The following is a 43,050-nucleotide window of genomic DNA, read 5'->3' as shown; positions in this document are numbered from 1 at the left end:
CTGGTTCATACGACGCGATAGCAAGCCATGCCCCAAGGCGTTCGCGCGAAAATCCCCCAGGCATCATTGGCCCGAAACAAACGTAGGAGCGAGCGCAGCTCGCGATGCGCCGCGCGGGCGGCGCTCGATCCCCCAGGCGCAACGAAACTTTCGCCAGCCCCCGGGCAGCAATGGTTGACCACCCGCCAACCACTGCGTAGCCTTGCCACTTCGAGGTTCTTCGGCCAGGCCGAAGCTAAGACGGGAACGCGGTACAAGCCGCGGCTGCCCCCGCAACTGTAAGCACCGACAATGGATCGACACAGCCACTGCGCCAGGCGCGGGAAGGCGTCATCCCGCCAGACTGCTGCATCAGCAGGCGACTGGAACGGTGCAAGCCAGGAGACCTGCCTCGCAACGTTTTCGACTTTCAACCGGGCGGGGTGATCCGGTGGCGAACAAGCCCGGCCGGTCTGGCCCGTGGCTGTCGTCCTGCATGCCCGCGCCATACTGCCAAGGGCAATGCGACATGAAAACACTGGCCAAGCTCCCCGTCACCATCGTCACCGGCTTCCTCGGCTCGGGCAAGACCACCTTGCTGCGCCACATGCTCGACAACGCCCAGGGCCGCCGTATTGCGGTGATCGTCAACGAATTCGGTGAACTGGGCATCGACGGCGAAATCCTCAAACAATGCAGCATCGGTTGCACCGAAGAAGAAGCCAGCGGCCGTGTCTATGAACTGGCCAACGGCTGCCTGTGCTGCACCGTGCAGGAGGAGTTCTTCCCGGTCATGCGCGAGCTGGTGGCCCGCCGGGGCGACCTGGACCACATCCTGATCGAAACCAGTGGCCTGGCCCTGCCAAAACCGCTGGTGCAAGCCTTCCAGTGGCCGGAAATCCGCAACGCCTGCACCGTCGATGCCGTTATCACCGTGGTCGATAGCCCTGCGGTGGCTGCCGGCACCTTTGCTGCCTACCCGGACCAGGTCGATGCGCAGCGCAAGCTCGACCCGAACCTGGATCACGAATCGCCACTGCACGAGCTGTTCGCCGACCAGCTGGCCAGTGCCGACCTGGTGGTGTTGAACAAGGCCGACCTGATCGATGCCGAAGGCCTTGCCAAGGTCCGCGCCGAAGTCGCCGAAGAACTGCCGCCCGCGGTGAAAGTGGTCGAAGCCAGCAGCGGCAAGCTGCCGCTGGAAGTGCTGCTGGGCGTGGGTGCCGAGTCCGAGGCGCATATCGATGGGCGCCGCACCCACCATGACTCGCACCACGACGGTGACGACCATGACGATCATGACCACGATGCCTTCGACTCCATCTCCATCGACCTGCCAGCAGCCGACGAAAGCCTGTTGCTCGATGCCCTCACCCAGCTGGTGGTGGAGTTCGGCATCCTCCGTGCCAAAGGCTTCGCGGCCATTCCGGGCAAGCCGATGCGCCTGCTGGTGCAAGGCGTGGGTACCCGTTTTGACAAGCACTTCGACCGCGCATGGCGCGCCGACGAGCCGCGCATCACCCGCCTGGTGCTGATTGGCCAGGACCTCGATGCGGCGCAGCTGGAAGCGCGCCTGCGCCAGGCCCTGGGCGCCTGACCCATGCACCTGCTGCGGACCCAGCCCGGCGGCTTCGTGCCGGATGACAGCATTGCCGACCTCGGTCAGACACCCGCCGAGCTGGTGATTCTCTGCAGCGGCGATTCACACCTGGCATTGCTCGCCGATACCGCCGAGCAATTGCCCGAAGGCTTCCCCAGCTTGCGCCTGGCCAACCCGATGCAGGTGCAGAACCATGCCTCGGTCGACCTGTATGTCGACCAGGTGCTGCGCCATGCCAAGGTCATCCTGGTGTCGTTGCACGGTGGCGTCGGCTACTGGCGCTACGGCGTCGAACAGCTGGTCGAGCTGGCCGCCCGCGGTGTGCAGCTGATCCTGGTGCCAGGCGACGACCGCCCGGACCCGGAGCTGACCAGCCTGGGCAGCGTCACGGGTGCGCAGGCCGAGCGCCTCTGGCACTACTTGCGCCAGGGCGGCAAGGCCAATGCCATCAACCTGTTCAACTGCCTGGCCAACCAGTGGCTGGGCCGCGACTACGCCTGGGACGAGCCGCAGCCGTTGCCGCGCACGGCGGTGTATCACCCGCACAAGGGCAGTGCGACGCTGGAGGACTGGTACCCGCAATGGCACCCTGAACAGCCGGTGGCACCGCTGCTGTTCTACCGCTCCCACCTGCAGGCGGCCAACACTGCGTTCATCGATGTGTTCTGCCAGCGCCTGCAGGCTGCCGGGCTGAACCCGTTGCCGATTGCCGTGGCCAGCCTCAAGGAAAGCGCCTGCCTGGAACAGGTTGAAGCCTGGCTCGACGAGGTCGGCGCCGAGGTGCTGGTCAATACCACCGGCTTTGCCCTGTCCAGCCCGGAACGCCCCAACCTGCGGCCGTTCCGCCGTGACATCCCGGTGTTGCAAGCCATTTGCGCGCAGGACAACCAGCCCGGCTGGGAAGGCAGCGAGCAGGGCCTGGGCGCGCGTGATCTGGCGATGCACATCGCCCTGCCGGAACTTGACGGGCGCATCATCACCCGGCCGGTCAGTTTCAAGGACATGGCCTGGCGCAGCGAGCGCAGCCAGTCCGACGTGGTGTGCTACCGGGCCCACCCCGAACGCATGGACTTCGTCGCCGAGCTGGCCCGTCGCTGGGTCGAGCTGGCCCGCCTGCCAAATGCGCAGAAACGCGTAGCGCTGGTGTTGGCCAACTACCCAACCCGCGATGGCCGCATCGGCAATGGCGTCGGCCTAGACACTCCGGCAGCCGCGCTGAATATCCTCAAGGCATTGCAGGCCCAAGGCTACCCACTGGCCGACCTGCCGGGCAGCGGCACGCAGCTGATTCACCAATTGCTTGGCGGCGTGACCAATGACCTCGACCACCTCGACCAGCGGCCCTGCGCCCAGAGCCTGAGCCTGGACGACTACCAGGCTGCGTTCGACCGCCTGCCGGAGGCCAACCGCCAGGCGGTGCTGGAGCGTTGGGGCCCGCCCCAGCGCGATCCGATGTTCCGCAATGGCCGGCTGATGGTTGCCGGCCTGCGTTTTGGCCTGACCTTTGTCGGTATTCAGCCGGCGCGCGGCTACCAGGTGGACCCCAGCGCCGTGTACCACGACCCCGATCTGGTGCCGCCGCACGGTTACCTGGCGTTCCACTTCTGGCTGCGTCACGCCTTTGCCGCCGACGCGGTGATCCACGTCGGCAAGCACGGCAACCTCGAGTGGTTGCCCGGCAAGGGCGTCGGGCTGTCGGCGCAGTGCTGGCCAGATGCCTTGCTCGGCCCGTTGCCGAATATCTACCCGTTCATCGTCAACGACCCGGGTGAGGGCGCCCAGGCCAAACGGCGTACCCAGGCGGTGATCATCGACCACCTGATGCCGCCGCTGACCCGCGCCGAAACCTACGGCCCGCTGCGCCACCTGGAGCAGTTGGCCGATGAGTTCTATGAAGCGCAACTGCTCGACCCACGGCGTGCCCGTGAGTTGCAGCGCGACATCCTTGAACTGGTCAAGGCCAACCACATCGACCGTGAGCTGCAGCTGGAAGGGCAGCTGGACGATGCCGCGGTGTGGTTGCCACGGCTGGACACCTACCTGTGCGACCTCAAGGAGTCGCAGATTCGCGATGGCCTGCATGTGTTCGGTGAGTCGCCTGAAGGGCGCTTGCGCCTGGATACGCTGCTGGCGCTGTTGCGGGTTGAGCGCGGTGACGGACGCGGCGGCAATGCCAGCCTGCTACGGGCGTTGGCCAAGGCGCTGGTGCCCGGCTTCGACCCGCTCGATTGCGAGCTGGGCCTGCCGTGGCAGGGGGCACGCCCCGAGCAGTTACAGGCCATGGGTGAGGCACCTTGGCGTACCTGTGGCGACACCCGCGAGCGCCTTGAACTGTTGGCACTGCAACTGATCGAGCAGGTGCTGGCCGGTACTGCGCAGCTGCCCGCGCAAAACGAATGGCAACCGGTGCGCGACGTGGTACACGCCCTGCGTGACGCTGTAGCCCCCAGCCTGGATGCCTGCGGCCCTGCCGAAATGAATGGCCTGCTGGCGGCGCTGGCCGGGCGTTTCGTACCGGCCGGCCCCAGCGGCGCGCCTAGCCGGGGCCGCCTCGACGTACTGCCCACCGGCCGCAACTTCTATACCGTGGACGTGCGCAACCTGCCCACCACCACCGCCTGGCGCCTGGGCTTCGCCTCGGCCAACCTGATCCTCGAGCGCCACTTGCAGGACCACGGCGACCACTTGCGCCAGTTGGGCCTGTCGGTGTGGGGCACGGCGACCATGCGCACCGGTGGCGACGACATCGCCCAGGCCATGGCGCTGATGGGCGTGCGGCCGGTGTGGGCCACCGGCAGCCAGCGTGTCGATGATTTCGAGATCCTGCCCCTGAGCCTGCTCGACCGCCCACGGGTGGACGTGACCTTGCGCGTTTCCGGGTTTTTCCGCGATGCCTTCGGCAACCTGATCCGCCTGTTCGATGCTGCAGTGCAGGCCGTGGCCGCGCTGGACGAGCCCGACAGCCTCAACCCCCTGGCCGCCCGCGTGCGCGGCGAGCGTGCTGCCCTGCTTGAACAGGGCGTTGACGCTGAACAGGCCGCGCGCCAGGCCGGCTGGCGGGTGTTCGGTGCCAAACCAGGTGCCTACGGGGCCGGGGTGCAGAACGCCATCGACGGCCGGCTGTGGCATAGCCGCGACGACCTGGCAGAGGTTTACCTCAACCACGGCGGCTACGCCTACGGGGGTAGCGACGACGGTACCCCGGCCCGCGCCCAGTTCGCCCAGCGCCTGGCCAAGGTACAGGCGGTGCTGCAAAACCAGGACAACCACGAGCACGACCTGCTCGATTCCAACGATTATTACCAGTTCCAGGGCGGTATGCTGGCGGCGTCGGAAACCCTGAGCGGGGCCGGCGTGGCCAGCTACCACGGCGACCACAGCCAGGCCGACCGGCCGCGCATCCGCACCCTGAAGGAAGAGCTTAACCGGGTGGTCCGCGCCCGCGCGCTCAACCCGAAGTGGATCGACGGGGTGAAGCGCCATGGCTACAAGGGTGCATTCGAGATGGCGGCGACGGTCGACAACCTGTTTGCCTTCGACGCCACCACGCACCTGATCGACGACCACCATTACCAGGGGCTGGCCGATGCCTACGTGCTCGACCCGGCCACCCGCGACTTCATGCGCGAGCACAACCCCGAGGCCCTGCGCGACCTCACCGAGCGCTTGCTGGAGGCCCAGCAACGCGGCCTGTGGCAGGCGCCGGGCGACTACCGCGAAGCCCTTGAGGAACAGCTGCTCGACGGCGAGGAACAGGCTTGAAATGAGTGAACCCGTACAATTTCCGCTGGCCGCCGTGGTCGGTGCCGACGCGCTGAAGCTGGCACTGTGCCTGACCGCCATCGACCCGAAGATCGGCGGCGTGCTGATCGAAGGGCCGCGCGGCATGGCCAAGAGCACCTTGGCGCGTGGCCTGGCCGACCTGCTCGGTGAAGGCCCGTTCGTCACCTTGCCACTGGGCGCCAGCGAGGAACGGCTGGTCGGCACCCTCGACCTGGACGCCGCGCTGGGGCAGGGCAAGGCGCAGTTCTCGCCGGGGGTGCTGGCCCAGGCCGACGGCGGCGTGCTGTATGTCGACGAGGTCAACCTGTTGCCCGACACCCTGGTCGATCTGTTGCTCGACGTGGCGGCCAGCGGCACCAACCGCATCGAGCGCGACGGCATCTCGCACCGGCACAGTGCCCGCTTCGTGCTGATCGGGACCATGAACCCGGAAGAAGGCGAGCTGCGCCCGCAGTTGCTCGACCGCTTTGGCCTGAACGTGGTACTGGAAGGCTTGCCCGAGCCCGCAGCGCGGCAGCAGATCATTCGCCGCCGCCTGGCCTTTGACAGTGACCCACAGGCTTTTTGCGCGCAATGGGCTGTGGCCCAGGCACAACTGCGCGAGCGCTGCCAAGCGGCGCGTCAGGCCCTGGCCGGCATCGCCCTGGACGACCAGGCGCTGGCCTGGATCACCGAGCGCTGCTACGCCGCTGGCGTCGATGGCCTGCGCGCCGACCTGGTGTGGCTGCGTGCCGCGCGAGCCCATTGCGCCTGGCGCGGTAATGCCGCTATCGAAGAAGTGGATGTCGAGGCGGTGGCCGAATTCGCCTTGCGCCACCGCCGCCGGGCTGCTCCCCAGGCCAACCCACCCGCGCAGCCTGAGCCGCAGCCGGGCCAGCAGGGTGTCGGCAACCCCGGCGAGCAAGGCGGGCAGGGTGACTGGGGTGCCATGCCGGCGCAGCCGGTGGCCAGCGGTGCCCGCCGTGAGGTGCCGAACTGGGCAAAAAAGCCCTGAGCATCCCCCAGCCACCTGCCACAGGGGCGGATGCCAAAGCAGGCGCAGGCAAGCAGTACGGCGCCAACCGCGGCCGCGTACTTAATGCGTCCGCCGGCCGGGTGGCCTGGCTGCCGACTTTGCTCAAGGGGCGCCCACGTCAGCGCCAGGACTTGTGCTGGCAGCAGCGTCAAGGCAAACCGGCGGAGCTGTGGCTGGTGATCGTCGATGCTTCAGCCTCGACCCGTCGCCATCAGGCGCTTGCGCAAACCAAAGGGTTGCTGGCGTCCTTGTTCGACCAGGCCTACCGTCAACGTGCCCGCCTGGCGTTGCTGACTGCCAGTGGGCGCGCGCCGCAGTGGCAGCGCCACGGCCTCAAGGCTTCGGCCGCGTTGCAGCCTTGGTTGCAGGCATTGGGGGCAGGAGGCGGAACACCACTGATCGCGGCCCTTGAGCAGGCCCGGCACTGGCTACAGGCGCGGCAACGGGCTCATCCACAAGAAGCCATGCGCTGCCTGGTATTTACCGATGGTCGACTGCAGCACTGCAATACTGTGCAGCCGATGCCCTGTGCCACGTTGTTGGTGGACATGGAACTGGCGCCAGTACGTCTGGGCCGTGCACAGCGGCTGGCTGAACAATTGCAGGCCGATTATCAGCACGTGCAGCAGTTCAATCTGGCGGAATGAAAAGTGGCTGCGCGACATTATGTCGCAATAAGAAAAGTTGCCAGGGCAGGGTGAAGGAAGTTGTACAAGTGCGTGATGTTACACGCACTTGTGTTGCCGGCCGTTATTATTTCGGCATCGACCACGGTTGCAGGTCGTAACCTTTTTCGCACAGTTCGGCGCGCACTTCCTCGATCAGGCTGGCCCACTGGGCCGGGTCGGAATAGATACGCGAGGATACTTGCTTGGCGCCGATACGGGTGCTGGTCCGGTCGATCACTGCCAGGCTCAGTTCACCAGTACCGTTGGGTGCATCCCAGGCTACGCACTGGAAAGGTTCGAAGGCGTGGTCGGCAATCAGCAGTGCTTCGTTGACACGGAGCGGGGCATTCATGGTTCGGTCTCTCTATGGTCCCAAACATCGTCAAGTCCGCGTTGCTTGAAACTCGCCTCATGTATCGCGATGTGCAGCGCGGGGTTATGTGTACTGATGCTCGTTGTCAGGTGGCAAGTCACACAATGGTTGTAAATTTTTTTGTCAGGGTTGCATCCGTTCTTGCCTGCGCCGCCATGTGATGTCGTTAAAGTGCGAAAATTCCCGTGGCGGATTGTAAAAAAATGCGTCGGCAGACAGACGGTACTGGGAACCGTCAACTTCGTTGCTACTGTTAAACGGGCGCCACAACTTGCTGTTTTACTTCAAAAAACCAAAAACTGGCGCCAAGGATCGGTCATGCACCAGGCTGCCGCTCAACGCCGTTTGCTAATTGTCGACCCCTGTGACGACTGCCACGATTTGTTGCCTGGTTTACGCAACGCAGGCTGGGATGTAGACAGTTGTGTGCTCGGCGCAGCGCTCGACCATCCTTGTGATGTGGGCCTGCTGCGCTTGCAGGCTTCACACCTGAGGCACCCGGACGCGGTCAAGGACATGATCAAGCGCAGTAACACCGAATGGATCGCCGTGCTAAGCCCCGAACAGCTGCGCATGCCGGCATTCGGCGACTTTGTCTGTGAGTGGTTTTTCGACTTCCATACCTTGCCGTTCGACGTCTCCCGGGTGCAGGTTACCTTGGGCCGGGCCTTCGGCATGGCGCGCCTGCGGGGCAAGGGGGCGGTCAAGGTCGACGAGGCGCCCCACGAGTTGCTTGGCGAAAGCCGGCCGATCCGGGAGCTGCGCAAGTTGCTGGGCAAGCTGGCCCCCACCGAGTCACCGGTGCTGATCCGGGGTGAAAGTGGCACCGGCAAGGAGCTGGTGGCGCGCACGCTGCACCGCCAGTCGCAGCGCAGCGAGCAGCCGTTCATCGCCATCAATTGCGGGGCGATCCCCGAGCATCTTATCCAGTCGGAGCTGTTCGGCCATGAAAAGGGCGCCTTCACCGGCGCTCATCAGCGCAAGGCCGGGCGTATCGAGGCGGCCCATGGTGGCACGTTGTTCCTCGATGAAATTGGCGATCTGCCGCTGGAACTGCAGGCCAACCTGCTCCGGTTCCTGCAGGAGAAGCATATCGAGCGGGTCGGTGGCAGCCAGCCGATCCCGGTGGATGTGCGGGTGCTGGCGGCGACGCATGTGGACCTGGAACGGGCTATCGAGCAAGGGCGTTTTCGCGAAGACCTGTACTACCGCCTGAACGTATTGCAGGTGGTGACCGCACCATTGCGCGACCGGCATGGTGACCTGTCGATGCTGGCCAGCCATTTTGCGCATTTCTACAGCCTGGAAACCGGGCGCCGACCGCGCTCGTTCAGCGACCATGCCTTGGCGGCAATGGGCCGGCATGATTGGCCAGGCAATGTGCGCGAGCTGGCCAACCGTGTGCGGCGCGGCCTGGTACTGGCTGAAGGGCGGCAGATCGAGGCGCAGGACCTGGGCCTGCATGCCCTCGATCAGGAGCAGCAGCCGCTGGGCACGCTGGAGGAGTACAAGCACCGCGCTGAACGGCAGGCACTGTGCGATGTGCTGAACCGCCACAGTGACAACCTGAGTGTGGCGGCCAAGGTGCTGGGTATTTCGCGACCGACGTTCTATCGGTTGCTGCACAAGCACCAGATCCGCTGAGAGGCTGCTTTTGCAGCCCCCGGCGCGGTACCTGTAGCAGCCTCGCGCTGCGAATGGGCCCTTACAGGCTATGAAGGATCAATGCGGCCCGCGCGGAATGGTCTTCAGCAGGTCTTCCGGGCTGATATGCCCGACCACTTGCGCCACCGCGCTACCCGGCGTTGGCAGGTCGATGATGTGGCTCTTCATTTTGCCGATCACATGCATCTCGCACGGCTTGCAGTCGAACTTCAAGGTCAGCACTTCGTCGCCCTGAATCAGCTGCATCGGTGCCACCTTGGTGCGCACTCCGGTCACCCCCTTGGCCTGCTTGGGGCACAGGTTGAAGGAGAAGCGCAGGCAGTGCTTGGTGATCATCACCGGCACTTCGCCATGCTCTTCATGGGCCTCGTAGGCTGCATCGATCAATTGCACCCCATGGCGGTGGTAGAAGTCGCGGGCCTTCTGGTTGTAAACGTTGGCCAGGAACGACAGGTGCGACTCGGGGTACACCGGCGGTGGCGTGGTCTCGGCCTTGCGCCCGCCCCGTGGGTGCGCCTGCACGCGAGCGGCAGTCAGCGCTTCGATGGCTTCGCGGCGCAGGGCCTTGAGCTGCGAGTTGGGGATGAAATATGCCTGCGGGGCGTCCAGCTCGATGCTGTCGGCGTGGTACATCGTGGTCCCCAGCTGGCCGAGCAGATCGTGCAGCTGCTCTAGGGCCTGCTGCGGCTTGTTGGCCGCGCCGAACGGGCCTTCCAGGGCGACCTGCACGCTCACGCCTTCTTCACTGCTCAGGGTCAGCATCAGGCGTTGCTCGCGCAATACCGCGTGCCACTCCACGCCAACCCGGCGCTCGGAAGACGTACGTTGCAGGGCCTGCTGCCAGTTGTGGTCGAGGTTGCGCGACAGCGGGTGGTTGGGGCGCAGTTTGTACAGGCCTTCGGGCATTTCGTTGGGCTCGACGCGGTAGCGGTAGCGCTTGCTGCCGTCTTCCTCGAACTCGCCACGCGGTTCGGCGATGTTGGCCCGGAAGCCCACCACTTCACGCTTGACCAGCACGTTCAGGCCGTCGCCGTTGGTCAGCGGTACGTCGGTGACCACCAGCATGTCGCGCTTGCCGACCTTTTCCACCACGCCCACCGGCAGGCCGGTGAAGGTTGGCGAGTCGAAGGCGCCGATATCGACCTTGCGGTCGGTGACAAAGTAGTCGGTGCTGCCACGGTGGAAGGTCTTGTCCGGGTCGGGCAGGAAGAAATGCTCGGTACGGCCGCTGGAGGCACGGGCATACTGCGGGCGGCCCTCAAGGATGGCGTCGAGTTCCTTGCGGTAGTGGGCGGTGATGTTCTTCACATAGCCCATGTCCTTGTAGCGGCCTTCGATCTTGAACGAGCGCACACCGGCATCGACCAGGTCGGCCAGGTTGGCGGTCTGGTTGTTGTCCTTCATCGACAGCAGGTGCTTCTCGAAGGCCACCACGCGACCCTGGTCGTCCTTCAGGGTGTAGGGCAGGCGGCAGGCCTGCGAGCAGTCGCCCCGGTTGGCGCTGCGGCCGGTCTGCGCGTGGGAAATGTTGCACTGGCCGGAGAATGCCACGCAAAGCGCACCATGGATGAAGAACTCGATGGCGGCGTCGGTTTCGGCGGCGATGGTGCGGATTTGCTGCAGGTTCAGTTCACGTGCCAGTACCAGCTGCGAGAAACCAGCCTGGTCGAGGAACTTGGCGCGCTCCAGGGTACGGATGTCGGTCTGGGTGCTGGCATGCAGCTCGATCGGCGGGATGTCCAGCTCCATCACCCCCAGGTCCTGCACGATCAGCGCATCGACACCGGCGTCGTACAGCTGGTGAATCAGCTTGCGCGCGGGTTCCAGCTCGTTGTCGTGGAGGATGGTGTTGATGGTGGTGAACACGCGTGCATGGTAGCGATGGGCGAATTCGACCAGCTCGGCGATATCGCTGACTTCGTTGCAGGCGTTATGGCGCGCGCCGAAGCTCGGGCCACCGATGTAGATGGCGTCAGCGCCGTGCAGGATCGCCTCACGGGCGATGGCCACGTCACGGGCAGGGCTGAGCAGTTCCAGGTGATTCTTTGGAAGGGACATGTCGTTATATTTTCGGGCTGTCACGGTTTAGGCGGGCATTGTAGCGGCGAAACGGGCTGGCGGCATCATTGGGGTGCCGAGAGGTGCGGGATTGGCTGCGAGTATGCGGAATCGTGAACGTGGCCTTGCGTCGCGAAAGGGCCGCAGGGCGGCCCCGACAAGCCCAGCTCAGCGCTTGGCAGCCATCGCTGTCACTTCTACGCGCATGCCTTCAAATGCGAGGGACGCCACACCCACTGCGGCGCGCACCGGCCAGGGCTTGCTGAAGAAGCGCTGGTACACCGCGTTGAACGCTGCGCGGTCAGCCATGTCGGTCAGGTAGATGGTCAGGTGCAGCACCCGGTCCATGCCGCTGCCGGCCTTTTCCAGCGCCACTTTCAACGCCTGCAGGGTGCACTCGCTCTGCTCGACGATGTCGCCCAGCGCCAGGCTGCCGTCGGCGTGGGTCGGGATTTGCGTGGTGACCAACACGCCGTTGTACTCGGCGACGTCAGAGGAAATCGACTCGGCGTCCGGGTCCGGGGTGTAGATGATGTCTGCATTTGCCATGGTGCGTTTGCCTTGCGACGGAAGGAAAACGGCAAGCCTACGCGAGCGCACGGGGCGGGTCGAGGGTGCCCCGGTGTTTGAAATGCGCGGCGTTCAAGGTCAGAATCGCGGCCGATTGCAAAACCAGGGGTTTACGTTGAACGAACAGACTTTGTCCAGGCGCCTTGAGCGCGTGGCCGCCCATGTGCCGCAGGGCGCGCGCCTGGCCGACATTGGCTCGGACCACGGCTTTCTGCCGGTGGCCTTGATGCTGCGGGGTGTGATCGAAGCTGGTGTGGCAGGTGAGGTGGCGCAGACGCCGTTCGCTTCAGCCCAGCGCACGGTACGCAGGAACGGCCTGGAGGCTGATATCACCGTGCGCTTGGCCGATGGCCTGGCCGCGGTCGAGCCGCAAGACCGCATTTCGGTGGTCAGCATGTGTGGCATGGGTGGCGAGACCATGTGCGAGATCCTCGAGGCCGGCAAGCAGCGCCTGGACGGGGTAACGCGCCTGGTACTGCAGCCCAATGGCGGGGAACGCGAGCTGCGCCGATGGCTGGCAGGCAACGGTTACCGGATCGTCAGCGAAGAACTGCTGCGGGAAAACCGCTTCGACTACGAGATCATAGTGGCCGAGCCGGGTGATGGGGCGGTGTACACGGCTGAGCAGCTGTACTTCGGGCCGGTGCTCATGCAGGAGAGAAGCGAGGCGTTTCTGTTCAAGTGGCAGCGCATGCTGCGGCAGAAGCAGCAGACCCTGGCCAATTTCCAGCGGGCCCGTGACGCGGTGCCTCAGGCAAAGATCGACGACTTCAACCAGCAGTTGGGCTGGATCACCCAGGTATTGGCCTGACTCACTGCTGCGAGCAGTTGCCCATTTCACGGTAGTCGATTTCGCGCTTCTGACCCTGATGATCGACGTAGACCATGTGTGCGGTCCCCACTTGGCAGTCGGCAGCGTTGCTGGCCGGGGTGATGGAGATGACTTTGGCCACGTCCAGCGGCATGCCGTATTCGTAGTTGCCGCTGCTGACCGGCTGGTTGCTACCGGCGTCGGCAAAGGCACCGAACGAGGCGAGGGTAGCGGCAACTGCAAGAACAGCGATCGAACGTTTCATGACAGGCTCCTTCTTCAATGTGTGACTAATGATGTATTCAAAGGTCTCACACAATAAATGGGCTAACCCGTGATAGATTCCTGCCTGTAGCGTAAGAATAAGACCGATAAAGGAGCACACCTTCATGGACATGCTGCATGCAATGCGTACCTTCGCCCGTGTGGTGGAATGTGGCAGCTTCGCCGCGGCCGCCAATGCCCTGGACATATCCGCGGCACAGGTGTCGCGCATCGTTGCCGAGCTGGAAAACCAGCTGCAGACTCGCCTGCTGCACCGCACCACCCGCCGCTTGCGCATGAGCGAGGCGGGCGAGCGGTTTCTGGAGCGGGCGCGGCAGATCATGCTGCTGACCGAGGAAGCTGTGGGCGAAGCCCGGGGTGCGCACCTGACGCCACGCGGGCGCTTGCGCTTGCATTGCCCGCACGGCTTGGGCTTGCTGCTGATGCCGCTGGTGGCCGGCTACAACGCCCTGTGCCCGGAAGTGGTGATCGAACTGACCTTGTCGCAGCGCAACCCGGACCCGCTGGCTGAAGGGCACGACGTGGTGATAACCGTCGACGGCGCGCTGCCGGACTCGCAGTTGATCGCTGTGCCGCTGGGCAATATTTTCAGCATCCCCTGCGCTGCCCCCGGTTACCTGGACACCCATGGCGTACCGGAGCAGCCCGAGGACCTGCACAACCATCGCTGCCTGCGCATGGCTTACCCCATGTACGAAGGCGACTGGGTGTTCCCGCAAGGGGTTGACCAGTGCGTGATCACGCCGAACGACAGTTTCTCCACCAACGTCGCCGACGCCATGCTGGTGGCCAGCGAGCTGGGCATGGGCATTGGCCTGCTGCCGTTCTACACCGCCAGCCAGGCAATCGAGCAGGGGCGCTTGTGCCGGCTGCTGGCCCCGTATCGGCTAAGGGAGAGTGCGCTGTATGCGATGTACCCGTCACGCCATTACCTGGATGCCAAAGTGCGCACCTGGATCGACTACCTCAAGGAGCAGTTGCCTGCGTTGTTCGAGGGGCATGCCAGGGTGGTGGATGATGCGCGGTATTGGCGTTAGGGCATCGTGAGGGCAGGTACTCCCGCGCAGCATGCGACGCGGCGGATGGCACCGGCTATGCCGGTGCGCGCGGGGGCCGCAGGCTTTGCAAGGTCGGTATTACAGGGGATAGTGCTTCAGCTCCCGCGCAATCAGCATGCGCTGGATCTCGCTCGACCCTTCATAGATCTGGGTAATCCGCGCATCGCGGTAATACCGTTCCACCGGGTAGTCCTCCAGGTAGCCATAGCCGCCATGCACCTGGATCGCCATCGAACACACGCGCTCGGCCATTTCCGAAGCGAACAGTTTGGCCTGCGACGCCTCTGACAGGCAGGGTTTGCCGGCGCTGCGCAGGCGTGCGGCATGCAGGATCAGCAAGCGTGCGGCGTTCACCTGGACCTGCATGTCGGCCAGCAGGTTGGCGATGCTCTGGTGTTCGTTGATTGGCTTGCCGAACTGCACGCGGTCACGCGAGTAGGTCAGCGCCGCCTCGAACGCGGCACGCGCGATGCCCAACGCTTGGGCGGCAATGCCGATGCGGCCGCCTTCGAGGTTGGACAAGGCAATGGCCAGGCCCTTGCCACGCTCGCCAAGCAGGTTGGCGGCCGGAATGCGGCAGTTGTCGAACGTGACCGCGCAGGTGTCCGAGGCGCGGATGCCCATCTTGTGCTCGCTGCGATCAACCTTGAAGCCAGGGTTGTCGGTGGGCACCAGGAATGCCGACAGGCCTTTTTTGCCCAGCTCCGGGTCGGTCACCGCGAAGACGATCGCCAACCCGGCACGCCGGGCGTTGCTGACGAACTGCTTGGCGCCATTGATCACCCAGTGGCCGTCCACCTGTTCGGCACGGGTGCGCAAATTGTGCGCCTCGGAACCGGCCTGCGGCTCGGTGAGGCAGAAGCAGCCGATCACTTCGCCCGTGGCCAGGCGTGGCAGCCACTGCTGTTGCTGTTCGGCAGTGCCATAGGCCAGCAGCGGCCCGCAGCCAACCGAGTTGTGGATGCTCATCATCGCCCCGGTGGCCCCGCAACCGGCGGCAATTTCTTCCACCGCCAGCGCATAGGCGACGTAGTCGGTGTAGCTGCCGCCGAAGTCTTCCGGCACCACCATGCCAAGCAGGCCCAGTTCGCCCATCTTGCGCACCACGCCGTCATCGATCCAGCCGGCCTTTTCCCACGCCTGGGCATGCGGAGCGATCTCGCCCCGGGCAAAATCCCGAGCCATGTCGCGGATCATGATCTGTTCTTCGCTCAGTTCCAGGTCTTGCATCTGTGTACTCCCGGGCTCACAGGCCTTCGAAGAATTGGTCGACCCGCTGGCGCTGCAGTGCGGCCAGGGTCGGCGGGTTCCAGCGCGGTTGCTTGTCCTTGTCGATGATCAGCGCGCGCACGCCCTCGATGATGTCGCCATGCTGGAACCACTGGCGGTCCAGGTGCAACTCCATCGCAAAGCAGTCGTCCAGGCCCAGATAGCGACCGCGGCGCAGCATCTCCAGGGTAACCGCCATCGCCAGCGGTGAGCGGCTTTCCAGCTGGTCGGCGGTAGCAATGGCCCAAGCGTGGCTGTCGCCAATGGTGACCGCACGCAGCTGCTCGACGATGGCCGGCACGTCGGGCAGGGCGAAGAAGTGGTCTATGACCGGGCGCAGTTTTTCCAGCGGCGCGTCATCCAGCACCTGGGTACCAAGCCTGGCCAGCAGGTTCTGCAAGTCTTTCAGTGGATGGTCGCCGAAGCTCAGGTGGTCCAGGCCGTGGTCGAAGGCGGCGCGCTGATCGCTGGCCAGGTACCAGTCGGCGAGGCCGCAATAAAGCGCATCGGCTGCCTGGATCTGCGCGCCGCTGACGCCCAGGTAGGTGCCCAGTTCACCGGGGATGCGCGACAGGAAGTAGCTGCCGCCGACATCCGGGAAGTAGCCGATGCCGACTTCAGGCATGCCCAGGCGGCTGCGCTCGGTGACTACCCGCAGGTCGCAGCCCTGGGCCAGGCCCATGCCGCCGCCGAGGGTGAAGCCGTCCATCAGCACCAGCACCGGCTTGCGGTAGCGATGGATGACCAGGTCGAGGGCGTATTCCTCGACGAAGAATGTTTCGTGCAGCGTGTCGCCGGCCTTGAAGCTGTCGTACAGCGAGCGGATATCACCCCCGGCGCAGAAGCCCTTGGGGCCTTCGCCGCGCAGCACCACCGCACGTACTTGCGGGTCTGCGGCCCATTGATCGAGGTGCTGGCGCAGGCTGCGGACCATGTCCAGGGTCAGGGCATTCAGGCCGGTGGGGCGGTTCAGGGTCAGGTGGCCGATCTGGTTGCGGACCTCGGCCAGCACAGGGTCGGTTGCCGAGATATGAGCGTGCGCAGTCATTGCGTTCTCCCTGCTTTGTTATTGATTTTCCAAGTGAAGTCTGGAGTTCGCTAGAGGATCTGCGGATCCTTGCATGCGAATTTACCTTGCACAATCGACAAATCTGCAGGGGGATTCTGCATTTTTGCCTGGGGCGACGTTGTTGCCACTCTAGCAAGGTTTCAGGTTGGCAGGGCTAACAGGCAACCAACAGCCGGTTGATCATTAACCTGGGCGTAACGATCGGCAACTGAGCTTGATTGATACCCGGGTACCCCAGCCCTATGGTGACCCCACGACAGCGAACCCGTGGAGTCACCATGACAACAACACAAATTCCACCGCCGCAATGGTCGCGGCGGCGTGCCGAAAAGCAGCGCCGCCTGGACCGCGTCCGCCACCTCGCCGAAGGCGTGGTGCTGCCCACCGAGCGCATCGTCGAAGCGCTGGAGCTGCTAATCGCCCCCGGCGACCGGGTGGTGCTTGAAGGCAACAACCAGAAACAGGCCGACTTTCTCTCGCGTTCGCTGGCCAAGGTCGACCCCGGCCGCCTGCACGACCTGCACATGATCATGCCCAGTGTCAGCCGTGCCGAGCACCTGGACCTGTTCGAACGTGGCATCGCCCGCAAGCTCGACTTTTCCTTCGCCGGCCCGCAAAGCCTGCGCATTGGCCAGTTGCTGGAAGACGGCTTGCTGGAAGTCGGTGCCATCCACACCTATATCGAGCTGTATTCGCGGCTGCTGGTCGACCTGATCCCCAACGTCACCCTGGTGGCGGGGTTCATGGCTGACCGCCAGGGCAACCTGTTCACCGGACCCAGCACCGAAGACACCCCGGCACTGGTCGAGCCGGCCGCGTTCAGCGACGGTATCGTCATCGCCCAGGTCAACCAGCTGGTGGACCGCACCGAGGACCTCCCTCGGGTCGACATCCCGGCATCGTGGGTCGACTTTGTGGTGGTCGCCGACCAGCCCTTTTATATAGAACCGCTGTTCACCCGCGACCCGCGCCATATCAAGCCGGTGCATGTGCTGATGGCCATGATGGCCATTCGCGGCATCTATGAAAAACACCAGGTGCAGTCGCTGAACCATGGCATTGGCTTCAACACCGCAGCCATCGAGCTGATCTTGCCCACCTACGGCGAGTCGCTGGGCCTGAAGGGCAAGATCTGTCGCAACTGGACGCTCAACCCACACCCGACACTGATCCCGGCCATCGAAACCGGCTGGGTACAGAGCGTGCATTGCTTCGGCACCGAACTGGGCATGGAGGACTACATCGCCCAGCGCCCGGACGTGTTCTTCACTGGCCGCGATGGCTCGCTACGCTCCAACCGCATGATGTGCCAGTTGGCCGGGCAGTACGCCGTCGACCTTTTCATTGGCGCGACCTTGCAGGTGGACGGCGATGGCCATTCCTCCACCGTGACCCGTGGCCGGCTGGCCGGTTTCGGCGGTGCACCGAACATGGGCCACGACCCGCGCGGCCGGCGCCACGCGACGCCAGCCTGGCTCGACATGACCGTACCGGACACCTTGCTGGAGCGGGGGCGCAAGCTGGTGGTGCAGATGGTCGAGACCTACCAGGAAGGCGGCAAGCCGACCTTCGTGGAAACCCTCGATGCCGTGGACGTGGCCAGGAAGGCCGGCATGCCGCTGGCGCCGGTGATGATCTACGGTGACGACGTCACCCACCTGCTGACCGAGGAAGGCATTGCCTACCTGTACAAGGCTCGTAGCCTGGAAGAACGCCAGCAAATGATCGCCGCCGTGGCCGGGGTGACCGCCATCGGCCTGCGGCATGACCCCAAGGACACCTTGCGCCTGCGTCAGCAAGGCCTGGTCGCCTTGCCCGAAGACCTCGGCATCCGCCGCACCGATGCCAGCCGCGAACTGCTGGCCGCGCGCAGCATTGCCGACCTGGTCGAATGGTCCGGCGGCTTGTACAACCCGCCTGCACGGTTCAGGAGCTGGTGATGAAAGCACTCGACTTGCAAGCGCCTGTGCCTCTTCACGGGCAGGCCCAGGCACAGCGGATCCCGTTGCCTGAGCACCTCGCCGACCTGGCCGTGGAAGCCTTGATCGACGAGGCCGACCTGTCGCCCAAACCCGGCCTGGTCGATCGCCGTAACAACGGCGCCCACAGCGACATGACCCTGGGCCTGATGCACGCTTCGGCCCTGGCCCTGTGGCCATGCCTGCGCAACATGGCCGCAGCCGCCCAAACTATTGGCTCGATCAGCCAGCCCCTGCGCGCCAGCCTGGGCCTGCTCGGCCGCGACGGCGAGGCCGCGATGCTGGCTGCGACCCATGGGGTGAATACCCACCGCGGCGCGATCTGGGCCCTGGGCTTGCTGGTAGCCGCCAAGGCCCTTGACCCTGATGCCGACGCCAGCACTGTGGCCGCCCGGGCGGGGCGCATCGCCCTGTTCGACGACCCGGCCATGCCCCAACAGCTCAGCCACGGCCTGCAGGTACGCCAGCGCTATGGCAACGTCGGCGCCCGCGAGCAGGCGCAACAAGGGTTCCCTGCCGTGATCGGTCACGGCCTGCCACAACTTCTACGCAGTCGCGCCAAGGGGGCCAGTGAAGTTCACGCCCGGCTTGACGCCTTGCTGGCCATCATGGCCGTGCTCAGCGACACCTGCGTGCTCTGGCGCAGCGGCCCGGCCGGGTTGGCGGCCGTTCAGCAGGGTGCGCGCGCCGTGCTGGACGCAGGCGGCAGCGCCACCCTGGGCGGGCGTCGGCACCTGCGCGCGCTCGATCAGCAACTGCTGCACCTGAATGCCTCACCGGGCGGCGCTGCCGATCTGCTGGCCGCCTGCCTGTTCCTCGACAAAGCCGGGAGCCTGTGACATGGAAACCCTGACCTTCAACTTTCCCGCCGCCGAACCGGGACGTGGCCGTACCCTGGTGGGTTGCGTCAGCTCTGGTGACCTTGAAGTGCTGATCGAACCCGGTACAGCCGGCAGCCTGCAGATCCAGGTGGTGACCTCGGTCAACGGCAGCGCCGCACGCTGGGCGCAACTGTTCCAGCGCCTGTTCGAGGGCCGCGCCTGGCCGGCCGTGAACATCGACATCCATGATTTCGGCGCCACCCCAGGCGTGGTCCGCCTGCGCCTGGAGCAAGGCTTCGAGGAGATCGCCCATGACTGATACCGCACGCTTGCTGCGCAGCCGCAGCTTTGTCGAACTGGGCGCCCGCCAGCGTGCCCGTGCCCTGCTTGACGCGGGTAGCTTCCGTGAACTGCTCGGCCCGTTTGACCGGCTGATGTCGCCATGGCTGCCGCGCCAGGGCATCGTGCCGCAGGCTGACGATGGCGTGGTCATCGCCAAGGGCCTGCTGAAGGGGCGCAACGCCGTGGTCGCCGCGATCGAAGGCGGCTTTCAGGGCGGCAGCATGGGCGAAGTAGGCGGCGCGAAGATTGCCGGTGCGCTGGAGCTGGCCATTGAAGACAACCGTAACGGCATCCCTACTTGCGCGGTGTTGCTGTTGGAAACCGGCGGCGTGCGCCTGCAGGAAGCCAACCTTGGCCTGGCGGCCATTGCCGAAATCCAGGCGGCGATAGTCGAGCTGCGCGTATGGCAGCCTGTGATCGGGCTGATTGCCGGTTCGGTCGGCTGCTTCGGCGGCATGTCCATCGCCGCTGGCTTGTGCAGCCATTTGCTGGTCACTCGCGAAGCGCGCCTGGGCCTCAACGGGCCGCAGGTGATCGAACAGGAAGCGGGTGTCGGTGAGTATGACGCCAAGGACCGCCCTTTCATCTGGAGCCTCAGCGGCGGCGAACAGCGCCATGCCAGCGGGCTGGTCGATGCCTATGTGGCCGACGATATCGAGGCGCTGCGCGAACGCCTGTTGCAGTTGCTTGACACGCCTGCCAGCGACCGCGCCAGCCAGCACGCCTGGTTCCTCGAACGCCTGGCCCGGCTGGGGGCGGACTGCCCGCAATTGGGCGCCGCTGCCGTGCGTGACCTTTATCAAGGAGAAGCCAAATGAACCGTGCCATGAACTGGCTGCCGGGCCTGGCCGGCGGGCAAGCCTTGCCAGGCTACCCGGCGTCGTTGCGGGTTATCGACGGTGAACTCGACAATCGTCCGGCGCGCTTCATCGCGGTGGTCCCCGATGCCGATAACCCGTTCCCCCGGGCGCGCTCGGGGGAGGTCGGCCTGCTGGAGGGCTGGGGGCTGGCCAAGGCCGTCAGTGAGGCGGTGGAGGCTGACCGTAGTGGCCAGAAGCGTGTGATTGTCGCGGTGATCGATGTACCCAGCCAGGCTTATGGTCGACGCGAGGAAGCGTTGGGCATTCACCAGGCGTTGGCCGCTGCCGTGCAGGCCTATGCCCAGGCGCGGCTGGCCGGGCACCCGGTGATCGGCCTGCTGGTCGGCAAGGCCATGTCGGGTGCCTTTCTGGCCCACGGCTACCAGGCCCAGCGCCTGATCGCCCTGGACGATGCCGGGGTCATGGTGCACGCCATGGGCAAGGCAGCCGCGGCGCGGATTACCCTGCGCAGCGTCGAGCAACTGGAGGCCTTGGCCGCCGAGGTGCCCCCGATGGCGTATGACCTGGCCAGCTATGCCTCGCTCGGCCTGCTGTGGCGCCGCTTGACGGTAGCCAACGCCGAGGCGCCGAGCCCCGAAGATATCGCCCAGGTACGCGCCTGCCTGGCGGAGGCGGTGCGCGATATCGGTAGCTCGACCGACCTGTCGTCGCGGCTGGCGGGTGAGCACCGCAGCGCCTCGCGCCAGGTACGCGAACAGCTGCGCCGCCAGTGGCAGGGGGCCTGAAATGAACGCGCCACGGCCACACGACCTGCTGTGGGGGATGCCGGCATCGGGCTTGCCCGCTGACGCCCCCCAGTGGGCGCGGGATGTGTTGGCAAGCGGTCAGCCGGTGGTGGTCCGCCGCGGCGTCTGTGAGGCCGGTTGGGTGGCGGTCGGGCTGCGTGGTCAGGGCCGGGCGCAGCGCTTGCCGGCGTTGATGCACCTGGCCGATGTTCAGCGCCAGCAAGGCCCCGAAGCGCTGCGCTGGCAAATGCAAAGCCCCTGGCCGGCGTTGCAGGCCCTGGCGTCGATAGCCCCGGTATTGAATGGCAGTGGCCTGGCCTGGGGGCCGACAGGGGGCGTGGGGTACCAGATCGCTACCGGTATGGACGTGGTGCATGCCGACAGCGACCTGGATTTGCTGCTGCGTACGCCCCAGCCGCTGGCGCGGGCGCAGGCACGGGCGTTGCTGGATAGCCTCGACTGCGCACCGTGCCGTATCGACGTGCAACTGGAAACCCCGGCAGGTGCTGTCGCCCTGCGTGAGTGGGCCGGCTTCGCCCGTCGAGTTCTGCTCAAGTCGGTCCATGGGCCGCGCTTGGTCGCTGACCCGTGGGCAGCGGGGGAGCGTGCGGCATGAGCAGCCTGTTCGCTTTCCCCGGCCAGGGTGCTCAGCAAGTGGGCATGCTGCAGCGCCTGCCTGAGGGCTGCGGGCCATTGCTGGCCGAGGCCAGTGATGCCCTGGGTCAGCCAGCACTGGCGCTGGACAGCCAGCAAGCCCTGCAGTCTACCCGTGCCGTGCAGCTGTGCCTGCTGCTGAGCGGTGTGGCCTGGGCGCGCTGGCTGATGCAGCGCAGCCCAGCGCCGGACTACGTAGCGGGTTTGTCGATTGGCGCGTATCCGGCGGCCGTCGTGGCTGGCGCCCTGGGCTTTGCCGATGCCGTTCGCCTGGTTGCCCTGCGCGGCGAACTGATGCAGCGCGCCTATCCGCAAGGGTATGGCATGACTGCACTCAGCGGCCTGGACCTGGCCAGTGTCGAGGCGTTGCTTGGTGAGGTGGGTGGCGAGGTGTATGTCGCCAACCTCAACAGCGAAAGCCAGATTGTGATTGCCGGTAGCGACAGGGCAATGGCGGCGGTCGCGGCCCAGGCTCGCAGCTTGGGACGAGGCGTGGCCCGCCGCCTGGCGGTCAGCGTGCCGTCGCATTGCCCGCTGCTGGACGGCCCGGCAGCGGAGTTGGCCCATGCGTTCGCCAGGGTCGAACTGCAACGGCCACGTATCACTTACCTCAGTGGTAGCAGCGGGCGGCCGATCTTCGACCCGCAGCGCTTGCGCGACGACCTGGCCGGCAACATGGCGCGGGTGGTCGACTGGCGCGCGACGTTGCGCAACGCCTATGAACGCGGTGTGCGCCTGCACCTGGAAATGCCACCCGGTAGCGTGCTCAGCGGGCTGGCGCGGCCGGTGTTCGAACAGGGCAGGGTGGTGGCGGTGGACGGTACCCGCTGGGACAGCCTGGATGCGCTGTTGCGCCAGGAGGTGGCTGACGACCGATGATGTCAGTCGGCAGACGCTGTCATTCTGGGAATCTGGAAGCTTGCGCGACCCATGTGGGAGCGGGCAAGCCCGTGTCATCCACCGAGGCGCCTGCTCCCACAATGACCGTGCACGCCGTATCAATGTGTGTTTACGAAGAACAACAACAAGCAACTTCGACACTACCTGAGGACAACAACAATGATCATCTATGGTGTGGCACTGCTGGCGGTCTGCACGCTGGCCGGCGTCATCGTCGGCGACTTCCTGGGCGTGCTGCTGGGCGTCAAATCCAATGTGGGCGGGGTGGGCATTGCCATGATCCTGCTGATCTGCGCTCGCCTGTACATGCACCGCAATGGCGGCATGAGCAAGGAGTGCGAATTCGGCGTGGGCTTCTGGGGTGCCATGTACATCCCGGTGGTGGTGGCGATGGCGGCTCAGCAGAATGTGGTCACCGCCCTCCACGGCGGGCCGGTGGCACTGCTGGCCGCGGTAGGCGCGGTGCTGGTATGCGGTGCGACCATTGCGCTGATCAGCCGCAGCCATCGCGGCGAACCCCTGCCCGCGGCCGAGCCGGGCCCCGAGACCAATGTGCAGGCTGCCCCTGCAGGAGGGCGCTGAACATGTGGCCGATCATTGACAATGCCCTGGAACACAACGGCCTGATCACCGCCTTTGCGGTGGTTGGCGGGATCATGTGGTTGTCGGTGCTGCTGTCGAAGTACCTGACCTTTGGCCGCGTACACGGCTCGGCCATCGCCATCGTCATCGGCCTGGCGCTCGCCTGGGTGGGTGGCACCATTACCGGTGGCCAGAAGGGCCTGGCCGACATGGCGCTGTTTTCCGGCATCGGCCTGATGGGTGGGGCCATGCTGCGGGACTTTGCCATTGTTGCCACGGCGTTCGAGGTGCAGGCCACCGAGGCACGCCGGGCCGGTATGATTGGTGCGGTGGCGTTACTGCTCGGTACGGTGCTGCCGTTCATCGTCGGCGCTGCGGTGGCCTACGCCTTTGGTTACCGCGATGCGGTGAGCATGACCACCATCGGTGCCGGTGCGGTGACCTATATCGTCGGGCCGGTGACCGGGGCGGCACTGGGGGCAAGTTCCGATGTGATGGCCCTGTCGATTGCCACCGGGCTGATCAAGGCGATCCTGGTGATGGTGTTCACCCCGGTGTCGGCGCGGCTGCTGGCATTGGACAACCCACGTTCGGCGATGGTGTTTGGTGGGTTGGCAGGGACGGTCTCGGGGGTGACTGCCGGGCTGGCGGCGACCGATCGGCGGTTGGTGCCGTACGGTGCGCTGACCGCGACATTCCATACCGGATTGGGTTGCTTGATGGGGCCGTCGATCTTGTACTTCTGCGTGCGTGGGCTGGTAGGTTAAAGCTTTTTTCGCCCAGCAACATCACCGGGGCCGCTCTGCGGCCCATCCCCGGCAAGCCATCTCTCAGAGAACAACCGCTAGGTCATTGACTTGGCCGAGCCCTGCAACCCCACCCCCAATTCGGGGAAAACCGCTGGGGATTCCTCCCCAATCTGCTTCGTTTGTCAGCGTAACTGACTGATTAGAAACGCAATTCGCACCTGGCATACACCTTGCTCCAGCTCCCCGCAGAGTTCCTGTGCCCCGGAGGTGTAGCATGTCGACGCCACGCAAAGGCCCCATCCTGTCATCACTCGTTCTGGCCTTGCTCGGCTGGGAGTCGACCAGCGAGGCGGCCGTGCAGTGCCAGCGCACCCTGGTCGCCAACGTGGTGGCCCTGGACCAGCCGCTGATGTTCAACCGCCTTGGCGCGCAAAACGCCAATGGCATGATGTTCGCCCTGCGCGAGGATGTGGTGGACGACAAGCTCGTCCCGCTGAGCATGGGTGGGGCCGCCGTGCCGGGCAAGGTCACCCTGCGCCCGGACAAGCGCCCACGGCCTATCGTGCTGCGCGTGGCTGCCGGCGACTGCCTCACGGTCAACCTGACCAACCTGCTGGCCTATCAGGCCAACCCCAACAAGCACGGCATCGAGGTCGAAGGCCCCGAAGGGGAGGAAGTCGAAAACGAGGCCGATGAGGGCTTCGTTGCCGATGAACAGGTCGCCGAGCGCATGGTCGGGTTCCAGGTCAATGGCATGCAAGCGGTCAACGGCATCGCCGACATTTCCGCCTACACCGGGCGTAACGGCAACTTCTTCGTCAACCCCGGTAATACCCGCAGCTACACCCTGTACGCCGAGCGGGAAGGGGCTTTTGCCGCCACCAGCAAGGCCGCCACGTTTGGCGGCGAGGGCGCCGCGGGCAACGTCGCCAACGGCTTGTTCGGCCAGGTGGTCGTGGTGCCCAAGTTGGGCCGCACCTACCGCAACACGCTCACCGAAGAAGAAATGCGCCTGGCCACCACCGGCCGTACTGCCACCGGCCAACCGGTGATCGACTACGAAGCCCGCTACCCGCAAGTGCAACCTTGGATTGCCGAAGGCAAGGCCGGCAAGCCGATCATTGCCATGGTCGATGGCAACCAGATCATCAATAGCGAAACCGACGCTATCGTCATGGGCCCCAACCCGGACGGCAGCTTCCCCAAAACCACCTACCCGCTGGAAAACATCGGCAAGCGCAACCCGGCACTGCCCAACCGGCTGGAGGCGTTCCGTGATTTCGCTTCGCAGTTCGCCGACGAAGTCGCCGGTACCCAGGCCTTCCCCGGTTACTGGGCCGACCCGGTCATGGGCCATGTGCTGGAGCCGGCCCGCGACTCGTTCATGATCAACTACGGCTCGGGTGGCATGGGCGCTGAAGTGGTTGCCAACCGCCTGGGCGTAGGCCCGATGCACGACTGCCTGTCGTGCGCCTATGAAGAGTTTTTCCTCAGTGCACACACCGTGGGTGACGTCGGTACGCTAGTGGATGTGCCGGCTAACGTCGGCCTGGAGCACATCCGCCCCGGCGAAGTTCCGCCGGCCAGTGCCACTGGTGTCAAGGCGAGCATGGCCTTGTTCCCGGCCGAACCGGCCAACGTCCACCACAGCTACATTGGCGACTTCACCAAGTTCCGCAACACCCATAACGGCCACGAGCAGCACATTTTCCATTTGCATGGCCACCAGTGGTTGTTCAACCCCAATGATGACAACTCCGACTACATCGATGCGCAGGGCATCGGTGCCGGGGTCGGCTACACCTACGAAATCGCCAACGGCGGTTCCGGCAACCGCAACCGGGTGGCCGGTGATGCCATTTACCACTGCCACTTCTACCCACACTTCGCCCAAGGCATGTGGGCCATGTGGCGCGTACATGACGTGTTCGAGGAAGGCACCCGCCTTGAGGTGAGCGGGCAGGGCGAGAACGGCTTCCACAGCACCCCGTTCGCCCTGCGTAGCGGCAAGCCAGCGGCAGGCGCCCGGGCCCTGCCGGACGGCGAGATCGTTGCCGGCACGCCGATTCCGGCCATCGTGCCACTGCCCGGCAAGGCCATGGCACCGCTGCCGGGCAAAGTCGTGGTGGTACCGAAACTCTCCGAAGAACTGGTCGCCGCCCATGACGACGATGACGAAGAAGAGGGCGATGACGACCATGCCAACCCGCCACCCGTGCGCAAGGCGATCGGTTCGCTGGCCCTGGTCGATCGCACCGACGCCAACCGCAACGCCGACGGTACCCTGAAAAACCCAGGCTACCCGTTCTGGATCGGCGGCATGGAAAGCAGCGTCGGCAACCGCCCGCCAACCCCGCCGCTGGACATGCTCGACCCAGCCCTGGCACGGCAGCTGAAGGACAGTGGCAAGGCCCTGTGGGCCAACCTGGATGCCAACCAGGTCGATGGCTGGGACGGTGGCCTTGGCCGACACGCTCTGGACGGCGTATCTGCTGGCGGCGAAGCCGAAACCACCACCACCAAACTGGACTTCACCAAAGTGGTGCACAAGGCCAAACCCATCTACCTGCCGGAAGAGGGTACCGATGTCGAGCAGGCAGCCATGCAGTTCCATGCCATGGCCGAGCACCCCAGCTACGCGCTGATCCCCGGCGGCCAGCCTGTGGCCAAGGCGTTCCGCACCAACGGCGCATTGCCGACTGCCGGCGCGCCATTCTACGAACCCTGCATGGATGACCGGGGCAAGCGCCTGACCCAATCCTCAGGAGTGGGCGATTTCTTCAGCGGCGAAAGCCTGACCGGCGTGAACTTCCGCGGATCTTCCGCTTTCACGGCTGACCGCCCACGTATCTACAAGGGTGCCAACATCCAGTTTGACGCGGTGTACAACAAGGTCGGCTACCACTTCCCCCAGGCGCGCATCATCGCCCTGTGGGAGGACGCCTGGCCAGTCATCACCAAGCAGCGCCCACCAGAGCCGCTGGTGATGCGCATGAACACCTTTGACTGCACCATGTACCAGCACACCAACCTGATCCCCAACGTCTATGAAATGGACGACTACCAGGTGCGCACGCCGACCGACGTGATCGGCCAGCATATTCACCTGCCCAAGTGGGACCTGACCGCCGCCGACGGTTCGGCCAACGGCTGGAACTACGAAGACGGTATTCTCTCGCCCGGCAGCGTTGTCGAGCGCGTGCAGGCCATTCGCGCCTACAACGGCTGCACCGATGGTGATAGCCGCGATGGCAGCGCTGCCTGCCCGAAAGCCAGGCAGCACCCATACTTCGGCCGCTTCGGCCGTGCCGACTGGCTCGGCGCTCGCACGGCCATGCAACGCTGGTTCGCTGACCCGCTGGTGAACGTGTTCAACGTCGACCGTGGCCTGGGCACCATCTTCACTCACGACCACCTCGGCCCATCGACCCACCAGCAGCTAGGCCTCTACGCCACCGTGCTGGCCGAGCCTGCCGGCTCCAGTTGGTACCACGCCGAAACCGGTGAGCAGCTGTATAACCCGGCCACCCGTCAGGACGGTGGGCCGACCTCGTGGCAGGCCGTGATCCAGACCGGCGATAACGATGGCGATGGCAAGAACGACAGCTACCGTGAGTTCTTCCTGGAGTACAGCGACTTCCAGCATGCCTATGAAGCTGGCGTATACGTGGGGGCAGGTCCGGACGGCATCCCGAATGCGCAGTCTTACCCGGCCACCGCCGACAGCTTCCGCTACGCCATCAACCCCCCGGTGCGCGGCAAGGCATCGAACCTGCTGGAAGCCATTGTCGAGGCGCGTGGCGGCATCAACCCAGGTTGCCCAAGCCGGCCATGCCCGCAGGCGATTTCGGTGGATGACCCTGGCATGTTCGTCGTCAACTACCGCAACGAACCGCTGGCTCTGCGCGTCTACGACCCGAACAAGGTCGGCCCGGACGGCAAGCGTGGCATGCAGGCAGACGGCTTGGCCGGCGACCTCAGCTATGCCCTGCAAACCCGCACCGACCGCGCCATCCCGGCAATGAACCTGGCGCCTTCAGCCATTACCTCGGCGGTTGGCCCAACCGGTGGGACCACGTTGTTCCCGCCGCACATCAACAAGGCCGGCAGTGAACCAGGCGACCCGTTCACGCCGATGCTGCGCACCTACTCCGGTGATAACGTGCGCCTGCGCATGCACGCCGGTGGCCATGAAGAAGAGCACAACGTCACCCTGCACGGCGTGAAATGGCTGCAGAACGGCACGGGCTTCGGCAACAGCTCCAACTCGGGCTGGAAGTCGTCGCAGATGATCGGCATTTCCGAGCAGCTTGGCTTCATGGCGCCGGTCTCGATGATCTCCAGTTCCGCGGCCACCAACGGCGACTATCTTTATTCGCTGGACGCCGCCCTGGAAGGTTACTGGAACGGTATCTGGGGCATCATGCGTAACTACACCGCGCAGCGTAGCGACCTGTTCCCGTTGCCCAACAACCCGCAGCCGGTGGCCATGCGCAACACCGTGAACTTCGACGGTATCTGCCCGAAAACCACGGCCAACCCTAACGGCATCGGTACCCGCACCACCGTCAAGCGCAGCTATGAGATCGTCGCGGCGCTGGCCAACGATATCCTCGAGAACCGCAACGGCGTCAGCATCAACGACCCGGCCGGTATCGGCCAGCATGTGGGTGGCCCGCTCAAGGCCAATGGCGGCACATTGGTGTTCAACAGCCGTAAAACCGCCATCCCGCTGGTAAGTGGGGTAGACCCCGAAGACGGTGAACCCTTCACCATTGGCGGCCACAGTGCCCCGCTGCACGACCCGACCGCGATCCTGTACGTGCGCAAGGCCGACCTGGACGCCACCACTGGCAAGCTCAAGGCGGGGGTGCCGGTTGAGCCTCTGGTACTGCGCGCCAACGCTGGCGACTGCATCAGCATTACCTTGGAGAACCGCCTGCCACTGGTAATGCCCGACTTGCCGAGTACGGCAGTGATGCACAACGTGGTCAAGCGTGACCGCTTCGACAGCGAGGGCGCCACCGCCTTTGCCAACAACCTGATGCGGCCATCCAGCCACGTCGGCCTGCACGCGCAGTTGCTGGCCTACGACATCACCCGGTCCGATGGTGCCAACGTTGGCCTGAACCCGGTACAAACCGTGCCTGCGCGTGCTGGCACCAGTGGTGCATGGCCGACCCGTACCTACCAGTACTACGCCGGCCACCTGGAGCGTGAAGGCAAGCCGGTGTCGCAACTGGGGCGCACGGTGGACAACATCAACACCACCGCGATCGAGTTCGGCGGCCTCAACCTGACCCCGTCGGACTTCATCAAGCAGCCGCAGAAAGGCCTGGTGGGCGCCATGAGCATCCTGCCGCAAACCGCCACCTGGACCGAGGACGGTGCTACACGTGCCCAAGCTACGGTGAAGGTGACTGGCCAGCCCGACTACCGCGACTTCGTCACGGTGTGGCAGCGTGCGCTGAACATGCGCTGGGCCGATGGCCGCCCTGTCGAAGGCATCAACACCGAAGGCAACGGTGCCGCAGGCGACCCGCAGGACAACGGGAACATGGCGGTCAATTACAAGACCGAGCCACTGTGGCTGCGCTTCGGCATGGCCCCAGACTCGCCATTCGGCCGTGCCGATGGCCTGGGCTTTGGTGATGTGCCCAATGCGCACATGGCCTACGCCAACGCCCTGGTCGGCGGTGACCCGCAAACCCCTGTGCTGTACGCCAAACCTGGCCAGCCGGTACGCAACCACATCGTGATGCCTAGCGGGGGTAGCCGCGGCATGGTCTACCAGCTCGATGGCCACCTGTGGCCCCTGCACAGCTACCAGGCGGAAAAGAACGATGTGGACGGTTACCCGATGAACTTGCCAGGTATCGGCTCGGTGCGCTTCGGCTACAACCCGATGGCCATGTACATCGGGGCCCAGGAAAGCGTACTGCCAGCGGCGCACTTCAGCTTCATGCTGCCCAGTGCTGGTGGTGCCAACGCGGTGACGGGTGACTACCTGTTCCGCGACTACGCCGCCTACGGCAACCTCTCGGGGCTGTGGGGGATCTTGCGGGTGACCAACGAAGCGCCGCCGGCAACGGCCCCGGCGCAATGATGGATAAGGGAGCGCGAGCATGAACAAGAAGACTCGCCCTGCTTACTTGGGGGTTGTACTGGGGGTGGCGCTGATCGGCCTGGGCGTGGCGTACGAAAAGCTCTGGTGCGATCCCCGCGAGCTGTTGCAGGAAGCTGCCGACACGCAAGCCCTGCACCGGCTCAGCCGGGACGGTGTGACCGTGGAGTTCGAGGCCCGGCCGCTGGCCGGGGGCGAGCTGCAGGAAGGCAGCTTCGCCAACATCCGTTTCAAGGTCAGCGACCAGACCAGCGGCCAGCCGTTGTCAGGCATGGCCCCGGGGGCGTGGATCGACCCGGCGCAGTCGGCCCCGGTCGGGGATCGCAACCAAAGCTGCAAGTCACGGGTCGCGCTGTTTCTCAAGAGCAGCATTGGTGCCCGGCCACTGCTCGACCTGAACAGCTACTTCCTGTTGATGCTGAACAATGACGCCAGCCTGACGGTGATCGACCCGACCGTGTCGGTGGGCGGCGTCACCAGCACCATGGCCCGCATCGATCTGCCCGGGCGGCCCATGGACTGGGTGGCCACCAGCGACGACAAGCATGTGTTCGTGTCGATCCCCGAAAGCGGCAAGGTGGCGGTGATCGATACCGAAACCTTCACCCGCGTGGCCGACCTGGACGCTGGCGAGCAGCCACTGCGCGTGGCCTTGCAGCCCGACCAGCACCGGCTGTGGGTTGGCAACAACAGCAGTGACCCGGCCAAGGGCGGCGTCACGGTGATCGACGTGCCGGGGCGCACCAGCCTGAAAAGCTTCAACACTGGCACCGGGCACCACGAGATCGCCTTCAGCGCCGATTCGCGCTTTGCCTACGTCAGCAACCGCGACAGCGGTACCCTGAGTGTCATCGATATCCCGGAAATGCGCCTGGCCAAGACCATCAAGGTGGGCCCGCACCCGTTGTCGGTCAGCTATTCGGCGTTGTCCCAGGCCGTCTATGTGGTCGATGGCGAGGAGGGCAGCGTGCGCGTGTTCGATGCGCGTAACCACCAGCTGCGCCACACGGTCAAGGCCGAACAGGGCCTGGGGCCGATGCGCTTCAGCAGCGATGGCCGCTACGGCGTGGTGCTCAACACCCTGGAAAACCAGGCCCTGGTGATCGATGCCAGCACCGACCGGCTGATCCACAAGATCCCAGTGGCGGCCGAGCCCTACCAGCTGACCTTCACCAAGGGCTATGCCTATGTGCGTGGCCTGGCCTCGCCGAAGGTGAGCATGATCAACCTGGCCAGCCTGGGCGACGGGCGTACGCCGATCGTCCAGGGCTTCGAGGCTGGCCCGGCGGCGCCACGCCAGGCCGGTAACCTGCCGCTGGCCCAAGGCCTGTCGGTGTCGCGCGATGACAACTCGGTGTTCGTGGTCAACCCGGTGGACAACACCACCTACTTCTACGCCGAGGGCATGAACGCGCCGATGTCCGGCTACAACAACCGCGGCCACCAGGCCCGCGCCGCTATCGTCATCGATCGCAGCCTGCGTGAAGTGGCGCCAGGGGTGTACGGCTCGACGGTGAAACTGCCCGCCGCCGGCAAGTTCGACGTCGCCTTCCTGCTCAACCAGCCACAGATCATCCACTGCTTCAGCACCGAAGTGGCCCAGGCGCCCAATGCCGGCAAGCCCAAGGCCGCACATGCCGAGTTCATCGGCCTGGACCAGCCGTTGCCGCAGCACAGCAACTTCACCGCCAAAGTACGCATCGTCGGCGACGACGGCCAGCCACGGCGGGGCCTGAGCGACCTGAGCCTGCGCTACTTCCTGGCGCCGTCGTCGATGCCGCGCAACCTGCAGTTGCAAGAGGTGGGCGAGGGCGTCTACCAGGCGGCGCTGACACTGCCTGAGGCCGGCGCCTGGTACCTGCATGTGCAGTCGCCCTCGCTGGGGCGCAAGTTCGCCGAAGAAAACTACACCAGCCTGCGCGTCCTGCCGGCCGCAGCGAGCAACGCTTCCCAGACTGACGTGAGGAATGTGCGATGAACGCCAAGCATGCTTTCACACTGTTGGCCCTGAGCCTGGCACTTGCCAGCGACCTGGCCCTGGCCCACGCCGGTCACGACCACAAAGGCCCCGCCGAGCAGCCGCCAGCGGCGCACCAGGAAAAGGCCAGCGTGCGCTTTGCCGATGTTTCGCTGCTGAACCAGGACGGCATGCCGGTACGCCTGGAAAAAGACCTGGTGGGCGACCACCTGGTGGTCATGGGCTTCATCTATACCAGCTGCACCACGGTATGCCCCGTGGTGTCGTCGATCATGGGCAAGGTCCAGCAGCAACTGGGTGGCCGGGTCGGCGAGGAGATTCACCTGGTATCGATCAGCGTCGACCCCCAGCGCGATGACGCCAGGCGCTTGCAGGACTATGCCAAGGCGTTCCAGAAGGGGCCAGGCTGGAGCTGGTTGACCGGCAGCCCGTACGCCATCACTGAAACCCTCAAGGGCCTGGGCAGCTTCAGTGCCGACCTTAGCCAGCACCCGCCGCTGATCCTGGTCGGCGACGGGCGCAGCGGGCACTGGACGCGTTACTACGGCTTCACCGACCCGGCCGTGCTGATCGCAGAGATCAACCGGCTCAGCGCCCGCCGGGTGCATGCCAAGAGCACCGCCATCGCCGACCATCACGAGGTGCAACCATGAGCACTGTCACCCCCCGCCGCGCTGGCATGCGCGGCTTCGACTGGCTGGTACTGGGTGGCTGCCTGTGGATTCTGGCCTCGGTGGCGTTTGCCCATGAAGGCCATGGCCAGCAAGGGCCTGCGCCACAACCGGCGCCGCAGGCGATGACCAGTGGCGGCGGCACCCGCGATGCCCAGACCTGGTTCACCGACACCGTGTTGCAGGACCAGAACGGCCGCGAGCTGCGTTTCTACAGCGACGTGCTCAAGGACAAGGTGGTGATGCTCAACGTGATCTTCACCCACTGCACCGACGCTTGCCCGCTGATTACCCGCAAGCTGCGCGAGGTGCGCGAAGCCATGGGGCCGGCGCTGGCCAGCCAGGTCACCTTCGTGTCGATCAGCAGCGACCCGCTGAACGATACCCCACAGGCACTCAAGGCATTTGCCGCCAAGCAGGGTGTGGACGGCCCGAACTGGCTGTTCCTGACCGGTGACAAGGCCAGTGTCGACCTGGTGCTTGGCCGCATCGGGCAGTTCCTGCCCAGCCCCGAGCAGCATTCGACCCAGTTGATTGCCGGTGATGTGGCCGGCAAGCGTTGGAGCAAGATCCGCCCGGATGCACCACCCGCGGCGATTGCCCAGCGCATGCAGCTGCTGACCCAGCCACTGGCGGGTCGGTGAGCATCATGCGCCTGCTGGGGAGTTTGCCTCTAGGGCAGCTGCTTTCGCGACGCACGGCTGCTCCCGCAGGGCTTGCGGTATGGCTCACATGCGTGCTTGGCATGGCCTCTTTTTCGGCCTTGGCCCTCGACCTTACCGACCACGAACAAGCCGGTAAACGCCTCTACCGCGAAGGGCTTTCCAGCAGTGATGTGCAACTGCAGGCCCGGGTCGGAGCCAGCGACATGGCCGTCCCTGCCAGCGTGCTGCCCTGCGCCAGTTGCCACGGCAGCGACGGCCGTGGCCGTGCCGAAGGTGGGGTGCGCCCACCCAGCCTGGACTGGCGACGCCTGGCACTTGGGCAGGGCACGCGCGAAGCCAACGGTCGCACCTACCCGGCCTATACCGACAGCAGCCTGGCCCGGGCCATCCAGCAGGGTGTGGACCCGGCCGGTAACCGCCTGGACCCGGCCATGCCCCGTTTCGAGCTGACGTTGGCCGACCAGCGCAACCTCACGGCCTATCTCAAGCGCCTGGCCCAGGAGCGCGACCCCGGCGTGGAGGAGGGCGTGCTGCGCCTGGGCACCTTGCTGCCTGCCAGCGGCCCGTTGGCCGATGCCGGGCACGTGATTCGGGCGGTACTGCAGGACGGTGTGGCGCAACTCAACCAGCAAGGCGGCATTCACGGGCGACGGCTGGAACTGGTGGTGCTCGATCCGGGCGCCGACCCGGCCAGCGCCGAACGCGCCTTGCAGCGGTTGCTGGGGCAAGAGCGGGTATTTGCCTTGGTTTCGCCGCTGGCGCCGATGCTCGACCAGCGCCTGACAACCTTGCTGGGGGCACAGAATGTCCCCCTCATCGGCAGCACCCCGCGCAGCGGCGGTAGTGCGCAGATCTTCGACCCGCTGCCTGGCCTGCCGGAGCAATTGCTGAGCCTCGCAGGCCACGCCCGGACCGCGCTGGGCCTGGCGCCCGGTGAACTGCGCGTGGTTTACGCTGGCAATGAACAGGCCGCATTGGCCGAGCAGGTGCGCGAGCGGTTGCTGCAGCAGGGCTGGGCGACGCCCGCCATCCAGGTGTTCGATGGCCAGGCCGTGGATGGCCCGGGCATCATCTTCCTTGGCCGCGCTCAGGCCTTTGCCGAGCTGGCGGCAGCGTTGCAGGCAGCGGGCCGCCAGCCGTACCTGTTCGCCGCTTCCAGCCAGGTAGCCGGGGCCGTGGCGCGCTTGCCGGAGCAGTGGTCACGACGGCTGTTCCTGGCCTATCCCTATGTGCCTGGGGACTGGACCGAACAGGGCCTGGCGACTTTAGCCGGCCTGCAACAGCGTCAGGGCCTAGACCCACGCCAGGCTTCGCTGCAGGTCTCCACCCTGTGTGCGCTGCGGTTGCTCAGCGAAGCGCTGAAACAGATTGGCCGTGACGCCAGCCGCGAGCAGCTGATTACCGCGCTGGAGGGCCTGCACGATGTGGCCACCGGCCTGACCCCGGCATTGGGCTTTGGCCCCGGGCGTCGCCAGGGCATGGCCGGCGCCCATGTGGTAGCGGTCGACCTGCCTGGGCCGCACTTCACCGCGGTCACCCCGTACCGGCCGGTGCCGGTAACGCCTTGAACGGAGGTTGCCATGCGTATCATGTTGCTGTGCCTGTTGCTGGTGTTGGGCCGGGCGGTCTGGGCCGATATGCCCGCCGCGCGGGTCAACGGCGTGGAGATCGGGCAAATGCGCCTGGAGCGCTATTTCAGCGAGTACCTGGAAGCCCAGGGCCGTGCGCTGACCAGCATCCGCAACCCGGGCCTGTACAAGCGCCTGCGCGACCAGGCGCTGGATGAGCTGATCGACAAGGAACTGCTGTGGCAGGAGGCGCAACGCCAGGGCATTGCCATCAGCGATGAACAGGTGTCGGCACACGTCGGCGAAGTGGAGGCAGCATTTGGCAGCCCGGCCATTTTCGAGCGGCGTCTGGCAGAGGCGGGCTTCGATCGGGCACATTACACTGAATATACCCGGCAAGAGATGGCGGCCCAGCTGGTTTATGCCAGGCTCAGCGCAGTCGACGCGCCGAGCCAGGACGATGTGCAGGCATTCTATGATGCCAACCAAGCAACCCTGCAAGGAGCGCAGAACCAAAGTGATAATCCTTCGGTCATACGCGAACACGGCCTGGTGTTGGCCAGGGCCACGCTCATCGGTCAAAGAGAAGCGCAGGCGCGCCATTGGGTGCGCCAACGTTTGCGGGAATCCGGTAAAGTGGAGATTGCCGACTGAGTACCCTGATGGCCGTTGCCCCAATGCTGGGGAATCAGGGCTTGGCAATGTGCCATCATTTCCCCCGCTTCTGGGGAACCAGCTGGGTGTGCCTGCCCGCCGCGATATCGGTGCTGGCCGGCACTATTGGCAAATCAATGAGTTACAGCGGTGCAACATGACTATTCACGCCTGGCACGAAGCCTGCTCAAGCCTGTACAAGGGCGCACTTCGCAGACCGGGTAACCGGGCAGTTCTTGGGAGTCGACCTTGGTGAACAGAGTATTGGTAGTCGATGACGAACAGACTCTTGCGCAGAACCTGCAAGCGTACCTGCAGGCGCAAGGCCTGGAAGTTCATGTTGCCCACGACGGTGCCAGTGGTATCGAACAGGCTGTAAGCCTGGCACCGCAAGTAGTCGTGCTGGATTACCGCTTGCCCGATATGGAAGGTTTTCAGGTACTGGAGGCTGTACGCAAGAACAGGCAATGCCACTTCGTGCTGATTACCGCCCACCCCACCGTCGAGGTGCGTGAGCGGGCCGCCGAACTGGGCGTGAGCCATGTCCTGTTCAAGCCGTTCCCGTTGATGGAACTGGCCCGTGCAATCTTCGACCTGATGGGCATCGAGCGCCGGCGCAGGGCCACGGACAACCCGGCTGAAGGGTTCGTCGAACGACGCCAGAACAGGAACGAATCTTTCCCCCTGCAGTTGTACGATGGAAGCTGGGTGTTGGCCGACCGCCGCCGAAACGGCGCCAAGCCACCAGGGCCCGACGACGACCAACTGCTTACAGGGGAATAGCGGCGCCCGCACCCCTGGCCGAGCCAGCCTGCGACGCGCCCCTGAGCGGAGTCGTAGGCCATGCCAGAAGCATTCGATGCAACCGTTGCGGCCCAGTCGCCGGCACAGCCAAAACCACTTCAAGCCTACCCCCGCGACCTCCTGGCCCAGGCTCGCCTGCAAGCCACCGACCAACGCCTGCTCAACTGCCTGGAGCAACTGGCCGGCGATACCCCGGCCACCTTCACTCAACGCCTGGGCCTGACCCTGCATTACCCGGTACTGGTCAGCCACACCTTGCTGGCCAGTACCCCACGCTTCGACAAGGTCAGCCTGGCCGCGTGCCTGAAGCGCGAATTCGTGCTGATCGAGCAGGACGGCCAACTGTTGGGCGTATTCGCCGACCCCTTCGACCCTGCCCGCCTGGCCTGGATCGATGATGTGCTGCAGGGTGCGCCGTTGTACCTGGCCCATCCTGCCGAGCTGGCCACGTTCCTTGCCCGCCATGAAGAAAGCTTCCACGCCGTCGATGCCCTGGACCACGATGCCGAGACCAGCAGCGAAAGCGACCCGCTGCAACGCCTGTCGCTGGCCAGCATCAGCGAAGACCAGAGCCGGGTGGTCAAGCTGGTCAACTCCACCCTGTATGACGCGCTGAAGCTGCATGCCAGCGACATTCACCTGGGCATGACTGGCCAGGGCCTGACCATCAAATACCGCATCGACGGTGTGCTTAACGGTGCCGGCAAAGCCAGCGGCAGCGCCTTCGCCGACCAGGTGATTTCGCGTATCAAGGTCATGGCCGAGCTGGATATCGGCGAAAAACGCGTGCCCCAGGACGGCCGCTTCAAGGTTGCCGTTGGCGATAGGCAAATCGATTTCCGTGTATCGATCATGCCCAGCATCTTTGGTGAAGACGCGGTGCTGCGGGTGCTCGACAAGCAGGACTTGTCCGACCGGGTCAGTGGTGTGCAATTGCAGGCCTTGGGGTTTGCCGAAGAAACCCTGCGCGCCCTGCGCCGGCTGGCCGCCGAGCCCTACGGCATGATCCTGGTCACTGGCCCCACCGGCAGCGGCAAGACCACCACCCTGTACGCCATGATCAGCGAAATCAACCACGGCGTGGACAAAATCATCACCATCGAGGACCCGGTCGAATACCAGCTGCCCGGCGTGCTGCAGATTCCGGTCAATGAAAAGAAGGGCCTGACCTTCGCTCGTGGTTTGCGCTCGATCCTGCGCCACGACCCGGACAAGATTCTGGTGGGTGAAATCCGCGACCCGGACACCGCGCAGATCGCCGTGCAATCGGCGCTCACCGGCCACCTGGTGTTCACCACCATTCACGCCAACAACGTATTCGACGTGATCGGCCGCTTCAGCCAGATGCAGGTCGACCCCTACAGCTTCGTGTCCGCGCTGAACGCGGTGCTGGCCCAACGCCTGATTCGTCTGGCCTGCCCGCACTGCGCCACGCCCTGCGACCACGATGACGACACCTTGCATGGCTCGGGCCTGACCCGCGACGGGGTGGCCGGCTGGCGCTTCGTTCGCGCCCAGGGCTGCGGCCAGTGCCGCGGCAGTGGCTACCGCGGCCGCAGCGCCATCGCCGAGCTGCTGCACCTGGACGACGACCTGCGGCAGATGATCGTCGAGCGCCGCCCCCTGGCGCAAATCAAGACACTCGCCTGCCAGCGTGGCCTGCGCCTGCTGCGGGCTTCGGCCCTGGACCTGGTCCGCGATGGCCGTACCACCCTTGAGGAGATCAACCGTGTCACATTCATCTGACCGTTACTGCGCCGTATTGGGCGCCGAGGGTGTCGGCCTGGGTCGCTGGCACAAGAACCATCACCAGTGGCTGGGCAGCCGCGACTTCAGCAGCGACGCCACCCAACCGGCCTGGGATGCCGCCGTCGACGGGCTGGCTGCGCTGCTGGCCGAGCATGCGGTGCGGGGCGCCCAGTTGCGGGTGCTGCTGTCGGCCCGCTACAGCCGCTTCTGCCTGGTGCCCTGGAGCGACGCCATCGGCCACCCGCGCGAGCTGGATGCCTATGCCCGGGCCTGTTTCGAAAACCTTTATGGGCAACCGCTGGACGACTGGCGCATTGTGCTGTCACCCGAGCCTGCCGGTGCCGCCCGCATCGCGACGGCACTGCCCGAGGCGCTGCTGCAACGGCTGCAGGCGCTGGGCCGGGAAAGCCGCCTGAACCTGCGGTCAGTACAGCCGTACCTGATGGCGGCCTACAACCGCTGTTCGGCGCAGCTGGAGCAGGGCGACTTCCTGTTCGTGCTGGCCGAACCACGCCGCAGCGTGCTGCTGCTGGCGGCCGGTGGGGCGTGGCAGCAAGTGCTGGCGCAAGGTTGCGCCGACAGCGACCAGGCCCTGCAAGCGCTGATCGAGCGCACCTGCGAGCTGTACGGCGAGCACCTGCCACGGGTCTACCTGCATGCACCGGGGCGGGGCGACGTGCCGCAACTGGCGGCGGTACAGCTGTGCCAGCCGGCCAGCGAAGCCGACCCGCTGTGCGCCATGTGGCGGGCGGTGGCTTGACATGCGCCGCCTCAACCTGGAATTCCAGCCACGGCGCAGCAGCCCGTTGGCCTGGGCGCTGCTCATCCTGGCCAGCGCAGTGCTCGCCGGCTTGGTACTGCTGCAACACGGCTTGCAGGCCGAGCAGGTCGACCTGGAGGCCAGCGTGCACAGCCTGGAATTGCAGCTGGGCCGCCGCCCGGCCACTGCCGCGCCCTTGAACAGTGCCGCCAGCCGCGAACAAGCCGAGCGCCTGGCACAGATGCGCAGCGTGTCGCAGCAGTTGCAACGTCCTTGGCAACAGCTATTCGCCATGCTCGAAGCCATGCCACAAGAAGATGTGGCGCTGCTTGGCCTGACCCCGGATGCGCGCAAAGGCCAGGTACGCATCGCTGCCGAAGCACGCAACCTGGAAGCGATGCTGCAGTACCACCAACGGCTGGAAGCCAGTGCAGAGCTGAGTGACGTGTCGCTGCTCAACCACGAAGTGCTGGCCGCGCAACCTGAGCACCCGGTGCGCTTTACCCTCACCGCTACCTGGGAGACCGGCCATGCGCGCCCCTAACGCACTGAACAGCTTGATCCTCCAGGAACGCCTACGCAGCATTGGCCCGGTCGGCTTGGGCGCAGTCCTGGTCAGCGTGCTGGCCATTGGCGTGATCTGTGCCGGGGTGCTGCCGCAATGGCAGGACGTGCGCGAACTGCGTGCCAGTGAAGCGGACGCCAGCGTACAGGTGCAGCGGGTCAAGCGCGGTGAGCTGAAAATTGCCGTCAAGCCAGAGCAGGAAGCGCTGGACAGCCTGCGCCAGCAACTGCCAGGGCAACCCCAGGCCAGCGAACTGATCGAGCGCCTGTACCACCTGGCCAGTGCCGAGCACATCAGCCTGGCACGTGGCGAATACGCCTTGGGCATCGACCCCAAGACCCAGCTGGCGCGTTACCAGATCGTGCTGCCGGTGCGCGGCAGCTACCCACAGATTCGCGGCTTCATCAAAGGCCTGCTCAAGCAGCTGCCGACCCTGGTGCTGGAAGACCTCGAACTGCAACGCAAACGCATCGGCGACGGCGAGCTGAACGCCCGGCTGCGCATGACCCTTTACCTGTCGAGGTCGTGATGAACACTCAACGTGCAGTCATCTGGGCCAGTTTCCTTGGTGTGAGCGCAGTCCTCGCCTGGGCACCAGGGCACTGGTTCGGCCAGGAAGGCAGCGTCGCGGCCTTCGCGGGCAAGCCCGCTCCCATAGGGGTTGTGGGCAACGCTGAGCCTGTAGGAGCGGCTTTGGCCGCAAAAGGGCCGGAGCAGGCCTCCAGAAACCTGTTCCCAACCCAGCAATGGACCAAACCCAAAGCCCTGGCCACGGTCACCGAACAACCCGTCATGACCGCACCTGTCGTCGCCGCGGCCCCGACGGCTCCGGAGCTGCCGTTCCAGTTCATCGGCCGCATGGGCAACGACGACGACCTGCAGATTTTCCTGCAGAGCGGCGAAAAACTCTACGTCGTGCGCCAGGGCGACGTCATCGAAGACACCTATCGCCTCGATCGGGTATCGGCCAGCGAGCTGAACCTGGTCTACCTGCCTTTGCACCAGTCGCAGACCTTGTCTGTCGGGAGCGCACCATGAAATCGTCAAAGCTGTGCAAGCCTGCTCCGTTCCTGCTTTTGGCGCTGTGCGTGGCCATTGCCGGCTGCGGCTCCAGCGCGGTACGCAAGGACAGCGATCAGTTGATGAAGGAGGGCCAGTACGAAGCCGGCATCGCCCGCCTGGAAGAGGCCTTGCGCGATGACCCGCGTGACACCGAGCTGAACATCGCCCTGGCCCACAGCCGCCAGGCGGCGGTCGAGGCCCTGATTACCCAGGCCGACAGCGACCGGGTCCGCCACGACTTCGTCAACGCCCGCATGGGCTATGGCCGGGTGCTGACCCTGGAACCGAACAATCGCCGTGCCCAGGAGGGCATCCGCCAGCTGGAGCTGATCCGCACCCTCGACGAACGTGTAGCGCTGGGCCAGGCGGCGCTGCGCCAGGGCGACCTGTTCGGGGCCGAACGCTACATGCGCGAAGTCCTGCGGCTGGACCCGCAGAACCAGAAGGGCATTGCGCTGCGCACCGACATCGAGAACGTCCAGGCGCGTACCGCGCAGCCGTTCCCGCAGCTGCGCAGCAAGCTGGAGCGGCCGGTGACCCTGGAGTTTCGCGATGCCAACCTGAAAACCATCTTCGAAGTGCTGTCGCAAGTGGCCGGCATCAACTTCATCTTCGACAAGGACCTGCGCCCGGACATGAAGGCCACCATCTTCGTGCGCGAGGTGCGCATCGAGGACGCGATAGCGCTGCTGCTGGAGCAAAACCAGCTGCGCCAGAAGATCGTCAACGACAACACCCTCATGGTCTACCCCGACTCGCCACAGAAGGCCAAGGACTACCAGGAACTGGTCATGCGCACTTTCTACCTGACCAGCATCGATGCCAACACCGCGCTGAACATGGTCAAGACCATGCTCAAGACCCGCGATGTGTTCGTTGACGAGCGCCTCAACACCCTGACCATGCGCGACACCCCCGATGCGGTACGCATGGCCGAGAAGCTGCTGCAGTCGCAGGACCAGTCCAACCCCGAGGTGGTGCTGGAAGTGGAGGTGATGGAAGTGGCCACTTCGCGCATCCTCGACCTTGGCCTGCAATGGCCCAATACCTTCGGCGTGCTGAGCGACGATGGCAACCCGGTCAGCGTGCTCGACCAGCTCAAGGGCATCAATTCCAGCCGTATCAGCATTGCGCCAGCGCCGCAGGCCAAGATCAACGCCCAGGACAAAGACATCAACACCCTGGCCAGCCCGGTGATCCGCGTCAGCAACCGCGAGCAGGCGCGTATCCACATCGGCCAGCGGGTGCCGATCATCAGCGCCACCTCGGTGCCGTCCACCCAGGGCCCGGTGATCACCGAAAGCGTCACCTACCTGGACGTCGGCCTGAAGCTGGAAGTGCAGCCCACGGTCCACCTGAACAATGAAGTGGCGATCAAGGTGGCGCTCGAGGTCAGTAACGCCACCCCGCTGGAGGCTACCCGCCAGGGCACCATCCCGGTTCAGGTCGACACCCGCAACGCGCAGACCAGCCTGCGCCTGCATGATGGCGAAACCCAGGTGCTGGCCGGCCTGGTACGCAACGACCACAACGCCAGTGGTAACAAGATCCCCGGCCTTGGCGACATTCCGGGCTTGGGACGGCTGTTCGGCAGCAACAAGGACGACATGAGCAAATCCGAGCTGGTACTGGCGATTACCCCGCGCATCGTGCGCAACCTGCCGTACCAGAGCCCGTCGGACATGGAGTTCTCCACCGGCACGGAGTCGGCCATGCAGGTACGCCAGATGGCGCCGCTGCCACCGGTGGACGTGCCCAGCAATGCGCCCACCTCCGAGAGCCCGGTCGTCGACAGCCAGATGGCAGTGGCCCCGGTGAATGCGAGCCCGCGGCCATGAAAACCTCGCGCCGCATGCGTGGCTTCAGCCTGATCGAGGTCGTGCTGACCCTGGCACTGCTCGGGCTGCTCGCCAGCATGGCCGCGCCGCTGACCGAGACCGTGGTGCGCCGCGGCAAGGAGCAGCAGTTGCGCGAGGCGCTGTACCAGATCCGCGACGCCATCGACGCCTACAAGCGCGCCTTCGACGCCGGTTACATCGAGAAGCGCCTGGATGCCAGCGGCTACCCGCCGAACCTGCAGGTGCTGGTGGACGGGGTGCGCGACGTGCGCAGTGCCAAGGGCGCCAAGTTCTACTTCCTGCGGCGCATCCCGCACGACCCGCTGCTGGCGACCAAGGCGGAAGATGAAGGCGGTTGGGGCCTGCGTGCCTACGAGAGCAGCCCCGACAACCCGCGCGAAGGCGAAGACGTGTTCGACGTGTACTCCAAGGCCCGCGGCAAAGGCCTCAACAACATCCCGTACGGGCAATGGTGATAGCCATGAAACGCAGCAAAGGCTTCACCCTGATCGAACTGCTGGTGGTGATGGCGATCATCGCCACGCTGATGACCATCGCCATGCCGCGCTATTTCAACAGCCTGGAAAGCTCCCGCGAGGCCACCCTGCGCCAAAGCCTGGCGGTACTGCGCGAGGCGCTGGACCACTACTACGGCGACACCGGCCACTACCCGGATTCGCTGGAGCAACTGGTGGAACAACGCTACCTGCGCAACACCCCGGTCGACCCGATTACCGAGCGCAGCGATGCCTGGCAGTTGGTACCCCCGCCAGAAG

37 protein-coding genes and 1 riboswitch (1 of these 38 running past the window's edge) are annotated in these 43,050 nt (G+C 65.3%); of the genes, 31 read left to right on the top strand and 6 right to left on the bottom strand.

Features of this window, described 5'->3' with window-relative positions; genetic code table 11:
• Positions 1 to 196 precede the first annotated feature (196 nt).
• A riboswitch (cobalamin riboswitch) is annotated at positions 197 to 409 on the top strand.
• Positions 410 to 508: 99 nt separating this feature from the next.
• From cobW to DMX11_RS10370, 4 genes are all read left to right on the top strand, one after another.
• Complete coding sequence (gene cobW / locus DMX11_RS10385) at positions 509 to 1,576, top strand: cobalamin biosynthesis protein CobW (RefSeq protein ID WP_110744447.1); 1,068 nt, start codon at positions 509 to 511, stop codon at positions 1,574 to 1,576.
• A gap of 3 nt (positions 1,577 to 1,579) precedes the next feature.
• On the top strand, positions 1,580 to 5,341 hold the full coding sequence (cobN, locus tag DMX11_RS10380; RefSeq protein ID WP_110744446.1) for a cobaltochelatase subunit CobN: 3,762 nt from the start codon (positions 1,580 to 1,582) through the stop codon (positions 5,339 to 5,341).
• 1 nt (position 5,342) lies between these two features.
• Positions 5,343 to 6,356 (top strand): ATP-binding protein, encoded by a 1,014-nt coding sequence (locus DMX11_RS10375; protein ID WP_110744445.1) that lies wholly within the window; start codon positions 5,343 to 5,345, stop codon positions 6,354 to 6,356.
• Positions 6,357 to 6,457: 101 nt separating this feature from the next.
• A complete protein-coding gene (locus tag DMX11_RS10370; RefSeq protein ID WP_110744444.1) occupies positions 6,458 to 7,024 on the top strand; it encodes a VWA domain-containing protein in 567 nt (188 codons plus the stop codon).
• 106 nt (positions 7,025 to 7,130) lie between these two features.
• Here the strand turns inward: DMX11_RS10370 and DMX11_RS10365 are convergent, their stop codons facing one another.
• Complete coding sequence (locus tag DMX11_RS10365; RefSeq protein WP_003247923.1) at positions 7,131 to 7,397, bottom strand: hypothetical protein; 267 nt, start codon at positions 7,395 to 7,397, stop codon at positions 7,131 to 7,133.
• A 339-nt stretch (positions 7,398 to 7,736) separates the two neighbouring features.
• Between DMX11_RS10365 and DMX11_RS10360 the strand changes: the two genes are divergently transcribed.
• Positions 7,737 to 9,062 carry a sigma-54 dependent transcriptional regulator gene (locus DMX11_RS10360; protein ID WP_110744443.1) on the top strand — a complete coding sequence of 442 codons (1,326 nt, stop codon included), beginning with the start codon at positions 7,737 to 7,739 and terminating at the stop codon, positions 9,060 to 9,062.
• A 78-nt stretch (positions 9,063 to 9,140) separates the two neighbouring features.
• On the opposite strand, the gene DMX11_RS10355 is transcribed toward DMX11_RS10360, so the two are convergent.
• The gene (locus tag DMX11_RS10355; RefSeq protein ID WP_110744442.1) at positions 9,141 to 11,141 is read right to left on the bottom strand and encodes a U32 family peptidase; all 2,001 of its coding nucleotides are present in this window, start codon (positions 11,139 to 11,141) and stop codon (positions 9,141 to 9,143) included.
• A 168-nt stretch (positions 11,142 to 11,309) separates the two neighbouring features.
• Positions 11,310 to 11,690, bottom strand: coding sequence for a RidA family protein (locus DMX11_RS10350; protein WP_110744441.1), 381 nt, complete (start codon positions 11,688 to 11,690; stop codon positions 11,310 to 11,312).
• 136 nt (positions 11,691 to 11,826) lie between these two features.
• Between DMX11_RS10350 and DMX11_RS10345 the strand changes: the two genes are divergently transcribed.
• Positions 11,827 to 12,522, top strand: a complete 696-nt coding sequence (locus DMX11_RS10345; RefSeq protein ID WP_110744456.1) for a tRNA (adenine(22)-N(1))-methyltransferase TrmK — start codon at positions 11,827 to 11,829, stop codon at positions 12,520 to 12,522.
• Between the two features lies 1 nt (position 12,523).
• Here DMX11_RS10345 and DMX11_RS10340 read toward each other — a convergent pair whose 3' ends face one another.
• Positions 12,524 to 12,787 carry a DUF2790 domain-containing protein gene (locus tag DMX11_RS10340; RefSeq protein ID WP_110744440.1) on the bottom strand — a complete coding sequence of 88 codons (264 nt, stop codon included), beginning with the start codon at positions 12,785 to 12,787 and terminating at the stop codon, positions 12,524 to 12,526.
• Between the two features lie 124 nt (positions 12,788 to 12,911).
• Between DMX11_RS10340 and DMX11_RS10335 the strand changes: the two genes are divergently transcribed.
• Positions 12,912 to 13,844, top strand: coding sequence for a LysR family transcriptional regulator (locus tag DMX11_RS10335; protein WP_110744439.1), 933 nt, complete (start codon positions 12,912 to 12,914; stop codon positions 13,842 to 13,844).
• A 99-nt stretch (positions 13,845 to 13,943) separates the two neighbouring features.
• On the opposite strand, the gene DMX11_RS10330 is transcribed toward DMX11_RS10335, so the two are convergent.
• Complete coding sequence (locus DMX11_RS10330; RefSeq protein ID WP_110744438.1) at positions 13,944 to 15,095, bottom strand: acyl-CoA dehydrogenase family protein; 1,152 nt, start codon at positions 15,093 to 15,095, stop codon at positions 13,944 to 13,946.
• A 16-nt stretch (positions 15,096 to 15,111) separates the two neighbouring features.
• A complete protein-coding gene (locus tag DMX11_RS10325; protein ID WP_110744437.1) occupies positions 15,112 to 16,182 on the bottom strand; it encodes an enoyl-CoA hydratase/isomerase family protein in 1,071 nt (356 codons plus the stop codon).
• A gap of 299 nt (positions 16,183 to 16,481) precedes the next feature.
• Between DMX11_RS10325 and mdcA the strand changes: the two genes are divergently transcribed.
• The 24 genes from mdcA to DMX11_RS10205 form a co-directional block, all read left to right on the top strand.
• A complete protein-coding gene (gene mdcA, locus DMX11_RS10320) occupies positions 16,482 to 18,143 on the top strand; it encodes a malonate decarboxylase subunit alpha (protein WP_110744436.1) in 1,662 nt (553 codons plus the stop codon).
• On the top strand, positions 18,143 to 19,021 hold the full coding sequence (locus DMX11_RS10315; RefSeq protein WP_110744435.1) for a triphosphoribosyl-dephospho-CoA synthase: 879 nt from the start codon (positions 18,143 to 18,145) through the stop codon (positions 19,019 to 19,021). Before mdcA ends, DMX11_RS10315 begins: the two co-directional genes overlap by 1 nt.
• Position 19,022: 1 nt before the next feature.
• The gene (locus DMX11_RS10310; protein WP_012272082.1) at positions 19,023 to 19,322 is read left to right on the top strand and encodes a malonate decarboxylase subunit delta; all 300 of its coding nucleotides are present in this window, start codon (positions 19,023 to 19,025) and stop codon (positions 19,320 to 19,322) included.
• A complete protein-coding gene (locus DMX11_RS10305) occupies positions 19,315 to 20,163 on the top strand; it encodes a biotin-independent malonate decarboxylase subunit beta (protein WP_110744434.1) in 849 nt (282 codons plus the stop codon). Before DMX11_RS10310 ends, DMX11_RS10305 begins: the two co-directional genes overlap by 8 nt.
• Positions 20,160 to 20,951, top strand: coding sequence for a biotin-independent malonate decarboxylase subunit gamma (gene mdcE, locus DMX11_RS10300; protein ID WP_110744433.1), 792 nt, complete (start codon positions 20,160 to 20,162; stop codon positions 20,949 to 20,951). The genes DMX11_RS10305 and mdcE overlap by 4 nt, the downstream gene beginning before the upstream one ends.
• Before the next feature lies 1 nt (position 20,952).
• Entirely contained in the window at positions 20,953 to 21,567 is a 615-nt protein-coding gene (locus tag DMX11_RS10295; protein WP_110744432.1) for a malonate decarboxylase holo-ACP synthase, read from the top strand.
• Entirely contained in the window at positions 21,564 to 22,484 is a 921-nt protein-coding gene (gene mdcH / locus DMX11_RS10290; RefSeq protein WP_110744431.1) for a malonate decarboxylase subunit epsilon, read from the top strand. Before DMX11_RS10295 ends, mdcH begins: the two co-directional genes overlap by 4 nt.
• Positions 22,485 to 22,664: 180 nt before the next feature.
• Complete coding sequence (madL, locus tag DMX11_RS10285; RefSeq protein ID WP_110744430.1) at positions 22,665 to 23,087, top strand: malonate transporter subunit MadL; 423 nt, start codon at positions 22,665 to 22,667, stop codon at positions 23,085 to 23,087.
• A 2-nt stretch (positions 23,088 to 23,089) separates the two neighbouring features.
• Complete coding sequence (gene madM / locus DMX11_RS10280; protein ID WP_110744429.1) at positions 23,090 to 23,854, top strand: malonate transporter subunit MadM; 765 nt, start codon at positions 23,090 to 23,092, stop codon at positions 23,852 to 23,854.
• 256 nt (positions 23,855 to 24,110) lie between these two features.
• Complete coding sequence (gene mnxG, locus DMX11_RS10275) at positions 24,111 to 29,942, top strand: manganese-oxidizing multicopper oxidase MnxG (protein ID WP_110744428.1); 5,832 nt, start codon at positions 24,111 to 24,113, stop codon at positions 29,940 to 29,942.
• 19 nt (positions 29,943 to 29,961) lie between these two features.
• The gene (locus DMX11_RS10270) at positions 29,962 to 31,938 is read left to right on the top strand and encodes a cytochrome D1 domain-containing protein (protein WP_110744427.1); all 1,977 of its coding nucleotides are present in this window, start codon (positions 29,962 to 29,964) and stop codon (positions 31,936 to 31,938) included.
• Positions 31,935 to 32,591: an SCO family protein gene (locus DMX11_RS10265; protein WP_110744426.1), complete on the top strand. Its 657-nt coding sequence runs from the start codon at positions 31,935 to 31,937 to the stop codon at positions 32,589 to 32,591. The genes DMX11_RS10270 and DMX11_RS10265 overlap by 4 nt, the downstream gene beginning before the upstream one ends.
• Entirely contained in the window at positions 32,588 to 33,253 is a 666-nt protein-coding gene (locus tag DMX11_RS10260; protein ID WP_110744425.1) for an SCO family protein, read from the top strand. The genes DMX11_RS10265 and DMX11_RS10260 overlap by 4 nt, the downstream gene beginning before the upstream one ends.
• Positions 33,254 to 33,354: 101 nt before the next feature.
• Entirely contained in the window at positions 33,355 to 34,842 is a 1,488-nt protein-coding gene (locus tag DMX11_RS10255) for an ABC transporter substrate-binding protein (protein WP_110744424.1), read from the top strand.
• A gap of 12 nt (positions 34,843 to 34,854) precedes the next feature.
• A complete protein-coding gene (locus DMX11_RS10250; protein WP_110744423.1) occupies positions 34,855 to 35,496 on the top strand; it encodes a SurA N-terminal domain-containing protein in 642 nt (213 codons plus the stop codon).
• A gap of 249 nt (positions 35,497 to 35,745) precedes the next feature.
• Positions 35,746 to 36,279 (top strand): response regulator, encoded by a 534-nt coding sequence (locus DMX11_RS10245; RefSeq protein WP_177410727.1) that lies wholly within the window; start codon positions 35,746 to 35,748, stop codon positions 36,277 to 36,279.
• Between the two features lie 60 nt (positions 36,280 to 36,339).
• The gene (locus DMX11_RS10240; RefSeq protein WP_110744422.1) at positions 36,340 to 38,046 is read left to right on the top strand and encodes a GspE/PulE family protein; all 1,707 of its coding nucleotides are present in this window, start codon (positions 36,340 to 36,342) and stop codon (positions 38,044 to 38,046) included.
• Positions 38,030 to 38,809 (top strand): hypothetical protein, encoded by a 780-nt coding sequence (locus DMX11_RS10235; RefSeq protein WP_110744421.1) that lies wholly within the window; start codon positions 38,030 to 38,032, stop codon positions 38,807 to 38,809. Before DMX11_RS10240 ends, DMX11_RS10235 begins: the two co-directional genes overlap by 17 nt.
• Before the next feature lies 1 nt (position 38,810).
• Positions 38,811 to 39,353 carry a pilus assembly protein gene (locus DMX11_RS10230; protein WP_110744420.1) on the top strand — a complete coding sequence of 181 codons (543 nt, stop codon included), beginning with the start codon at positions 38,811 to 38,813 and terminating at the stop codon, positions 39,351 to 39,353.
• A complete protein-coding gene (pilO, locus tag DMX11_RS10225; RefSeq protein ID WP_110744419.1) occupies positions 39,340 to 39,903 on the top strand; it encodes a type 4a pilus biogenesis protein PilO in 564 nt (187 codons plus the stop codon). The genes DMX11_RS10230 and pilO overlap by 14 nt, the downstream gene beginning before the upstream one ends.
• Complete coding sequence (locus DMX11_RS10220; RefSeq protein ID WP_110744418.1) at positions 39,903 to 40,412, top strand: hypothetical protein; 510 nt, start codon at positions 39,903 to 39,905, stop codon at positions 40,410 to 40,412. Before pilO ends, DMX11_RS10220 begins: the two co-directional genes overlap by 1 nt.
• Entirely contained in the window at positions 40,409 to 42,274 is a 1,866-nt protein-coding gene (locus DMX11_RS10215) for a secretin N-terminal domain-containing protein (RefSeq protein ID WP_110744417.1), read from the top strand. Before DMX11_RS10220 ends, DMX11_RS10215 begins: the two co-directional genes overlap by 4 nt.
• On the top strand, positions 42,271 to 42,750 hold the full coding sequence (locus tag DMX11_RS10210; RefSeq protein WP_110744416.1) for a type II secretion system protein: 480 nt from the start codon (positions 42,271 to 42,273) through the stop codon (positions 42,748 to 42,750). Before DMX11_RS10215 ends, DMX11_RS10210 begins: the two co-directional genes overlap by 4 nt.
• 5 nt (positions 42,751 to 42,755) lie before the next feature.
• Positions 42,756 to 43,050: the 5' portion of a type II secretion system protein gene (locus DMX11_RS10205; protein ID WP_003247965.1), read on the top strand. 80 nt of this gene lie beyond the right edge of the window; 295 of the gene's 375 nt are visible here — the first part of the coding sequence; it begins with the start codon at positions 42,756 to 42,758; the stop codon falls past the right edge of the window.

The organism is Pseudomonas sp. LB-090624, from assembly GCF_003205205.1.
Taxonomy (GTDB): Bacteria; Pseudomonadota; Gammaproteobacteria; order Pseudomonadales; family Pseudomonadaceae; genus Aquipseudomonas.
The sequence above is the reverse complement of the archived record's forward strand: the minus strand, read 5'-3'. Positions and strand labels throughout refer to the sequence as shown.

What these genes read in the sequence shown, in the direction of transcription:
- DMX11_RS10350 (WP_110744441.1), bottom strand. Translation starts at nt 11,690, where the DNA reads ATGGCAAATGCAGACATCATCTACACCCCGGACCCGGACGCCGAGTCG.
- cobN (WP_110744446.1), top strand. Translation starts at nt 1,580, where the DNA reads ATGCACCTGCTGCGGACCCAGCCCGGCGGCTTCGTGCCGGATGACAGC.
- DMX11_RS10230 (WP_110744420.1), top strand. Translation starts at nt 38,811, where the DNA reads ATGCGCCGCCTCAACCTGGAATTCCAGCCACGGCGCAGCAGCCCGTTG.
- DMX11_RS10335 (WP_110744439.1), top strand. Translation starts at nt 12,912, where the DNA reads ATGGACATGCTGCATGCAATGCGTACCTTCGCCCGTGTGGTGGAATGT.
- DMX11_RS10220 (WP_110744418.1), top strand. Translation starts at nt 39,903, where the DNA reads ATGAACACTCAACGTGCAGTCATCTGGGCCAGTTTCCTTGGTGTGAGC.
- DMX11_RS10355 (WP_110744442.1), bottom strand. Translation starts at nt 11,141, where the DNA reads ATGTCCCTTCCAAAGAATCACCTGGAACTGCTCAGCCCTGCCCGTGAC.
- DMX11_RS10240 (WP_110744422.1), top strand. Translation starts at nt 36,340, where the DNA reads ATGCCAGAAGCATTCGATGCAACCGTTGCGGCCCAGTCGCCGGCACAG.
- madM (WP_110744429.1), top strand. Translation starts at nt 23,090, where the DNA reads ATGTGGCCGATCATTGACAATGCCCTGGAACACAACGGCCTGATCACC.
- DMX11_RS10360 (WP_110744443.1), top strand. Translation starts at nt 7,737, where the DNA reads ATGCACCAGGCTGCCGCTCAACGCCGTTTGCTAATTGTCGACCCCTGT.
- DMX11_RS10295 (WP_110744432.1), top strand. Translation starts at nt 20,953, where the DNA reads ATGAACGCGCCACGGCCACACGACCTGCTGTGGGGGATGCCGGCATCG.
- DMX11_RS10330 (WP_110744438.1), bottom strand. Translation starts at nt 15,095, where the DNA reads ATGCAAGACCTGGAACTGAGCGAAGAACAGATCATGATCCGCGACATG.
- pilO (WP_110744419.1), top strand. Translation starts at nt 39,340, where the DNA reads ATGCGCGCCCCTAACGCACTGAACAGCTTGATCCTCCAGGAACGCCTA.
- DMX11_RS10315 (WP_110744435.1), top strand. Translation starts at nt 18,143, where the DNA reads ATGAAAGCACTCGACTTGCAAGCGCCTGTGCCTCTTCACGGGCAGGCC.
- DMX11_RS10215 (WP_110744417.1), top strand. Translation starts at nt 40,409, where the DNA reads ATGAAATCGTCAAAGCTGTGCAAGCCTGCTCCGTTCCTGCTTTTGGCG.
- DMX11_RS10265 (WP_110744426.1), top strand. Translation starts at nt 31,935, where the DNA reads ATGAACGCCAAGCATGCTTTCACACTGTTGGCCCTGAGCCTGGCACTT.
- mdcH (WP_110744431.1), top strand. Translation starts at nt 21,564, where the DNA reads ATGAGCAGCCTGTTCGCTTTCCCCGGCCAGGGTGCTCAGCAAGTGGGC.
- DMX11_RS10260 (WP_110744425.1), top strand. Translation starts at nt 32,588, where the DNA reads ATGAGCACTGTCACCCCCCGCCGCGCTGGCATGCGCGGCTTCGACTGG.
- DMX11_RS10210 (WP_110744416.1), top strand. Translation starts at nt 42,271, where the DNA reads ATGAAAACCTCGCGCCGCATGCGTGGCTTCAGCCTGATCGAGGTCGTG.
- DMX11_RS10340 (WP_110744440.1), bottom strand. Translation starts at nt 12,787, where the DNA reads ATGAAACGTTCGATCGCTGTTCTTGCAGTTGCCGCTACCCTCGCCTCG.
- DMX11_RS10305 (WP_110744434.1), top strand. Translation starts at nt 19,315, where the DNA reads ATGACTGATACCGCACGCTTGCTGCGCAGCCGCAGCTTTGTCGAACTG.
- DMX11_RS10250 (WP_110744423.1), top strand. Translation starts at nt 34,855, where the DNA reads ATGCGTATCATGTTGCTGTGCCTGTTGCTGGTGTTGGGCCGGGCGGTC.
- DMX11_RS10270 (WP_110744427.1), top strand. Translation starts at nt 29,962, where the DNA reads ATGAACAAGAAGACTCGCCCTGCTTACTTGGGGGTTGTACTGGGGGTG.
- mnxG (WP_110744428.1), top strand. Translation starts at nt 24,111, where the DNA reads ATGTCGACGCCACGCAAAGGCCCCATCCTGTCATCACTCGTTCTGGCC.
- DMX11_RS10255 (WP_110744424.1), top strand. Translation starts at nt 33,355, where the DNA reads ATGGCCTCTTTTTCGGCCTTGGCCCTCGACCTTACCGACCACGAACAA.
- DMX11_RS10365 (WP_003247923.1), bottom strand. Translation starts at nt 7,397, where the DNA reads ATGAATGCCCCGCTCCGTGTCAACGAAGCACTGCTGATTGCCGACCAC.
- DMX11_RS10375 (WP_110744445.1), top strand. Translation starts at nt 5,343, where the DNA reads ATGAGTGAACCCGTACAATTTCCGCTGGCCGCCGTGGTCGGTGCCGAC.
- DMX11_RS10325 (WP_110744437.1), bottom strand. Translation starts at nt 16,182, where the DNA reads ATGACTGCGCACGCTCATATCTCGGCAACCGACCCTGTGCTGGCCGAG.
- cobW (WP_110744447.1), top strand. Translation starts at nt 509, where the DNA reads ATGAAAACACTGGCCAAGCTCCCCGTCACCATCGTCACCGGCTTCCTC.
- madL (WP_110744430.1), top strand. Translation starts at nt 22,665, where the DNA reads ATGATCATCTATGGTGTGGCACTGCTGGCGGTCTGCACGCTGGCCGGC.
- mdcA (WP_110744436.1), top strand. Translation starts at nt 16,482, where the DNA reads ATGACAACAACACAAATTCCACCGCCGCAATGGTCGCGGCGGCGTGCC.
- mdcE (WP_110744433.1), top strand. Translation starts at nt 20,160, where the DNA reads ATGAACCGTGCCATGAACTGGCTGCCGGGCCTGGCCGGCGGGCAAGCC.
- DMX11_RS10310 (WP_012272082.1), top strand. Translation starts at nt 19,023, where the DNA reads ATGGAAACCCTGACCTTCAACTTTCCCGCCGCCGAACCGGGACGTGGC.